Below are 57,083 nucleotides of genomic sequence, written 5' to 3'. Positions count from 1 at the left end.
GGGGGGTGCAACACCCGTATTAGTTCGAGGGCAATCCCACGGCCCGCAGCATGGCCCTGCTAATCGGCCCAATGTCGGATGTGGCTACCGGCCATAAGCGAAGCGGGGTGTCCAGCTTCGCTCCAATTCAGCATCCTCATCCTCCTCATCGAGAGGGGCTTCGGGCAGCCCCTCGCTGGTCAACACGGTCAAGGTGTAGCCGTATTTGCCAAGGCCGATGATCTCTTCATCAAGAGTGATCCGACCCGGGCCGTCGAACCATGTCGCCAAGTCGGTTTCACCAACGGCGCGTTCGGCGCGAAGGACATTCGCCGCATCCGCGTTGAACCTCTGCGTCGCTCCGTCGGGCAAAGGAGCGCCTTTTCGCAAGAACGCTAGCTTGCCGAGATTCTTGAAAGACTCCGAGGTAAACGCATATGCGATCTCGTTGCCCTTGCTGACGATGATCGCCATCGGATAGCTGCCGCACTCCGCGGCCCGAATCGCGGCAGCCGTGATCGAACAATGGGCCTTCTCAGCCAGCTTGAGAATGCCGTCGAGGCCGATCTGATAATTGGAGAGCAGGTTGCGTGTGAGATTGGACGGCAAGAGAAGGCCGCTGGCGAAGTGGTCAGCCTCCAGCTCGATCGACGTATTCTGTGTAAAATTGGCGCGGGACATGTGCGCGCCGCCGGCCTTGATAATCTCCTCGGGATGGCCCGGCAGGAACCAATGCCCCAGCTCATGGCCAATGGAGAAATTCTCGAAGCCTTCGTTGCCGTGCTCGGTGGAGTAGATGATGGTGGCCGAATCACCGGCGAAGATGATCGCGCCGGACACGCCCGTCACTTCGGCTGGTTTCGCCTGGATGACAATATCCCTGGCCTTGGCGATCTCTCGAGGTCTAACTGGAAACTGATTGAAGCCAAATTCCTCAGCGACCTTTTCGCCGTGCTGGGTTGCCATCTTCAACCGAAAGCCCGCCATGTTTCGCCCCCTATTTCTTGTCCTTAATCATTGTGTCGATGATGTTCTGAATAAAAAGTCGATCTTTTGCGCTCAGCTTGTCTTCGTCGCGAAAGGCGGTCGTCGCGGCTTGCGCCCCGAGTAGGTAGTCGGCCGAGACCTTCAGCGCCTTCGCGAGCGCTCGCACGTTGTCGAACGACGGCTTGCGGCGCCCAGCCTCAAAATGGGCGATGGCCGAAGGTTGCATGCCGGCTTCCCTGGCCAGTTCGGATTGGCTTAGCTCCCGCGTTTCGCGCGTTTTGCGCAGGCGAGAGGCGAAGTCTTTTGGTGCGCTTGACTCGGCCATGACAGATCGTATAGAGTTCCATGTCTAGATCGTCGACAGCCCCGCGGGGCTATTTCTTCGGCTCAGGCTATGACAGAGCGTATAGCTACTTATTACGATTTGCGAATCAGGTCAAGGAATCAGGAGTTGTGAGCATGGCAGGCAAGAATCAGCATGTCGTTCCGCACGGTGACGAATGGGCCGTGCGTGGCGAAAGGAATGAGAGGGCAACCTCGATCCATCCGACCCAGGGAGATGCCGAACGGGCTGCACGGGAGATCGCGATCAACCAGCAGAGCGAAGTCGTCATTCATCGGCCGGACGGTCGGATTCGCGACAAGAATTCCTACGGGCACGATCCCTATCCTCCGAAGGGCTAAGCGACATGACGCAGGTTGCAGTTCCTTCAGATAAACCGCCGATTCGTCGAATTCTCTCGATTGACGGCGGCGGCATCATGGGAACGCAGCCGGCGTCCTTTCTTACGTCTCTGGAAGAGGATCTCGACCGGCCCATCGGAGAGTATTTCGATCTGATCGCAGGAACGTCCACGGGCGGCATTCTGGCGATCGGATTGGCGATGGGTCTTCCCGCGCGTGATCTCCTTGACCTCTATGTCCGTCGCGGCCCACACATTTTTGGACAGTCGGGCGGCGCTCTGGCGAGCTTCGCCGGCGACGCGTGGCGTCGCCTCAAGCACATCGTCACCCCGAAGCATGACGCTGATCTGCTGCGGAGCGAACTCTCTACAGTTCTCGGCAGCAGGCGCATTGGGGATGCGAGAACGCGACTGGTGATTCCCGCATGGGATGCCGACCATCGCGGTGTCTATATTTTCAAGACAGCGCATCATCCCCGCCTCAAGACCGATTACAAGCGCCTCGCCGTCGATGCCGCGATGGCGACGGCCGCCGCGCCCACCTACTACAAGCGCCACCGGACCGCCGAGGATGTCGGTCTGCTCGACGGCGGCGTATGGGCCAACAACCCGATCGCGTTGGCGGTGGTCGAGGCCGTCACTTTGCTCGACTGGCCGGCCAGCAGTCTGCGAGTGCTGAGCCTGGGCTGCGTCAACGAGGTCTACATGATCGGCGAGGCGCCTGGTTGGGGCGGTCTCGCAAAGGATGTGACCCGCCTGTTCATGGACGGCCAGTCGCATGGCGCGCTTGGTATGGCGAAGTTGCTTACCGGCCATCAATACGAACGTGAGGCGATTTTCCGGTGCTGCCCGGATGTGCCGAAGGATTTCTTCAATCTCGATGACACGCGCAAGATCGCGCAACTCAAAGGCATGGGCGCCTCATCAGCTCGTAAGGAGCGTCCTCGCATTGAACCCGTTTTTCTGACGGAAACTGCCGAATCGTTCAAACCTATCTACACCGTGAAAGGAATTGAGCCATGAATCAGATGTTCACGGCGCCTCCCCAGACGCATCTGCTTTTGCGCAAAGCCGAGGTTTACTCGCTCCTCGATCAGATTTGCCAAGCGCTGGAGTTGACCGCTGCTCAGCTTGAGGCTGCGCGGACGAGCTACGAGGCTGTCGCGGAATGGCTCTCCGGGTCGGACAACCCTCTTCTGAAGTGGATCGATATTTATGCTCACGGCTCGACCGGCCTCGGCACGACGGTCAAACCGATCGGGCGCGAAGATTTCGACGTCGATCTCATCTGCAAGGTGCTGCGCTTTACCGCTGACCGGCCACCGGCAGAGTTGAAACGCATTGTCGGCGATCGCCTGAAGGAGAACGCGCGCTACGCTGCCATGCTCGAAGAGAAGAAGCGCTGCTGGCGCTTGAACTACGCACGCGAATATCATCTCGACATCTCGCCGACGATCAACAATGCCAAATGCGCCAACGGCGGCGAATTGGTTCCCGACAAGAAGCTGCGGGAATTCAAACCGACGAATCCGAAAGGCTACAAGGCGCTCTTTGAACGCAGGGCAGCCCTAATCCCCACCTTGCGGATGCAAAAGGCTCTCGCTGCCGAGGACCGTGCGGCCGTCGAGCCCTTCCCTGTGCATGGCACCGCCAAAGGCATCCTGCGGCGGACGGTGCAGATCCTCAAGCGGCATCGTGATGTGCATTTCCTGGAAGTCGTCGAGGAGATCGCACCGATCTCCATCATCATCACCACGCTCGCGGCACAGTCGTATGAGTATTGCGTCAAGAGCTTTGTTTTCGATTCCGAACTTGACGTTCTGATCGCGACCATTCGGTTGATGCCACACTTCATCGATAAGCCGGTCGTCAATGGTCGGCGGATCTATGTGGTGGCCAACGAAACCACGGTCGGCGAGAACTTCGCCGAGCGCTGGAATACTGAGCCGGCTCGCGCCGCCGCCTTCTACGAGTGGCATGCGAAGGCACTGGCGGACTTCGAGGCCCTTCCGGATTTGCAGGGCATCGACGTTATCGGCAAGAGCTTGGAAGGAAGCCTCGGGAGTTCGGTCGTTCGCAAAGTTATCGATGCTCGCACCGACAGCATTTCGCAGGCACGCACGGCCAAGAAGCTCTACGTCGCGCCGACGGTCGGGCTCACGCTGTCCAGCGCGGCCAATGCGACGCCGGTTCGCTCCAACACGTTCTTCGGTGACTAGGTGTTTTCGCGTGACCGCCCAGACCTGACGCCCGCGCAGCAGTTTATGTTTCTGCGCGCCAATCCCATCTGTACGGGGACAGGCCGGCTGCACGCGACTGGCTTTATTTGGGATTATCGTGACAGGCCGACGCCCCTTAGCCGTGAATACTCCATGCGCATTACATTTCAGCGGGGCGAAACACCAAGCGTCTTCGTCACGGACCCCGAGCTTTCGGCTTTGGCGGGTGAGCGGCCCCTGCCGCACGTCTATCATGATCCCCTGCGCCTGTGCCTCACGTTGCCAGGAACGCGCGAGTGGACCGGCACGATGCGGATCGATCAGACATTCGTACCCTGGGCCACAACGTGGCTTTACTATTTCGAGGACTGGCTGATCTCCGACGACTGGAAGGGCGGCGGCAAGCACCCCGATCCGACGGATAACGAGCGTTATGGTCGACGGGTGCGTCGCGCGACGCGGCAACCGAGGATCTGACGGCTATATTACAATACATGCGGCGTCCCCTTCTGCTTTGATGCTATCTACCTTAACTGACAACTTCCTCTCGCCTTCCGGCCCCTTATCCGCCGCCATGACGCACTTGAACATCGGCGGGACCAGCTTAGCCGGATCGGGAAGGCGCGGCTGCGAACGCGGTCCCGGCTAGAGCTTCGGAATAGGCAACGAAAACTGCGCATGGCGCGGGCCCAAACCGGCTTTACTATTCGGCCTATTGGAGAGCCGACAATGGGAACCCCGCTCTGACTCTTTCCTGAGGATGCTCTCCGAGGGCTACCCTTCGGCTCGCTTAGCGAAATGACGCACTCGGCGAGCCTTCAAAAAAGCTTCTGTCCGTCGCCATGAACCGCGCCAACATAGGCGCAATGAGTTTGGTCGAAGCCAAGCATATCGCTCGGTATCTCGGTTCTCATGATGAACACGTAATAGGAGCGCTATCTGGCGGCTCTATTGAGCAGTTTCTCTGGAATGATTCCGTCATGAAGCAAGGCACGCTTTAGCATCGAAATATCACGGCCGTTGTTCACCGCGATTGCGCCGGCAATTTTATCGTGACTATCGAGGAAGATTGCCGTCCAATTGTTCGTTTCAGGATCGTCCAGCACGACACTGCGGTCAGCATTTTGCAGCACTCCTAACGACTGAATGTTGTGTCCAAACTGGTCCGACCATAGCCACGGCGGCTCCGCATAATGCGAGTCAATCCCTGCCATGGATTTCGCCGCGACCAGCGATTGGCCCGAGGCCACCTTCCAGGACTCAAGTCGCTGACGAAACGCGCCGCCTAAGACGGGGTGTGACGTCACCTCTCCCGCAGCGAAGATCGCCGGATCAGATGTCTGGCAGCGATCATCCACGACAATACCATCATCGACGTCCAGCCCCGCGTCCGATGCAAGTTGGGTGTTGGGTTGAACCCCGATCCCGACAACGACTGCGTCGACATCTGCGAATGCATTCCAGCGCAATCGCAACGAACCATCATCCTGATGATGAATTGAATCGATCTTTGAGCCAAATTCGAACTGGACTCCGTTCAGGCGATGCAATTTCTCAGCCCAACGGCTCAGGATAGCAGGCATGCCGCGAGATAGTATCCGATCCGTCATCTCAAACAGAAAAACCTCGCAGGCCATCGCTCGAGCGGCGGCAGCAACCTCTAACCCAATGAACCCGCCGCCGATCACAGCAATTCGACGCGATTCCCGAAGCACGGATTTCAAGCGAACCGCGTCTTCAAGCGTTCGCAGATAGAGAATTTTCGAGCTTTGCCCGACGCTATCCGGCAATTTTCTCGCCCGCGATCCGGTCGCGAGGAGTAGCCGATCGTAAGCATAAGCATTTCCGCAAGCGGTTAGAATTTCGGAGCGGTTTCGATCGATCTGCGTCGCGGTTTGTCCGGGATGATACGAAATACCGTTCTCATGATAGGTCTCCGCGTTTGCCAGATAGCGCGGTGCGCCCTCGCCAAGGACTTCTTTGGACAGCGGCGGGCGATCATACGGCAGGCCGAGTTCGTCTCCGAGAATATCGATCTTGGCTTGTGGCGCCAACTCGCGAAGATGCACGGCGGCTGTGTGCCCCGCGAGGCCTGCTCCGACAATCACAAAACGCATTTTAGCGCTCCCTGTAGGGGAAGGGCACATTCGGCGCGCCCGTCCTCCTTATCCGCCGTTGACAGGCGCCGAGCACTCTCACATTCAATACCTTCAGCCGAAGGCTAGTTGGCAGATTCTGCTGATATTCATCTGCGACGCACTTGCTAGACGCTGTAGAAATCGAGCGCAGTGGCCATTTGATCGTTCGTAAGGGAAATCTTTTTGAATCCGATCAGCCAAGCCTCTCCAAGACGGCGCAGCCGAAATTCAAGGCGTCCGAAGTTGGTATGGCTTTTACAAGCGCGCGGATCGTACGTATGAACCGTGAAGCAGGCATTTCCCTCGATCGAATCCGTCGAGGCCGCATCGACCATGATGTTCGTATAGGAATGAACCGTGCGCGGAAGCGGCATCGCCGTGATGGACTTTCGCGACTGTATCCTGTCAATTCGGTCACTCAGCCCATATGAGTTCTCATGATATATCATTGAAAGCTCGCGGTTCGGATTGGACGTCGTCTCGTACTCGTCCTTCCAGGCCGGCACCCAGAAAATCGCATCGTCAGCGTAGAGCTTGACCCAATCGCGGAATTTCTTCTGATCCAGAAGTCTTGCCTCCGTGAAGAGAACGCGAGTAGCAATCTTCAGGTAATCATCCTCTGACATGTCGCTAACCTAGCCTTCCGAGGGATCACGAGTCATAAGGCGCAGCCATTCCCGGTAACCGGAATGAAAGCATGTCTCATCGCCGAACAGGGGCGCTCCATAGGTCCACCGATCAGGTGAAACCTGCAATTCGGAAGAGTAGTTGAGTGCCTCGCCGGACTTCGGCCTCAAGCCTCGCGCATACCCCTGCGTAGGACCAGCGAAACGAGCTCCGTAGCCGGTCTGGCAAAGCTCGTACATGACGTTGTCGTCGGACGTCGCAAGACCGCTCGGATTGAAGAAATCCTCATACAGACGGATGCGAACGCGGCGCGCCTCGTCACTTTCACCAACTGGGGCAAGACAGTGAGACGTAATCTCCGTCTTGTCCGGAGCCAATGGCCGCCACGTCCGCAACTGCAGCGTGCCGATATCAACGATCTGCAGGTTAGGATAAATCGTGAGATTGCGCTGACGAAACATCCACTTGAGCTTGTCTTCCCGAGTCTGCCCCTGAACCGTCGACAGAAGTTTGCCATCCTGATTGAGAGGGCGGAGCTTATAAACCCTTGACGCATGAATGGACCACATCATCGCGTGCCCCCTCGCCAGGCTGAAGCTTCCTTGCGCGTCGGGGTCGGTCTCTGTCGGATTCCACGGCTTTACTTCTAGCGGTCCTCTCCGCACTTCACGCTTCTTGAGAACGTCGATATACGAACTGTGCGTTGAAGCGAAGTGGTAATAATCAAGCCCGTTCTCGAACTGAAGCTTCCAATTGGCGTCGAACGTGTAGCTTACGTTTCCGTCAACGAACTCCAGCCCTTCGATGCCCTGATCGACAACGAGATCGATAAACGCGCGCGCGTCACCAAGATGCTCCTCTAGCGTCGGCACGTCGGGCGACACGCTTGCAAACAGAAGCCCTCGATAGCTTGCAATCTTGGGAACAGGCTTGAGGCCATGATCATCCGCAAGAAAGGACGGCGGATACTGGCCATCCTTCTCATCGGTCATCGAAACATTCTTGCCGGCACTATCGTACGACCACCCATGATAGCGACAAACATGGAATTTCTGATTGCCCTTCTTAAAGGGGCAAACGATCGCCCCGCGGTGGCGACAGGTGTTAAAGAAGCATCGAATTTCTCCAGTCCCGTCCTTTGTAATCAGGACGGGGTGGCGCCCGATGTACGTCGTCACGAAGTCATTCGGCTTGCGTAACTGACTTTCCAGCCCGACGAAAACCCAAGTCCCCTCGAAAACGTGAGTAAGTTCGCGCTCAAAAATATCCTGGTCGGTGAACACCGTCCGATCTACCCGAAATATTCCGTCATCGGGTCGATCGTCCAGCAGCTTCGAAACCATTTCGGGTGTGATTGGCCCACCTCTGACACCACCGTCGCTCGGCCTCACAGGGCTGGGTACTTCCGACCTGAAGCTGGTCAATTCGACCTCCTCTATTTTTCTTGTAGCAAAGCGGAGCGGCTATTTCGGACGAGATGGGGGCGTCACACAAAATGGCGACATCGTCGCCCCCCTTGCCGTTAAGTTAGGTTGACGCGTCGGGATTAGACGGTGCCGAGGTGACATCGATTTCCACAGCATCACCGGCGACACGAACAGGATAGGTTGCCAGGGCCGTTTCTGCTGGTGAGGTCAACGCCGCGCCCGTTCGAACATCGAAGCGGGCGCCATGAAGCGGGCACTCGATCTCGTAACCATCGAGCCAACCGTCGGACAGAAGTGCATAGGCATGAGTACAAACGTCAGACGTGGCAAAATACTCTTCGCCGCAGCGGTAGAGCGCAACTTTGCATCCGTTGATATTGAGCTGCTGAATGCTGTCATCCGACACATCTTTCGTAAGAGCGGCTTTTACCCAGTTAGTCATTCGAGTCGACGCTCGCTTTTGGATTGTTGCGAACTTCAGTTCTTTCCGAACATATTCTTCCAGGCCTCGGTGCCCGGCTTCGCTTCCCATTGTTTGCTGTCGGACAACGTATTTATGCCCGCCCTAACCCCCGGACGGTCTTTGATCGCCTGGTACCATCGATCAATGTTCGGGTACTCCGACAAGTCACGTCGATGCAGCTTTCGCGTGCGAACCCAAGGGAATGTGCTGATGTCAGCGATGGAATACTCGCCGGCGAGATATTCAAATTCGCCAAGGCGCTTCTCGAGAATGTTGTATATTCGACCAACTTCCCGATCATAACGTTCGATCGCGTAATCGATCTTCTCAGTCGCATACACCATGAAGTGGTGCGCTTGGCCCAGCATTGGACCCATCGTCGTATTCTGAAATACAAGCCACTTTAGCGTATCGTAGCGCTTTTCAGGATCCTGAGAGAGAAATCTACCGGACTTTTCCGCGAGATAGATAAGAACGACCGCGGATTCAAAAACTGCATATGGCTTGTTGTGCGGGCCATCGTGATCCACGATGGCCGGCACTTTGTTATTTGGATTGATCTTCAGAAATTCCGGATGAAACTGCTCACCTGCCGTTATATCAACCGGAACTACACGATACTCCAAGTCCAACTCTGCCAGCATTATGGCTGCTTTATACCCGTTCGGGGTTGGCCAGAAGTATAGATCAATCATCGCAGAGGACTCCTATCCGACGATCTTGAGCCCTGCTGGCTTGTCAACGATCAGCCCAGGGTTCAACATCCACTTCGGGTCCAGTTCGGTCTTGGCGGCTGCCAGCACACGGCGGAACAACGGATCGACTTCCTTGTCGTACCAAGGACGGAACGATTTTCCGACAGCATGGTGGTGCGTGATGGTTGCGCCGAGTTCGATTAGCGCGTCCGACGCAACGTCGTGGAGCATCTTATAGGCTTCAAGGCTGTTGGCGTGCGTCGAAGGAGCCATGATCGAATAGTAAGGAGCCGGGCCGTCCGGATACAGGAAGGAGAACCTGCGGCAGACGATGCCGCCGCCAAGATTTTCCTTCTGGGCCTTCCGGATGCGACGCATGATCTCGGTATCGACTTCTTCGAACCGATCCCAAGTGTAGGCAGTTTCGAACGTGAAGCTGACGATTCCCATCGCTGCGCGCGTATGCATCAACCGGGGCAGATATCTGAACTGGTGCCGCCAGTTACCCTGCGGCCCGCTACGGCTGGTCTCCAGCGCGTTGTCCGCAGTTCCCGCCTGTTGCTTCACGACGCCACCGAAGTCCTTGCAGATTTCGAGACTACGCTCCAGCCACGCGTCCACCGGATGGTCGGCGGATTCGAAGCCCAGCAACAGGACCGAATCGGTGCCGTCTCCAGCGCCGTAGAATTTGGCGTCCTGCTCGTCCAGATAGCGACAGTTCGCCGGGAACAGTCCTGCTTGGGTGATCTGACGGACGGCCTTGGCACCCTGATAGAACGTCTTGAAGGAGATCGACGCATTCGCACGGAATTTCACACGCCCCTGTAGACGCATCCATGCATCGGTGATGATGCCCAGCGAGCCCTCAGACCCGATGAACAGCCGATCCGGATTGGGTCCCGCACCCGAGCCTGGCAGGCGGCGGTTCTGGATCGTTCCCGCCGGGGTGACCACGCGCAGGCTTTCCACCATGTCGTCAATATGCGTGAGATGGGTCGCATAGTGACCGGACGAGCGGGTTGCGATCCAACCGCCCAGCGATGAGAATTCCCACGATTGCGGAATATGGCGCAAGGTGAGGCCATGCGGCTTCAGTTGTTCTTCCAGAGCCGGACCGAGAATGCCCGCCTGGATCCGCGCGCAGCGCGACACGGGGTCGACTTCGAGAATCTTGTTGAGGTTGCCCAAGTCGATTACGACGACCCCGGGAAAGGCGTCGCGCTCGGGACCCCAGAAGCCGCCGGTGACGCTCGATCCGCCGCCATACGGGATGCATGCATAACTATTTTCCCCGCACCAGTCGAAGATGGCAGCGATGTCTTCTTCGTCGCGCGGATAGGCCACGACGTCCGGAGCCTTCTTGAAATCGCGCCGGTAGATAAGGGTCATGTCCTTGAAACCCTTACCGTACGTATGAACAATTCTGTCCCATTTTTCCGAGGTACAGAAATCCTCCAGCGTTCGCGGGATCTTTATGCGCGACGCATAAAGTTCAATCTCGTCCAGAGTCGGGTCTGACAGAATTTCGATGTCTTTAATTCCAAGCCGCTGCTCCACGCGGTCTCGCATGGTTCGGATTTCGTCCTTGGAATTAGCTTCACCTTCATATCCCCACGACCAGAACTTCCTTCGCTGGCCGTAGTAGCCACTCTTTTCCTTCGCCACAGCGCTTCTCCTTCGAGATTTTCGACGTAAATCAACCATCCAGGTGCGCATGCGTTTTGGTAGACATCGCGATCTGGTTCGACCAAATTGGCATATCCAATTCGGTCGGTCAATGGTTCTCGGAGTAGATAAGCACCCCGGAGCTACGCCACCGCGACAACATTCGCCTTGACACCGCCGCCAAGAGCACGCTTGAATGGTATGACCAGATTGGATGTGCCAGATTGCAACTGATCTGCAAATAGAGAACTCACCTCATTTTTTGATGAGCGGGCGTTCAGCGGCCTTTTTCACATAGAGAGGGACAAGAGCGTGGTGCTGTCGGACCAAGCCAATCTGCATGGTGAGCGCGCCCTCCAATGGACCGCGTCATGCTGAGATATCTAATTCGTCGCCTTGTCGCCCTTGTGCCGACGTTCCTGTTAGCGAGCGTTATTGTGTTCTCGGCCATTCGCCTGATACCGGGAAACACGATCGACATGATGATGTCGCAGAACGACATCTCGGCCAGCGTCCAGACCCGCGAAGATCTTATCAAGGCACTCGGGCTCGATCAGCCGGTCCTTGTACAATATTGGCACTGGATCAGCTCGATTGTGTTCCACGGAGATTTCGGTCGCTCGCTTTGGACGGGAGATAGCGTCACCCGCCTCGTCGCCGAGCGCATGCCGATTACTCTGTATCTAGGCGTGCTGGCCATGATATTCGCGCTCTTGATCGCGCTGCCCGTCGGGATCATCTCGGCGATCCGGCAAAACAAGCCGGTCGATTATCTCGGCCGTGTCTTTGCCATCACGGCCCTGTCCGTCCCGCCTTTTTGGCTCGGGACATTAGTGGTGGTCGTGCCGGCGATGCTCTGGGGGATCGCTCCGACCGTGCAATATGTTCGGCTGACCGACGATCCCCTCCTTAGCCTCCGCCAGATGGTGCCGCCCGCCATCGTCCTCGGCATCGCCTTGTCGGGAGTGACGATGCGGATGACCCGCACCATGGTCCTCGAAGTCATGCGCCAGGATTATGTCCGTACAGCTTGGAGCAAGGGTCTCGACGAGCGGACGGTCGTCCTGCGCCATGTCCTCAAAAACGCGCTTCTGCCGGTCATAACCATCGTCGGGTTGCAGTTGCCCCTGCTGATCGGTGGCGCGGTCGTGATTGAGCAGATCTTCGTGATCTCCGGTATGGGCCAACTACTCCTGATGGCGGTGTCGCAGCGGGACTATCCGGTCATTACGGGCATCTTTCTTCTCGTGGGCGTCGGCGTAATGACGATCAACCTGCTCGTCGACATCAGCTACGCCCTCCTAGATCCCAAGATTCGTCAGGGCTGAACGCATGACTATCGAGTCACCTCTGAAGATCGAAACAGGTCCCGGGCGAGGCGCTTGGGCAGCACCCGTCAGGACTTTCTTCAGTCGCCTTTTTAAGCAGGATATCCTCGGAACGGTTTGCGCCGGCCTTCTCGCCGCGATCGTGGTCTGCGCACTCTTGGCACCTTGGATCGCACCGTACGACTTCGACGCGATCGACCTTACATCGCTGATGCAAGGGCCGTCCTGGTCGCACCACCTCGGCACAGACGAACTCGGACGCGACATCCTCAGCCGCATCATCTATGGAGCCCGTACTTCCGTTATCGTCTGTATCACCGCCGCGCTGCTATCGCTCGCCCTATCGGTCACGCTCGGGGTTCTGTCCGGGTATTTCGGCGGACGTCTCGATGCCCTGGTTCAGCGGTTCGTCGATACCTGGCAGAGCTTTCCCGACCTAATCGTGCTGATCGCGGGCGTCGCGGTTCTCGGCCCCGGGATCGTGCAGATCATCGCCCTCCTCGGCATCCTCTACGGCGTTGCCGGTTCGCGCATCGTACGCGGCGCGGTCCTGTCGGCGCGCGAGCAACTGTACGTGCAGGCGGGCCATTCCTTCGGCGCCGGTAACTGGCACATTATTCTCCGGCACATCCTGCCGACGATCGCCGCGCCCCTCATCGTGCTTTACACCACGCGCCTCGGCGGCGTGATCCTGGCCGAATCGAGTCTCAGCTTCCTTGGTCTTGGTGTGCCACCGCCCGCACCCGCGTGGGGCCGTATGCTGAGCGATGCCCGCCCTTACATGTTCGAGAACGTCTGGATGGTCGCGGCCCCTGGCCTCGCGATAACTCTGATCGTTTTTTGCGTGAACATCTTCGGAGACTCTCTCCGCGATCTTCTCGATCCACGCGGAATAGTGCGCAATTGAGCGAAAAACCATAACACTAAGGAGGAGCAAGGAATGGTAGGCCGACATCTCGGAACTATGGCGGTTATCGCGCTCGGGACTGTGATTGCGACCCAAGCCGTGAGCGCCCAGGAACCCAAATACGGTGGCACGCTGACCATCGTTCCTTACTCCCCGGGGATTGCGGCGTTGTCGTGGGATCCCGCCGACTGGAACTGGAAGGTCTCTATCGATGCTGGGCCCTACATGGAGCAGTTGATGGTGGGCGATCTAAGCAAAGGCGTACGTGGCGGCGGGAAGAACAACTTTTTCAGCGAGGCCTGGCTCAGCGACGACGTGCTGCGCGGCGAACTCGCAGAGAGCTGGGAGGTCGTCGACAAACCGCTCTCGATCGTTATCAACCTGCGCAAGAACGTGAAATGGCAGGCCTGCAAAGGCATCATGGAAGCGCGCGACTTTACCGCCAAAGACGTCGTGTTCGCGTATAACCGTCTCGTCGCTAGTCCGAAGGCGAACAAAGTCTATTTTTCCTTCATCGACAGGGCCGAGGAGACGGGACCGCACCAGGTGACCTTCTTCCTGAAGGAGTACAACTCGGAGTGGAAGTACCGCCTCGGCTACGGCTATTACGCCGGCATCTATCCCAAAGAGATCACGGAGGCCCCTAACGGCGGTGCTGGCAACTGGCAGAATGCCTGCGGCACGGGTCCCTTCCGGTTGACGCGGTATGAGGCCGGGGCCTTCGGGGATTATCAGGCTAACAAGGAGTACTGGGACCGCGAGACGATCGACGGCAAACCTTACAAGATCCCATTCGTCGATAACCTTGTGATGCGGACGATCGGGGATTCACAGACACGCCTAGCCGCCTTCCGCACCGGCAAGATCGATGTCATGGCGAATATCAACTGGGACGAACTCAAGTCACTGGCGCCGATCCAAGATAAAATCAAAGTCATCGAACACCCCGACTATGCGGGTGAGGCACTGGCAATGCGGGTCGATGCACCACCCTTCGACAACCCGAAGGTGCGTCTCGCCTTGAATCTCGCGGTCGACCGGGCCGCCATCTCGAAGCAGATCTATGGCGGCCACGCCGACTTTCCGCACCTGCCGATGGACGAAACTTGGGAAGGCTATTTCACGCCGCCCGAAAAGATGCCGAACGATGCCCGGGAGGTTCTCCAGTACGATCCGGCCAAGGCCAAGAAGCTCCTCGCCGAAGCGGGTCTTGCGAATGGTTTCGAGTTCAAGGCACAGGTTCCGAGCTTCCCTGAGCAGCTAAAGAAAGCGCAGATTGTAGCCGGATATCTGTCGGCAATCGGCGTAAAGATGACCATCGAGCCAAAGGAGTATGGAGCGTTTCTCAGTCTGATGACCACCGGCAAGCACGGCCCCGGCTATTGGCATTTCGCAGGCATGAGCAATCCGACGGCCTCAATCGAGAAACTGTACCGGTCCTCTTCCGTCTGGAATTCGGCCCGCGTCAACGACCCGAAGGTCGATGCGGCACTCGACACCATCCAGCAGGAGAGGGACCCGGACAAGGTCAAGAAGGGCGTCGCCGCGCTCACCAATGAGATGACCGCGCGAGCGCCATTCCTGTTTCTGCCCAGGCCGCGCTCGTTCACGGTATGGTGGCCGTGGGTCAAGAATTACTATGGTGAGATTTCGGTCTCCGCTCGGCGTGATGCGCCGGTCTGGGCGCGCGCTTGGATCGATCAGGATCTAAAGAAGTCGATGGGCTTCTGATCGATGCACGGAACTTTGGAAATGTCGGGGCCCCCGATACTGGATGTACGCGGGCTCTGCGTGGGCATCTGGTCGGGCAAGACGGAGCTGAGTGCTGTCGCAGACGTTTCGTTCCGGGCCTATTCAGGCCAGGTCGTGGCGCTCGTAGGCGAAAGCGGCGCGGGCAAGAGCATCACCGCGATGTCGCTCACCCATCTACTGCCAATGCCACCGATCAAGATCACGGCCGGCGAAATACGCCTCTCCGGCCGTGATATGCAGACGCAGTCACCAAAACAGATCAGGGACATCCGAGGCAACGAGGTCGGCATCGTTTTCCAGGAGCCGATGACAGCGCTGAACCCAAGCCTGCGCATCTGGCGCCAGATCGCCGAGCCGCTGGTGCGTCATCGCCGGATGTCCTGGAGCGCCGCCAAAGCGCAGGCGATCTACCTTCTCAAGAAGGTCCGCATCCCGGATGCAGAGACCAAAGCCGAGGCCTATCCTCACCAGCTCAGTGGGGGTATGCGCCAGCGTGTCATGGTTGCTATCGCGATCTCCTGCGAGCCAAGACTCATCATCGCGGACGAGCCGACGACAGCACTCGACGTCACCGTGCAGGCGCAGATTTTGACGCTTCTCACTGACCTTACCCGCGGATTGGGCGGGGCGCTGCTTCTCATCACGCACGATCTCGGCGTCGTGGCGCGCTACGCCGACTGGGTCAACGTGATGTATGCCGGCCGCATCGTCGAGACAGCGGCGGCCGACGACCTCTATCGCGATGGGCGCCATCCTTATACGCACGCCCTCCTCGCCTCCGTGCCCAAGATCGTCGGTCCGATCGCTCATCGGCTCGAGTCGATCGCTGGGCAGCCACCCGCCCCCTCCGACGGAACCGGGGGCTGCGCCTTCGCACCGCGCTGCCCACGTCGGACCGAACGGTGCGACGAACGCCCTCCGCTTAGCGGCGACGAACGCACACGGAACGGCCATCTGTTCGCGTGCTGGAATCCGCTATGAACGACGTAGCAACGAATATTCTCGAGGTCTCGGACCTGTGCGTCGACTATGCAAGCACAACCTCTTTCGGCGTAACGGGCGCCCCCTCCGTTCGAGCTGTCAAGGGCATATCCCTCACACTCCAGCGCGGCGAAACTCTCTCGCTCGTCGGCGAAAGCGGTTGCGGCAAATCCACCACGGCCATGGCCATACTACAACTGACGCCGCCGAGCGGCGGCCGGGTCGTGTTCGACGGACGCGATATCACGGGCTTCAGTCATCGCCAGATGCGACCGCTAAGGCGTGAGATGCAGATCATCTACCAGGATCCGTTCGGGTCGCTAAATCCCCGCATGACAATCGCCGACCTGATCGCCGAACCGATGGCGATTCAGGGCGTCGGCAGATCGGGCCACGAGCGCCGCGCGAAGGCTGCCGAACTCCTAGATACGGTCGGAATGGGTACTCGCTTCCTCGACCGCTATCCGCACCAACTCAGCGGCGGCCAGCGTCAGCGGGTCGCCATCGCGCGCGCCCTGTCACTGCGTCCGAAACTGCTCATCTGTGATGAGCCGGTCTCAGCTCTCGACGTCTCAGTGCAGGCCCAGGTTCTGAACTTGTTTTCCGACCTCAAGGAGCAGTTCGGCTTGTCCTATCTGTTCATCTCGCACGACCTCGGCGTCGTCCGACACATGAGCGATCGGGTCGCAGTGATGTATCTCGGACGCATCGTCGAGATCGCGACGCGCGACGACCTCTACGGCGAACCGCTCCATCCCTACACGCGCATTCTTCTCGATGCGGTAGCGGTGCCGGACCCGCAAATCGAGCGCGCCCGCGATCACGTGCTCCTTCAGGGCGAGGTGCCGAGCGTCGCCACCCCCCCGCCCGGCTGTCCATTTCACCCTCGCTGTCAGTCCGCCATGCCGGTCTGCAGCCGCGAAATTCCGCCGCTGCGGTTGCACGGCAATCGGCAGATCGCCTGCCATCTGTATGATGAGACAGCAGCCAATAAGGCAATCGAAGCCGCGATGGACGGAAATGGCAATCCAAACTAGGACGTCAGAGCGGTCGCTTGTCCGCACCTAGCCCAAGCACCCCTTTAGGACGTCAGGCAACGGGCCGCCCATCGCCCAATCGACCAACTCCACCGTGTGGACGACTGGAATGCGTGTTCCAGCACCAATCTGCGTTATGCAGCCGAGATTTCCACTCGCAATGATTTGCGGTTTGACCTTCTCAATGTTGGTGACCTTTCGTGCGCGCAGTCGATTGGCGATCTCAGGCTGCAGTACGTTGTATGTTCCGGCGGAGCCGCAACATATGTGGCCTTCCGGTACTTCTCTCACTACAAACCCCATTCGCCTCAAAAGTGACTTCGGCTGATCTCTAACCTGCTGTCCATGCTGCATCGAGCATGCCGAATGGTAAGCCACGACCTGGCCGGTAGTCCGAACACCGTCTTGAAGCGGTAATTCATGCAAGAATTCTGTGATGTCCCGCGCTAGAGCCGAGATCCGTACGGCTTTCTGAGCGTAGGCGTTATCGTTGCGAAGTAGGAAGCCATAATCTTTAATGACCGTTCCGCAACCGGACGTCGTAACCACGATGGCGTCGAGGCCGCCGTTCTCGATTTCGCGTGTCCATACATCCACGTTGTGTCGAGCCGCATCCAGCGCCCGACTTTCGTATCCCAAGTGCTGCACGAGAGCTCCGCAGCACCCTTCGTCGATCGGTTGAACTACTTCGATACCGTGACGCGTCAACAACCGGATTGCAGCCTCGTTGATGTTCTGGCCGAGGACCTGCTGGGCACATCCGCTCAGAAGCGCAACCCGACCGCGCGGCCTATCGACGGTCGCGCCCGGTAACCTTCGGGTCGGCCTTCTTCGCTTGAATGACGACGAAAGTTCAATCATCGCGGCGAGTTGCGCGCCGCCGGGAAGATTGGCGAGCCACTTTCTGATCGGCCTGCTCACGGTAGCCACGCGTAAAGCCAACCTAAGTCGGCCCGGAAACGGCAGCACCTTCGCCAACATGCCTCGAAGCAACCGATCAGGCAGAGGACGCGTATAGGTTCGGGCGATATGGGCTCGCGCGTGATCGACCAGGTGCATGTAGTGCACGCCGGACGGACAGGTCGTCATGCAGGAAAGACACGTCAGACATCGATCGATATGCTCGACGACCTGAGGGGTCGCCGGCTTTTCCTCCTCCAACATGTCCTTGATCAGATAGATGCGCCCGCGCGGACTGTCCGCTTCGTCACCAAGAAGCAGATATGTCGGGCATGTCGCAGTACAAAAGCCGCAATGCACACAGGCACGGAGGATTTTTTCTGACTCGCTTACATGTGCATCGGCCAAGGCCGTCAGCGAGAAGTTTGTTTGCATACCAGTCCGCCTCGCCTCAGATACCGGCGTACATCCTGCCGAAATTTAGAACGCGGTCAGGATCGAAAGATTTCTTGATTTCCTGCGTCAACTTGAGCACCGCAGGAGGAAGCGGCTCGAACACATCGATCCTGCGGCGAATCTCCGATGAAGCCCGTACGAGTGTGGCGTGCCCACCGGTATTGACCATAGCTTCCCGAACGACCGACGCTCCCGCATCGTCAGCGCCCACGACCGCGAGCCACACGAGACCACCGCCCCAGTCGTAGAAATACCGCACGCCGAGTTTTCGCCGGATGTCAGCAAGAGCACGCGGCGCTTTGGAGGGGGCCAAGGACAACCGCCAAATGGAACGATCCATTGGCTGAGCCAGCCAGTGCGCGTCGCGGATGCGCAACCAAAAGTTTGCGCTTTCATCCCCTTCGATCAGGTCGGGCAGCCCAAAGGAGCACCAGAGCCTGGCAAGTTCGCGGGATCCGTAGGCTACCGAGCCCTCGGACCCCTCTAGTCGAACGATCGTAGTCGAGTCCGACCCAATACTCGCCGGGATATGCGCCGCCGCCGAGACCGCGAAAGTCGACCCGAGCGCTGCGGTTAGCGCCGAAATCGCTGTCATGTCGTCCAAGCCGCGCAATCCCAGCGATAGGGAACGCGCCGGCTTCGGCAACACCTTGAAGATGGCTTCGCTCAAAACGCCGAGCGTGCCCCACGCACCGCAGGTCAGCTTGACCAAATCGAGCCCGGTGACATTCTTCATCACGCGCCCGCCGGATTTCACGATGTCTCCGCGGCCCGTGACCAAGCGAACGCCGATCAGGCTGTCGCGACAAGCTCCGACCGCGACACGACGCGGACCCGAAACATTCCCGGCGACAATACCTCCGATTGTCGGCTCTGCGCTCGTCCCGAACAACACACGATGATCCATCGGCTCGAACGGAAGCATCTGGTTGTGCTTGGCGAGCATCCGATCGATTTCGGAAACCGGCGTTCCAGGCAAAGCACCGATGACGAGCTCTGTCGGCTCATAAAGTGAAACTCCGCGCATGCGCTCGGTCGTTAGAGGCATAGCGTATCCACCCAGCGGTCGGCCCATCGCCGACTTGGAGCCGGCGCCGCGCACGACGAGAGGCATCTTTGCTGTAGCCGCATCCTTGATGGCAGACGACAGTCCGCACTCGTCGCGCGGCTTATAGCAATCGGTCATCACACTCCCGTCACCCTAACCTTGACATCGAAAATCGAGGGGAAACACCTTATCCGTATTGAGCAGCCATCGCGGATCGAACGCGGCGCGCACCCGAATCTGTTGAGCCAGATCGGCATCGTCAAACTGGCAGCGCATTAGATCACGCTTCTCGATACCGACACCGTGCTCGCCCGTCAGGCACCCACCAACTTCAACGCAGAGCCTGAGAATGTCATCTCCCGCTGCTTCCGCCTTCGACTGCTGCGACGGATCGTTCGCGTTGTAGAGGATGAGCGGATGCATGTTGCCGTCACCGGCATGGAAAACATTCGCGACACGCAATCCGTGTCGCTGTACGATCTTGGAGATCTCCGCCAAAACGTACGACAGCTTGCCGGTCGGCACCGTGCCGTCCATGCACAAATAGTCAGCGACTCGCCCGGTCGCACCGAAAGCCGACTTCCGCCCCTTCCAGATTGCCGCCGTCTCAATTGCCGACCTGCTCTCGCGCACTGTCGTCGCACCATTCGCACGAGCGATGGCGGTGATGTCCGCCAGCGTCGCGTCCATCTCGGCGTCGGACCCTTCGACCTCTACAATCAGAAGGGCCTCGACATCGAGCGGATAGCCGGCCTTGGCGAAGGCCTCGCAGATCTCGATGGCGGCCTTGTCCATGTATTCGATGGCTACGGGAATGATACCGGCGGCAATGACGTCCGCAACCGCCTTGCCCGCTCCCTCGCAAGACGGGAAACCGAACAGAACCGGGCGCGCTCCCTCGGCCGATTTCAGAATTCGGAGGGTCGCTTCGGTCACTATCCCGAGCTGCCCCTCGGAGCCGACGACCAGGCCCAGCAGATCGAGTCCAGCGCTATCGAGATAGTCACCGCCGAGATCGATGATCGATCCATCGATCAGTACCATCCTTACGCCGAGGAGGTTATTGGTCGTGACTCCATACTTCAGGCAATGCGCGCCTCCGGAGTTGTTGGCAATGTTGCCTCCGATCGTGCAGGCAAGTTGAGAGGAAGGGTCTGGCGCATAGAAGAAGCCGTTCTCCGCCACCACCGCCGTTACGCTCAAATTTGTGACTCCCGCTTCGACGCGGATGAAGCGGTCATCGTAGTTGACCGCGAGCACCCGATTCATCTTTGAAAGTCCGAGAACGACGGCGTCTTCACTCGGAATTGCCCCGCCGGCGAGAGACGTACCTGCGCCGCGCGGCACGACCTTGACGCCGGTGTCGTGACAGTATTTCAAAACGGCACTCACCTCTTCGGTCGTCTTCGGTAGGACGACGGCGAGCGGCATCTTGCGATAGGCCGTCAACGCATCTGTCTCATAAGCCCGACACTCGTCCGTCGACGTTATTAGCCCAGCGGGGTCAACAAGGCGGGTTAGATCGTTTATGATTGAATCTCGGCGCGCGAGGATTTCTCGATTTGGTTCGGTGAACCTAATTTTGCTCATCGTATCCTCGTCATCGGATATTTTTCCGATGGGTCAGTCGCGGCCTGATGCAATCGACATAAGCCCGACGCATCCACCATCGAGCTTCTATTGCACTAACGCCACGACCCTCTCAGGGTGGCCCGACCAGCGCCAACCAAGCGTCGGCCGCGATAGCCCTAGCATCATTCCGCCAAGGGCCGGAGGATGAAGCCAGAGTTGCTCCGGATCTCGACCGCTCCGCTTCTCCTCGCGCGGATCCAGCGTGTGTCCCACGTCGTCCGCCTTCGCCGATCTTTCGATGCGACCGATCTCTCGGCTTTCGGCATACGCCATATAGAAAGACGAGCCTTGGCGGGCGTGATACCTGCCGAGCGTCTTGGTGAAGTCCGTCGGCGTGATGACTTCAAATCGGTCGAGGCGATCAGGCGCGAAGAGAGTGAGGACGCCCGTATAGCCAAAGAGCTCCGAGGTAATCGTCACGAAATTCCGTGTATCAAGACGAAAGACTTCGGCGAAGCGCGTTACCGCGGCTGCCTGGTCGGCCGCGAGCAAAGTCACCTCATAAAGGAAATCAATCCCGCCGGTCGGCTCCACCGTACGCGGGGGAGAGATTACGAAATGGACCGGCTTCCCCTCGATTTCGAACCGGAGAAAATCCTGGCCATTTTCGTGCTGATGCTCAACTCCGACCGACGTGGCATGATGCACCAGTGCACGCGGGTCGAGTGAGGTCGCGCCGGCGCCGAATAGATGAGATCGCCCGCGTCTTGCCAGTTCGTCCGCGACAACGCCGTTGCCTTCCGGCTCCAACAACTCAATCTCGCCGGTCCCGGCACGCAATGTCACTCGTTTGGCGCCCAATCCCCGGACCCGATCCGCAGAGACTTGTTCCGCCCCCAATCGGCGACGCCACATCTCCGCGGCACTTTTGGCATCCGGCGTCGCGATCTGAACGCGGTCGATGGTCAACAACACTTCGCTAACTCGCTTTAGGCGTTGGATCTTTGGGCCCTAGAGTCTGGCGCGGCGAAGGACCGTCGCGAGGTTTGACCTGCGCGACGCATGCTCCGCGACGGCGTATCAGCATTGCCGATCGCGCATGCTAACCGTGCATCTGGGTCAGGAACTTAGTGTTGAGATACGCGTCCATCGCTTCTGTACCACCTTCCGAACCGTATCCGGAGTCCTTGATTCCTCCGAAGGGAGTCTCCGGTAAGGCAAGGCCTTGGTGGTTGATCGACACCATTCCACTCTCCACGATCGAGCCGAGCGCGCCGATCGTCGCCGCTGACTTCGTATACGCATATGCAGCAAGGCCATAAGGGAGCCGATTCGCTTCGACCATGGCATCCTCGAATGTCGAGAACGACGCGATTGGCACAACAGGGCCGAATGGCTCCTCGTTCATAATGCGCGAGTCCAGAGGCACGTCCGTCAGAACCGTCGGTTGAAAGAAGAAGCCATCGTTGCGCAGGCGCCTTCCACCTGTCCGGATGCGCGCGCCGCGCTGAACGGCGTCCGAGACCAGCGCGTCCATCGCCTCGACTCGACGGAGATTAGCTAGTGGTCCCATTTGGGTCGCTTCGTCGAGGCCGTCCCCGACGACGAGAGCTTTGGCAGCAGCGGTGAATTGTTCAACGAAGTCGTCGTAGACCCGTTCATGGACCATGAACCGGGTCGGAGAAACACAAACCTGGCCGGCATTCCTGAACTTTGCCGCGGACAGCAATTTTGCCGCTTGTTTGACATCTGCGTCCTCGAAGACTAGCGCAGGCGCATGTCCACCTAGCTCCATCGTAACGCGCTTCATGTGACTTCCAGCGAGAGCCGCAAGCCGCTTCCCGACTGGCGTCGAACCCGTGAACGAAATCTTGCGAATGACAGGGTGGGCAATCAAGTATTCCGATATGTCGGACGGCACACCGAAAACGAGATTGAGGACACCGGAGGGCAAGCCGGCATCGACATAAGCATTGACCAGAGCTGCACAACTTGCCGGCGTTTCTTCGGGTCCCTTCAGAATCACGGAGCACCCGGCCGCCATCGCAGCTGATATCTTTCTGACGGCTTGGTTGATCGGAAAATTCCACGGCGTGAAGGCGGCGACAGGCCCAACTGGCTCGCGGATCACGACCTGCTGTACGGCGCCGGAACGTGACGGAATGGTCCGACCGTAGGATCGACGCGCCTCCTCCGCGAACCAGTCGATGATGTCTGCGCCGAGCAACACCTCCATCTTCGCCTCGCCCAGCGGCTTGCCTTGCTCGAGCGTCATGATACGCGCGATTGAGGCGGCTCGCTCGCGGAGCTTTTCGGCAGCCCCACGCATCAATTTGTATCGCTCGAAGGAAGACGTCCTCCGCCACAATTCGAACCCGCGCACGGCCGATTCAAGTGCGTCGTCGAGATCGGGGATAGACGCGTGCGCAACTGTTCCGATCAATTTTCCCGTCGCCGGATTCAGGATGGGCTCGACCTTTCCGCTCGTTCCATCGCGCCAGGATCCATCGATGAACAACTTTGTATCGGGGTACATCTGCTCGCGACTTGTCACCATTTCCGTCCGTCCGGTCTATAATTCGTTAAACTGAGGTAGCCGCTGACAGCGACTCCTCGGCGCGCTTTTTCAAGTCGTGCTTTCTAATCTTCCCGTTCGGGGCTACCGGAAGTTGCGGCAAGACAATGATCTGCTGCGGCTTCTTGTATGGTGCGAGCTGCCGCTCCACGAGCGCGAGCAGTTCGGCCACTTCGATGGTGCTTCCAGGGGTCGGCTCAACGAAAGCGATGATTTCCTCGTTGCCCTCGATTGATCGCCCGACTACCGCGGAATTGAGAACCGCCGGATGAGAATTGAGGACAGCCTCGATTTCGGGCGGATAGACGTTGAAGCCGGACCTGATAATTAGCTCCTTCGACCGGCCTTGGACCACCAGTTCGCCGCCCGGCGACCGGCTGACGATATCTCCGGTTTTCAAATATCCTTCGCGATCGATCGCCTCCGCGGTCATGTCCGGCTGACCATAATACCCCAACATCACGTTGGGCCCGCGAACGAGCAGTTCGCCCGCTTCGCCATCGGGTACTTCCCGCCCATCAGGTCCGACGATCTTGGTTTCGATTCCCGGGATTGGCGGTCCGATGTTGATTTCGTTGCTTCCCATGGCATACAGCGTCCGACTGATGGTCGGAGACGTCTCGGTCAGCCCGTAACCATTATGAAGCACCACGCCGAACACTCGCTCGACGCTCTGTCGCAGAGACAGATCGAGCGGTGCCGTTCCGGTATAGACATAACGAAGGTTATTGGGCGTGAGCTTGATATTGTTCTGATCGACGTAAGCGATGATCCGCGACAACATCGCAGGGACGGCATTGAAGGCGGTCAACGAACCATTCACGACGGCGTCGATTGCTTGCGTGAGAGAGAACCTCGGCATGATCCGCAGGTGTGCGCCGACAAACAACATACCTTGCAGCAACGTCAACCCGTACGAATGAGAGATCGGCATAACGCAAAGCGTGACGTCCTCGGGAAAGAGCGTGTTGGTTCTTTTGCCCCGGCCCGCCACGTAAGCGAGGTTGCGATGACTGAGCATCACTCCCTTCGGGCGACCGGTAGTCCCCGTCGTGTAGATGAGAACTGCAACCTGACGGGCGGGATCCTCATAGACCTCCTCGGGAACGGCGCTCGCCTCCAACTTACCGACCTTGATCGCTCCAATCCCCGTGAACGCTTCGGCTTCCGCGCCGCGCCGGCACGCCGCAGCATCTGCTTCCGCCGATATTCCATGCGTATAGAATACGCGTCTGGGCTTGCAATCACCCTCAATGGCGTCCAGTTCGTGCGGGCCGAGCCGTGCGCTCGTCATCACTGCCCATGCATCAAGCCGGCTCGCCGCATACATCAGGACGATGGCGCCGATTGAGTTCTCGCCCACCACCATGACCCGATCACCGGGACGGATCCCTAGACGCGCCAAGTCACCTGCAACGGCCTCGATCGTATCGATCAGTCTCCGATAGGACCAAACGATGCCCCGCTCGTCAGTAAGAGCCGGCCGGGATGCTCCTGCTTTGGCCCCCTCATCCACAATGAGGTGGATGCGTCGCGGCAGGCTAGTCAAATAATCCACTTCCATGGTGGGCCCAATCTTCTTCGCCAGAACTTCCGCATCCAGCTCCTCGACTACAAGCGGCTGCGGATGGCGAGGTTAGTCTGTTGCTGGATTTTCACCGATACTGGTAGGACCAGTTTGGTATGATCACAATCGTATTGTCAAGTGCGTTTTGAGCGGCGCCGCATAACGCGCGCGCCAACGGCCTGAATTTGCACAATCGATCGAAATTGAGCTTTCTAAGCCGCCGCGTCGCGCACGTAACGTGCAGTGCGGGTACGCATAGTCACCAGTTCCTCGGCGGAGGTCGGGTGCAGCGCCATAGTGGCGTCGAAGTCCGCCTTGGTAGCCTTCATCTTTACGGCAATGGCGATGACCTGAACCAATTCGGCCGCGTCCGATCCAACGATATGGCAACCCACGACGCGGTCGCTCCCCGCGTCAACCACCAGTTTCATCAACACCCGCGACTCGCTGCCGGACAGCGTCGCCTTCAACGGGCGGAACGCCGCCTTGTAGACATCAACGATAGCGAACTGCGCCCGCGCCTGCGCCTCGGTGAGGCCCACGGTGCCGACCTGGGGCTGCGTGAACACGGCGGTCGGAATATCGATGTGATCGACCTTGACCGCCCGCTTGCCGAAAACCGTATCGGCGAAAGCGTGGCCCTCACGGATCGCTACCGGCGTCAGATTGAAGCGATGGGTGACGTCGCCGACCGCATAGATATGTGGCACCGAGCTCTGCGAGGCTTCGTTGACGACGATGCCTCCGTTATCCGGGTTGATGGCGACGCCGGCTTTCTCCAGCCCGAGATTTGCGACGGCGGGGTGACGGCCGATGGCGAACATCACCTTGTCGGACGCGATGCTGGAGCCATTCGACAGGTGCGACGTGTACCAATCGTCGTGCTTCTCAATCCCGTCGACCGTGCAACCGGTCAGGATGGTAATGCCGTTCTTCTCCATCTCATCGCGGACATGGGCGCGGACGTCGTCGTCGAAGCCACGCAGGATGTTGTCGCCGCGATAGACCACAGTCACGAGGGAACCCAGGCCCGAGAAGATGCACGCAAACTCCAGCGCGATATAGCCACCGCCCTGGATCAGGATACGCTTCGGCAATTCGGGTAGATGAAATGCTTCGTTCGATGAGATGACATGCTCGATGCCGGGAATGGCCTTGCCGTGGTTCGGTGCGCCGCCCGTGGCGATCAGGATATACTTCGAGCGCACCCTCCTGCCGCCGTCGAGCACCAGCGTATGCGGGTCCTCGAACACGGCGCGCGACTTGATCACCTGCACGCCAGATTTCTCCACGTTGGTGGTGTAGGCCGCTTCCAGCCGGGCGATCTCCTTGTCTTTGTTGGCGATCAGGGTGGCCCAGTCGAACGTCGCCGGCGGAACGGTCCAGCCGAAGCCCGCGGCATCCGCGATGTCGTGGCTGAAATGCGAGGCGTAGGCGAATAGCTTCTTCGGTACGCACCCGCGAATGACGCAAGTGCCGCCCATCCGATATTCCTCGGCGATCATGACGCGGGCGCCATGGCCAGCGGCGATCCGCGCGGCGCGCACGCCGCCCGAGCCGCCACCTATGACAAACAGATCCGTCTCAAAGCTATCCATGCTGGGAAATCAATTCTTTAGGTGGATTTGGCGCGTTTCAGATGCTTCAATTTCCTCAACCTGATATCTACTGAAGCAGGGCGGATTCGACCGAGATCCTCAAGGTTCCTCCAAAGTACTGGTCGACCAATTTGGTCGGCCATGATTAGCTACCGAGGAAATCGAAATCAAGTGGTCGGCAGGACCAGGCAGGATATTTTAGATGACTGAGCGAAATCGAACCGACAAGCTTGAGGCTCCTTCGAACGCCATCGGAAAGATCCTTTCCTTCATCCGTGAGCGCCGCTATCAGCCCTCCGAACGGTTGCCATCAGAACGCGACTTTGCGGAAAAGTTCGACACCAGTCGCGGCGCGGTTCGAGAGGCTCTGGCCGCACTTGAAACCATGCGAGTGATAGAACGGCGCCCAAATTCTGGAATCTATCTGCGAAAGATCGAAGAGAGCAGCATCGATGCTCTAGTGCTTTATGCTGAATCCGGAGTTCCATTCGAGGCCAAGGAAATCGCCGACGTCATGGAGGTCCGGCGCATGCTCGAAGGGCAGGCGGTCAGGTTGGCCTGCACACGCAGGACCGCGGACAACATTCGCGAGATCACCGCCATACTTGAAGAGACCAACAAGCGCCTATCCAAAAAGCAAAGCATAGAGCGCGAGGACGAGGCGTTCCATCTTGCGATTTTTGCTGCAACCAAGAACGACATTTTGCTGCGCGTGGCGAGATCGTTCTACGAACTGTCCAGGCATCGACGGAAGGTCTACTTTGCCGACCAAAATCGAGGTCGACAATCTTATGAGGACCATTGCACCATCTTGGAAGCGATCGAAGAGCGGCGGGTAGGCCTAGCCGAACAACAGATGAACGCTCACCTCTCGCGAACAGTGGAGGCATGGCAATCGCTTCTAGGGGAAACCAAAGTCACAAAACGTTAGTCTTGCCGGGCACCCCGTCCGCCATCTCTACGCGAAATACCCACGGTCTAGCGCGAAGCACGAGGACGTGCTTCGCTCGAACAGTGCCTAACCTTTGAGCGCACCCGCCGTCAGCCCTGCGACGAAATATCGATAGCAGAACATAAAGATAACGAACAACGGCAGAGCAATAAGGGTTGCGCCGGCGAGTATCTCACCCCAACGCAGATCTTGCGCGCCAAGCATTGATGCCAAGCCCACGGGCAATGTCTTGCGATCATCACTCATGATGAGGATGAGCGCGAATACGTAGTCCGCCCAGGACAGCAAAAACGAGAAGATGCCGACCGTAATCAAGCCGGGGGCCGAAAGCGGAAGGACCACCTTGATGAAGGCGCCGAATTGGGAACAGCCGTCCACCATTGCCGCTTCCTCCAGATCGAACGGCATCGATTTGAAAAAGCCCCATAGCAGCCACACCGCCAGCGGCAGCGAAATCGCCAGGTGAGCGATTAGCAGGCCCCACAAGCTATCGGCTAAGCCAGCTATTCGGAACAAGGCGGACATCGGAATAACCAACATCAATGGCGGAAACATGTAGGCGAACAGCATGGACGCGACCAACGTCGTTTTGCCCCGAAACCGTAAACGCGTCGCTCCATAAGCAATGAATGATGACAGCGTCGTCGCCACGGCAATCGTAGCCATAGCCATCATGACGCTATTAACGAAATTCGCCGGATAGTTCGTAAGCTGCAAGAGTGACTTGTAAGAGCTTAGATCGGGTGGCCAGAAAACCAAGGATGAATCCAGAAATAGCTTTTCGGGCGACCTCAGACTGGAGAGGATCATCCAGTAGATCGGGAAGAAGGAATAGATGCAGATTAGCGCAACCGCGGCATACAAACCGACGCGGCCGGCAATCTGCTTCAGCGACTTGCCGTAATACCGCGTCGTTTTCCCGTGCGAGACTGAAGGTGTGGAGTCTGAGATTTCTCTTCCTGAGCCGCTAGAGCTATGCAACATCCGCACCGCTCGTGAACCAACGACGACAGCGGCAGCAGAGCGGGCTTGATTTTGAGTCGACATCGTCATCGTCCCTGCTTGGCCTCGTCGATCGGAAAAACCCTGAGGTAAATCAAGATAATGCTCGCCAACATCAAGAACGAGATGGTGGCGACAGCGGCCCCCCCTCCCAAGTCGAACTCGAGAAACGCTTTTCGGTAGGCCAACGTGGGAAGCGTCTCGGTTTCGTTGAGCGGTCCGCCCTTCGTTAGAAGCCAGATCACGTCGAACTTGTTGAACATCCAGATCCCTCTCAGGAGGATGACCACGATCAACACTGACCTCAATCCTGGCAGCGTGACATGCCAGAATTGCTTCATAACCCCTGCTCCATCGACCCGGGCCGCTTCATACAGTTGAGCCGGAATGGATTGAAGGCCGGCAAGAACACAGGTCACGACAAACGGCGTCCAGATCCAAACGCTAACAAGGACAATAGTCGCCTTCGCGCTCGTTGAATTACCTCCCCAATCGAACATCCCATATCCGAATGACGCGAAGACACTCTTGAGAAGGCCGTAGTTGGGATCAAGAATCCACTGCGTGATGAGGCAGGCGACGACCGTCGGAAGAAAATACGGCACGATTGACAGCGCCCGCACGACAGTCTGCCCCACAAACTGCCTATTGAGGACGAGCGCAATGGTGACGCCGAGAACGACTTGCAGCACGATCGCCGAGATGGCGATCGTGACACCGTTTAACAGCGAGCCCCAGAACAGCGGCTCACTAAGAACCTTCACGTAATTGCCAAGTCCCACCCACTGCGGCGGGTCGATGAACGACGCCGCTGTGTAGAAGGAGAGCTTTATCGAATAGAGGAGAGGTCCGCCAACAATTGTACCGAGTACCAGTACACCCCCGATGAACAAACCGATGATTCGCCAGTCCTGTCGCATAGCCTCGGGCCTCTATTCACCAGTTCCGATGCTCAGCCAATTTTTCGGATTCGATCGGCGGCGGCTTTCACGCAGTCGCTTGACGACATGTTCTTAAGAACCCGATTTTGCAGCATCTCCGGCATAATGTTCGCATCAAAGACCTTGCACGGTCGCAGATCAAACGACGGACCCGTCATATCTATTGAGTTAAGAACCGTCTTGCTGTCTTCATCAATGAACGACTTCATCTGCTCCATCGTCGCCCAATGCTTCTGAATCATCGGATGATTTTTCCACCGTGGATCTTCGTAAATGTCCAATCGCGCCGGTTGGAAATTCATCCAGGCGGAGTGCAGCCAGCGAATATAGTGCGCGTCAATAAACCATTGTAGAAACTTAAAGGCCGCCTCAGTCTGCTTAGTCTTGTAAAGAATAAAGCCATCGAAGGCGAAGGACAGTGCGTTCTGCTTACCAGCACTGTCTGGAGAAGCGAAAATACCATACTTGTTTGCGAGGTCCGGATTGCGAGCTTCCAGCGCCTCGACTACGCGGCCCGAATAGACGGTATGCGCAACCTTTCCCGTCGCGAAAAGACTCATCAGCTCAGCATAGCTGACCGTGTTCATGCCAGCCGGCATCGTTTTATAAAGATCGGCATATAGATCGAGAAAACGGCCGGTCGGTCCGGCATTCCCCGGCGCATCGAGAACGACGTTCCACTTGTCGTCATAAAACTTCGGCGCGTCTGCAAACAAGTTGCCGAAGCTCGCCCAGTTGGTGGCACTGTCACTCGCGAGCGGTATGACGCACCCCCCTCGCTCTATGTTGCCATCCTTCGCGACAGTCAGCGCCCGGCAATTCTCAAGGAACTCGGCCCATGTGTTGGGAACCTTCAGGCCCTTCTCCTGATACAGATCTTTTCTGTAGAAAACCGTCACCAAATTGTAGTCATAGGGATAGAACCAATTTTCTCCCTTATATGACCAGGTTCCCTGCTTCCCCCACGAATATTTTTTGACAAGATCCGTCAACGGCACGATGTGACCCGCCATCGCGTATTGCAAGATGTGCGCAATGTATCCCGCCGTGGCGATATCGTAAGGAGCGCCAGCATTGATGGCCGCCATCGACTTCGCATAACCACCACTAATCGGCGTCGAGTCGACGACGATTTTTACGCCGAACTTGCTCTCGTATTCATTGCACGCATCGCGCAAGGCCGATTGGCTCGCAGCAGTCGTTTCAGCGTTCAAAATGCGAAGCGTTACCCCGGACTGTGCGTTGACATAGGGCGCGGAAAGTGAGCCCGCGATGCCAGCCGCTGCACCAGCCGTCGTTTTGAGAAAACGCCGCCGATCGATGTCGCTCACGTTAGCCTTGGAACTCGGCGCGCCTAAGCTGAGCTTGTCCATGAAGTTCTCTCCCGTTGCCATTTTCGCCTTTCGTCGAGGTCCGCCTCAGTGTCTTGCCGCTCTCGCGCGAGAACAGGTGCAACTTCTCTTGAGACAAATTCACAAAAATTCGGTCGCCCGCCCTCAGCGCATCGTCCCGAGCAAATACCGCGCGGATTTTGTTGCCATCGATCTTACCCAGCACATAGGTTTGCGCGCCGATTTGCTCGACCAAGCCGACTACCAGCTCAAAAGCCGTGGAGGTTTCCGCGCGCTCGATGTGCTCGGGCCTAATGCCAAGCGTGACATCCCTTTCCGCTTCGGAGAATGACTGGGCAGGCAAGTTGACGCTCAAACCGCCGGAGCGCATTACGAGCGCGCCCCCGTCGCGCATCAACCCGCCATCAATCAGGTTCATCTCTGGAGACCCGATGAAAGTCGCCACGAAGGCGTTCGCGGGCCGATCATAAAGGTCAAGCGGACTGCCCGCCTGTTGGATGAATCCGTCACGCATGATCACGATACGATCGCCGAGCGTCATGGCCTCGACCTGATCGTGGGTAACAAATATCATCGTCGCGCCCAATCGGGCGTGTAGCGTCGCAATCTCTTCTCGCGTCCGGACCCGCAGCTTCGCATCAAGGTTCGAGAGGGGTTCGTCGAGGAGGAATACGTCGGGATCTCTGACTAACGCGCGACCAAGCGCTACGCGCTGCATCTGACCACCCGACAATTGGCGTGGCTTGCGCTCCAGCAGGGCCTCCAATCCGAGACTTGATGCCGCGCTGCGCACCCGACGATCGATCTCCTGCTGTGGCGTCCTACGGACCCGAAGGCCGAAGGCCATGTTTTCGAAGACCGTCTTCTGTGGATAGAGAGCGTAGTTCTGAAAAACCATCGCAATGTTGCGATCTTTCGGCGGAAGCGCGGTGACGTCCCTTCCGTCGATCAGAATCTTGCCGAATGTGACGTCATCTAGACCGGCGAGCATTCGCAACGTCGTGGACTTGCCGCAGCCGGACGGGCCGACGAACACGACCAGTTCGCCATCGGCAATATCCAACGAAAAGTCCTGAACGGCCCATGGCCCTCGATCTCCTCCAAAGGATTTCGCGACATTCTGGAGAGTTACTCGCGCCATACAGCCAGACCTTCACGTTCTTCCCGGTATTTTCATTAATTGGTTAAACCAATTTGGCAGGACCGTATGTCGCGTGATGCGCGGTGTCAAGCAGCATTTGGTTTGACCAATCTGGTCGCTCCACATATAGTTAGTGCGGCCTCGCACGGCGCGCGGCTATTTGACCCGCAGACTTCAAGGAAGCGTGATGGCTGGACCGTTGGCAGGTTATCGAGTGCTGGATCTTTCGAGAATCCTCGCGGGGCCTTGGTTAGCGCAGTTGCTGTCTGATCTAGGAGCCGAGGTTTGGAAGATCGAACGCCCTGGCACCGGCGACGATACGCGGCAGTGGGGCCCGCCCTTTCTGCGGAAAGACGGTGGAATTGATACGACCGAAAGCGCGTATTTCCTGAGCGCCAATCGCGGCAAGCATTCGATATGCGTCGATATATCGACTGACGAGGGTAGCGCCATTGTGCGCGCACTTGCCCAGCAAGCCGATCTCGTGATCGAGAACTACAAGGTCGGCGACATGGCGCGTTACGGCCTCGACTACGAGGCGCTTAAAAGGGTCAAGCCTGACATCATTTACTGTTCCATCACCGGCTATGGCCAGACCGGCCCGATGAAGGACGTCGCAGGATACGATATGGCCATTCAGGCCATCGGCGGCCTGATGAGCATTACCGGAGAGAGTGATGACAAGCCAGGCGGGGGTCCGCAGAAGGTCGGGGTTCCGATCGTCGATATTCTCACTGGCATGTATAGCGCCGCCGGCGTCATCTCCGCATTACTGCATCGCGAACGCACCGGAGAAGGACAGCATATCGACATGGCACTGCTGGACGTCCAGGTCGCGGTTCTCGCCAACCAAAATTTGAATTTCCTCACGACCGGCACGCCGCCGAAACGGTTCGGCAACGCGCATCCAAACATCGTTCCATATCAGGTCTTCAGAACCAGCGACGGTTCCTTCGTGCTCGCCGTTGGTAATGATCAGCAATTCCGGAAGTTCTGTGCAGCTACTGGTTTAAGCGGCCTGGCAACCGATAGCCGTTTCGTCACTAACACCGACCGGCTTAAGAATCGTGATCAACTCATCCCCCTACTCGATGCGCATCTGATACAGCAGACGACCCAGCATTGGATTTCCATTCTGGAGCCCGTGGGCGTGCCTTGCGCACCGATCAACCGGCTGGATCAGGTGTTCGCTCACCCTCAGGTTATCCATCGGGAGATGCAGGTCAATCTTCCTCATTCTTCCGGAACAACAGCCCCTCTCGTCGCCAATCCGATAAAGTTTTCCGGAACGAAGATCGAATATGCCAAAGGACCGCCGCGGCGAGGCGAGGATACTGCAAACATCCTCAAGTCGATACTGAAGTACGACTCGGCGGCCATCCAAGATCTAAGTGAGCGACGGATCATCGATATCGGACGTCCCGAAGTCGGCTAGGGGCCAAGAGCCCATATCACTCGTCGAATCGTCTCTTGGTCCGGCTGGATGGCAGGTTTGGCAGGAGCGAGCAGCAAAACGGCGAGCCCTGCGCCGAGGAGCAGGAACGCGGCCACGATCCTCCGGTATTGAAACATGAGACGAGCTCTCCGTTGACTACCAGGCCTTCGTCGCTATAATTGGATCGACCTGATTGGTAGGACCAATTATAGTTTGGCGATGGCTTTTGCAAGTCGGGAAGGCCTGACCTTGGCGAAACTGGTCGCAAAAACGAACCGATCGTCGGCTTTTGAAATAGGGGACGGAGGATGAAGCTCTCGAAATACGATTATATCGTTGTCGGCGCAGGATCGGCAGGATGCGTGCTCGCCGCTCGATTGAGCGAAGATCCCAACGTCAAGGTGTTGCTGCTCGAGGCCGGACGTCCCTCTTCTTCAATCTTCGTTCACATGCCGGCGGGCATTCGCGTGCTCTACACGAGTCCGAAGCATAACTGGCAATTTTGGACCGAACCGCAGACCGAACTCAACAATCGCAAGATCTATATTCCCCGTGGCAAGGTGGTGGGAGGGTCGTCCGCCATCAACTCCATGATTGCGATCCGGGGAAATCCTCAGGATTACGACTCATGGGAAGCGCAAGGCTGTCGTGGGTGGGGGTACGAAAACCTCCGCCCCTACCTTAGAAAAATCGAGGACGCCGCCCAGGTAACGTCCCAGCCCGATCAGGACCGAGGTTATTCGGGTCCGATCCGACTTTCTTATGGCGTGTTGCAGCATCCAATCTCGAAGGCATTTATTGAGAGCGCCAAGTCGGCAGGCCTCCCCGAGAACAACGGCTTCAATGGTCCGTCTCAGATGGGCGCAGGCTTCTACGAACTTACGATTTCAGACGGCAAGCGTTCAGGTGCTTTCAAGTTTCTCGACCAGGGGAAAGGACGAAGCAATCTGACCATCATGGCCAACACTCAGGTTCGGCGCCTCGCGGTCGAAGGCACGCGCGTTCGGGGTGTTGTCATTGACCACAACGGGCGTGAGGTCACCGTTTCGGCCGAACGAGAAGTCTTGCTGACTTCCGGGGCCATTGGTTCGCCGCAATTACTGATGCTGTCAGGAATTGGACCGGCCGATCACCTCCGTTCACTCGGCATCAAGCCGGTGCTCGATTCCGCCGGCGTTGGAAGCAATCTGCAAGATCATTTGGATTGCGCAATTCGATTGGAGGCGTCGCAGCCGATCACACTGACGCCGTACATCGGATTGTTCAGAGGTGCCTTGGCCGGCGCACAATATATGCTCCGAGGCACGGGGCCCGGCACCTCACAGGGGGTCGAAGCCGGAGCCTTCTGGGGGCCCGATAAAACCTCATCGTGGCCTGAGTGGCAGGCTCATCTCATCGTCGCGCTGCGAAACCCGCCGCAGGGCGAGCGCGTCCCGCACGGCTTTGCCATTCGCGTATGCCAGCTTCGTCCGAAGAGTCGTGGAACGCTGCGCCTGCGGTCGGCCGATCCCTTCGTCGCGCCGGCGATCGACCCCCGCTTTCTATCCGATGAAAGTGATTTCGTCAGCATGCAAGAAGGCGTTCGGCAGATGTGCGAGATCATCGATCAGCCGGCGCTCCGAAAACACATTAAGCGCAAACTCGATATCGATCCGTTTACCAGCACGGAATCCCGCAAAAAGTGGATACGAGCCCGCGCAGAAACGATCTACCACCCGGTCGGAACATGTCGCATGGGTGAGGATCGCGACGCCGTGGTCGATAGCAAGCTTCGGGTTCGGGGCATCGACAATCTACGCGTTATCGACGGTTCACTTATGCCGACCGTGATCAGCGGAAACACCAATCTGCCGATCATGGCTATGGCGGAGAAAGCTGCAGAGTTGATTGCCGGGAAGTGACCCAATGTTCTCTCCCTCAATGGCAGGAACAATCTGAAACCCTGCCTTTCATCGCACAGGCCATCGCTTGATTTCCCGTGGTCCCGCTCGTTGTCGGCGGTCTGACGCGAAGGTGTCAGTAAATGGCAGCAAGCGCCTGAGGGCGTCCTCCCTAGACTGCCCGGGGTCCGATGACGGGTCCCGGGCTTCTTTTATGGATTTGAGTACCCTTTTGGACATCACCCGCAATCGTCAACGATGTCCGTGCTGCTCTGACCGTTCGATAAGGAAGGTTTAACCGGGACAGCCGTGCCGGAGATCAAGTACCGACGCCACCTAACCTAGCTCGACATGCATCGCATATTTCAAGACTTCATTGATCATCTTTCGAGCGCTGAAGATCAAGCAGAGCTTTCGGGAGCCATGGCCGTCACAGCCGCGGCTCTCGACCTGTCTTGCTTTGCGTACCTCGCGCTACCGCAAAAGCTCGATGGGACACCCCGTCTTATGTCGACATACCCAAAGGAGTGGACTTCACACTACCTAAGGAGCCACTACGAACGGATCGATCCGGTTATCATGCAGGCGCTACGGGACACCGAGCCGTTTCGCTGGGGAATCGGATCGACCGAACGATATCTTTCGCCGGCACAGAAGCGGTTGCTGGACGAAGCCTCCCAATATGGCATTCGGCTAGGATTCACCGTTCCTATCCATGACGGACACGGCCCCGTTGCCGCCGTCACCTTTGCCGGCAACCAACGGGAAGCTCAATTCGAACGCTTCGTCACGTCGAACCCTCGAATGCTTCAGTTGATGGCGATGTTCTTCCACTCACACGTTCGCCGCAAACTCGCGAGCGATCTTCGTGTTGATGGAGCAGCTTTGTCCGCCCGCGAGTTCGAATGTCTGGAGTGGGCCGCCCGCGGCAAGAGCGCTTGGGACATCGGACGCATTCTGGGAATATCGCATCACACTGCTATCTCTTACCTGAACAACGCGAAAGCAAAATTGGGAGTGCGAACCGTTGTTCAAGCGGCACTACGCGTGGCCGCTGCCAAACGAGAACAGCAAAACTAAGGCGAACTCCTCCCACAACTAGGGGTGATGCTTCTTAGCGTAACTTCGCCTCAAAGAATCATGGCAACCTTGGAGGATGTCATGATTCAGCTCATCACGGAGCCTTGGTACGGCGAATTCTCCCATACGCTCTTTGCAATACACCAACTACGACATCGCGTCTTCAAGGTCCGGATGGACTGGGACGTTCAAATTAGCGGCGACATGGAAGTTGACAAGTTCGACTCGTTGCATCCGGCATACCTCGCCCAACTCTCGGACGACGGCCGGGTACAAGGCTGCGTCCGCCTGCTTCCAACCAAGGGACCGACGATGCTCCGCGACACATTTCCCGCGCTTCTGAATGGTCAGCCGATGCCCATGAGTCCGCAGATATGGGAAAGCAGCCGCTTTGCGATCGACGCTAGACTCGACACACCAAAAGGAGAACACGGAATAGCTTGTGCCACCTACGAGTTGTTTGCTGGCATGGTGGAATTTGGGCTTTCGCGGCATCTGAGCGATATTGTTACCGTTACCGACGCCCGAATGGAAAGGATCCTGCGGCGCGCTGGGTGGCCGCTACGTCGAATCGGCGCTCCCTCTAAGATTGGGAACACTCTCGCCGTCGCTGGATATCTGGATATCTCCAGTGCGGCGCTCGCGAAACTCCGTGGGGCAGGCGGACTTTCCGGGCCAGTGCTCTGGGCGCCTGTATTGCGCGTCGCCTAGAACGGTCGCACAGCGGACCCCTGGGACGCAGTTTCGCCTACTGACGGGCTACAGGCATGATGGAAATCAACAACATTGACAACCAGCAGCGCACGACCGGAATGCCCGTCATCGGCCTGCGCCTGCTTCGGTTTGCAGTCGTTGCCAACGACTGTGGAAGTCTTCGGCAAGCCGCTGAATTACTTTCCATTCCACATTCTGTCGTGAGCCGCTCCATTGGCCAACTCGAGCGCCTAGTCGGGACCAGCTTGTTTGAGCGGTCGACCGCGGGAGTCCAGCCAACACTTGCTGGTAAAGTAGTCGTGCGGATCGCAAGAATGGTGCTGGAGCAGGTTGATACACTCGTTGCAACCGGCAGATCAATTGGTCGTGGCGAAACTGGCCACCTTTCGGTCGGCTTCTGCACGTCGATTTCAGCAGGCAATCTGCGGACTACCCTCCTCGACTTTAGAACGAGATTTCCTCGGATCGAACTCGCTATAGCCGAACGGCCGCGCACTTTGCTTATGAACGCGCTCCGGAGCGGAACACTCGACGTTCTCATCGTTACGAGCGACACGCCATCATCGGACAACAAGACGCTCAGGGTCTGGAGCGAACGCGTCCTCGTTGCATTGCCTGAGGATCACCCTTTGGCGGCGCGCGACGCGGTTTATTGGACCGATCTTCGCGACGAAACCGTACTACTAAGCCATCACGATTCCAGCCGCGAGTTTGAAGATCTCATCATATCGAAATTTGTATCTACGGACGATCGGCCCAAGATCGACCGACACGACGTCAGCCGAAGCATGATCAAGGGTCTCGTCAGTATGAAACTAGGCATTAGCCTCGTCATGGAGTCCGATATGGGCGCGAGTTTCGCCGGACTGAAATATCGCGAACTACGGGACGGGACAGGATCAAGCCATATCGGCTTTTCTGCACACTGGTGCGCTGACAACGAGAATCCAGCCCTCAACCGCTTTCTCGAAATGCTGGCGGAGCGCTATTCCTCCCCATCTCTCGGCGATTGACACGCGCGTCGTAGACGGGCGAATCCTCGGTCAGCCGCCATGAACCGCGCCAGCATCGGCGCGATCAATTTTGTTGGATCGGCGCGCTGACCCGTTTCACGCGCGATTGCCTCCGCGTACGCAGCAAGGTCCCGGTGGACGGATGCAGGCAACTCCGCGGTCACCTTCACCGGCTTGTCGTCTGGGACGGCGGCGATCTTCAGCTTCGTCATTGAGGTTGTCATCCTGTGTAAGGCTCGAGGCGGAGATCCCGGTTGACGATGACACGAACCGGAAAACCCGGGCGGATCGTCAGGGTCGGCTGGATGTTGAGACTGCGCCGAACCACCTGTTGTCCGGTTTGATTCAGTGAGTCCGAGGCGCCGTGTCGCAAGGCCTGGATAATTGCGCTGTCGTTGCTGTTGGTGTCCGAGCCGGCACCCAGTTCGGTCCCGACCGCCAGAAACGTCGATAGGGCCGCAGCCTTGAACAGCTCACCCCAGTGATTGTCGACCTGGTCTTCGAGGCCTGCATACCCGGCAGCGTCAACGCCAGGCTGCCGCTCGAGAACGATAGAACGTCCGTTCGGCATGATCAGCCGGGTCCAGACGAGCAGGACGCGGGACTGGCCGAAAGTGACCTGGCTATCGTAGATGCCGATCAGACGCGCTCCCTGAGGCACAAGCAGAAAGCGGCCGGTCGGGGTATCAAAAACATTTTCGGTTACCTGCGCTGTAACCTGGCCCGGAAGGTCTGATCGGATCCCGGTGATCAGGGCACCCGGAATGACCGTCCCAGCCTGCACGACATACGGTGAGGCCGGCCTGGTGATGCGGTCAGGGCTTACCGTGCGACGGTCCACAGAGGCGTTGACGAAGGCAAGCTTCCGGTCCTGACCGTTTTGCACAGATCCATCGTCGCCGGTGCTCGTTGCGTTCGGTGGCACGACCCGCTCGCTTCCAACAGCCGCAGTCGCGGACGGACGCACTTCTCGTCCATTGGTCGAAGCGAACAGATGACTGATGCGGGCTGCTTCGGTCTCCTGATCCCGGCGCTGCTGGTCCGGATCAGCGCCGCTCGTCGGCGACTGGCCTTGAGCGGCAAGGATCGGTCGACCGAGGTCACCGGGGAGCGGCGGACCAAGCTGCGGGATTGGCTGGCGCGGAACGCCAGCATAGTCCTTCGGCAGGGTCGTAATGCCGTCGGCAACATTGTGATGGTCGGTGCTGTAAAGCTCATCGGCCGCCTGATTTCGAGCACGATTGCTCTGAAGTGACCACAACACTGCTCCGCCGATAACAAGCAGGGCAACCGCGCTCCCGCCAGCCAAGACCTTCCGCGACAACCGCGTCACGCGCGGATGCTCCGCTCTCAAGCGGAAACTTTCGGACTGCTCCGCTTGTGTCTCCGGCGGAACTGCTTGCTCGTGATCGTTTTCATTCCGGGTGTTCATGACGACGGTCTCCCGTCGGTCCTGACAATCCTGACCTTCTGCTGGTGCTCACCGCCGAGCCGGAGTTCGGCGGCCGCAAACAGCCGATCGACGATCAACACATTGCCGTAGGCGCGATAGTTGACGAGTTCTGTCTTGCCGTCTGGGCCGATGACAAAGAGCGGAGGCATTTCGCCCTGCACGATGCCGAGCGGGAATTCGACGTAGACCTTGCGGCCATCGTCATATGCGGCTAGCGGCCGCCAGGGAGGACTGTCGCCTTCGATGGAATAGCGGGAGATACGCTGCGCTGGGTCCGGAAGAACGGGCTTCAGAGCAGCTGAACGCGACCGTTCGCGTACCGTCTCAGGATAGTACCAAGCAACGGATGGCATGTACGGCCGCTCGCGAGAGCGGAGCTCAATCAGGTAGGTGCGCCGGTCAGTATTGACCACCAGGTTGGTCTCGATCGAGGCTCGGGTCGGCTTGACCAGGATATGGACGCGCCGTGTGTCGCCGCTCCCGCTCTCGGTATCGCCCACGACCCAGCGTACGGTATCTCCGGCCGCGATCGGCCCTGATCCCGTCAAAAGTTCTCCTTCCTCGAGCGCGATATCCGTGATCTGCCCCGGCGCGGCGTAAATCTGATAGAGCGCCCCAGGACTGTAGGCGTAGATTTGCGCTGCGTTGAAATACCCTCGCTTGCGCGGTTCGACCCGGGCCGCGCTATTTGCTGTCTCAACCCGGCTCACAGGTTCAGCGTCTTCCTTCCCTCCCGACTTGCCGCCGAGAGCCGGCTTCCAGAGGGGTGGAATGTGAAGCGGTCGCGATCTGTCGTCGAGAGCCACCGGCGTAGCCGGTAACGGAGGCACTTCGGCGTCATAGCTGATCTCCGGAGGAATGTAGGTCGCGCACCCACCGAGCGCCGAGGAACCAAGCAGGAGAGCAAACAAAACTGCTCGCTTCGCGGTCAAGAACGCGGGCCAAGTGGGACCGATCCCGCAGTCCGGGGCGGGGCGCTTCGAATAAACGTCAAACGGCGTCTTGGTCACTGACTCAACTCCTTTGACCAGTTGATGGCGCGGACGTAAACGCCAAGGGGATTCTTGCGCAGGCGTTCGGCATCGCGGGGCATCTCGATCACGATGGTGAGAATTGCGGTCCAGCGTTCGGTCGAGCTCAGCGAACCGTTGTCATAGGTGCGCTGGGTCCATGCGACCCGAAAGCTTTCCGACGACGCGCGAATGACGCTCGAGACGTCGACGGAGATTTGCGCCTTACCGAGCTTGGCAAAGGGGTCATTGTTCCGCGCGTAGTCGTTGAGCGCAGCGGCGCCGCGATCGGTCGTAAAATCATAGGCCCGGAGCCAGTTTTGGCGTAGAACGATGCCGTCGGCCGGCAGACCTCTGACATCCTCGATAAAGCGCGCCAGATGGTAGGCGATCTGCGCATCAGTCGGTTGATAGTCGAAGTTGGCCGGCGCAACCCTCTGGGCTTGGCCAAGATGGTCGACTTCGACCACCCAGGGCGTGATCGACCCATGGCTTGATTGCCAGACCAACCCACCAGCGAGACCGGCTGACAGTATGAGACAACCGAACGCCATCAGCCGCCAGTTTTTGGCTTGCACGCGGGCGGATCCAATGCGTTCGTCCCAAACTTGGGCTGCTTTTTGATAAGGCGTGATCGGTTCGGGCATGCGCCCGTAGTGAACTAATGGTCGTTTGATCATTGATGATTGCCCCTGAGATCAAGTGATCGGCTTTGAGCCGTGTAGTGTCTGGGTTTGAGGCGCTGCCGCGTGGCGGGTGGCGAAAGTGCGGTGATGCGTCTCAGCGCTCTCCTTCGGACAAATCGACGGAGGAGCCGCTGCCACCATGATCGCCCGAGCGGACGTGACCAGCAGCCGAGGCACCATGCCGAATAGTCTCGGCGCGCTTCATGCGGCGCGCCCAATCGGGCAGCCCTTCGGCCGAAGCGCTTGCGGCCTGCTCGCCAGCTTGCTCGCCCCCGAAGGCAGCCGCTGCACGACGCAATGGACTCATGGCAGCCGAGCTGCCCGCCTCAGCGACGCCAGCAAGGCCGCCGCTTCGATAGGCGGCTGACGCTCCCCTTATGACAGCGCCACCACCGCGCGCGGCGCCCGCAATCGCGCCGCCAGCGAGACCAACACCGCCGGCGGCAAGACCCGCGCCCGCCGCAACAATGCCACCGGCAGCAAGGCCTGTTCCAACCGCGGCACCGGCACCGAGCTGAGGCCCACCCGACACCAGGCCGTTGGCGATTCCAGGACCGAAGATGCCCAGGCCAAGCAAGGAGAGCGCCGCAAGGACCAGGGTCATCGCGTCTTCTATGGTCGGCTGATTGCCACCAAAGCCAGCGGTGAACTGCGAGAACAAAGTCGAGCCGATGCCGACGATGGCGGCCAGGACCAAGACCTTGATCCCTGAAGAGATGACGTTGCCCAAGACCCGCTCTGCCGCGAAGGCTGTCTTGCCAAACAACCCAAAGGGAATGAGCACGAAGCCGGCCAGCGTCGTGAGTTTGAACTCGATCAGGGTGACGAAGAGTTGGATCGCCAGAATGAAGAAGGCGAGCAGCACCACGATCCAGGCAAACAGGAGAACGACGATCTGGACGAAATTCTCGAAGAAACTGATGTAGCCCATCAGATTGGAGATCGAATCGAGCAGCGGTCGGCCAGCGTCAAGTCCGACTTGAGCGATCTTTCCCGGCCGAAGGAAGTCCGACGCGGAGAGACTTGCGCCTGATGCTTTTAGCCCAAGGCCGGCAAAGCTCTCGAAAACGATGCGTGCCAGACTGTTCCAATTACCGATTAGATAGGCAAAGACGCCTACAAAGAGCGTCTTCTTGACGAGGCGCGCGACGATGTCTTCGTCCGGCCCCCAACTCCAGAACAACGCAGCAAGCGTGATGTCGATCGCGGCAAGGGTCGTTGCGAGATAGCCGACGTCGCTACCGAGCAGGCCGAAGCCGTTGTCGATATATCGCGTGAACGTTTCCAGGAATTGGTCGATAATCCCCGTACCCGTCATGGCTTGCTCGCCTCAGGTGTCGCCGGTAGCAGATATCCCTGCGGGATCCGGCTCTGATCCTTTGGGGCCGGCGCCAACGCAGCGGCGGGTTCTTCTTGGCCACGAACCGCGGCACCAGATTTCTTGGCCAAGAAGCGTCGCCGGTTTTCGGCCCAGACCTGCCTGCAATGCTGATAACCTGCCGTTTCCTCCGCAGTGACGCTGCGGCAGCGTGCGAGGTCAGAGCTGGTTGCATCTGTCGTCTGCGCGGCCTTCGGCAGCGCGGGCTGCTCGTCACCACCGCGAAGCTGAATCGTGCAGGCAGTGACGACCAACACGCCGATTGTCGTAAGCAGCGACAACGCCTTGAATGCCCTTATGTCCGTCATCAGTGGAACATCTGTACGTTGGATGACTGATAGCCCTGTCCCGGAGTCAGGAACCGACGAAGCTGTTCTCGTCCCTGATCCTGGGCCGAGGCGCGCTGAGCCGCTTCAAGGCTCTGCGCCCGACCTTGCGCCGTCACGACGGCGGTGAGGTCGGCGAGCTGCTGCGCGTTCAGCGCGAGAATCTGATTGCCAGCCTGCGTTGCCTGCAGCGCGCCGCTGGCACCCTGGCTTGACGTTACGAGCGCGGATGTCTGGATGCGATTGGTGTCGAGGTTGCCAACAATGCCCGCCTGGACGCGAAGCGCGTCTTGCGTTGCGGCATAGGAATTCTGCCAACGTGACTGAGCGTTGGAGATCAGCAACTGGTTCGATTGGCTGCTGGTCGCTGGCGCGTAACTTGTCGAGAAGGCATGATCAATCTGCTGAACGTCGTAGGCGATCCGCTGGGCCTGGGCCAGCAATTGCTGGGTCCGCTGGATCGATGATTGCAGTTGCTGCAGCGATGAATACGGCAGGCTTGCCAAATTCCTTGCCTGATTGATCAGCATCTGTGCCTCGTTCTGCAACGAGGTGATCTGATTATTAACCTGCTGGAGCTCCCGCGCGGCCGTCAGGACATTCTGGACGTAGTTGGTGGGGTCAAAGACGATCAGCGCCCGTGCAGGCACCGTGACGCCAAGCAGCAGCGCGAAGGCGGCCGTGGTCGCCAATAGGCCAAGAGGTCTCATTGCGATTTCTCCAGATTGACGAGGTTGGGGATCAGGTCGAGGGCCCAGGCGACGCCGCGGTGCTGGAGCCAGGCGGGCACGAAGCCGTCAGGTCCATGTTCGGCAAGGAGCTGCGCGATGGCTGCCTGGTCTGTCTTGGAAGAGGCTGCGGTGAAGGCGAGCGCAACCTCACCAAGGCCAAGTTCGAACATCCGGTTGCCGCGACGAGACTGGCAATAGTAGTCGCGCTTTGGCGTTGCCCGGCTCAGAAGTTCGATCTGGCGATCGTTGAGTCCGAAGCGGCGGTAGATGGCGGTGATCTGCGGTTCGATCGCCCGTTCGTTCGGCAGCAACAGGCGCGTCGGGCAGCTTTCGATGATCGCCGGTGCTATCGCGGAGCCATCAATGTCAGAAAGCGACTGTGTGGCGAAGATGACGGACGCGTTCTTCTTCCGAAGCGTCTTCAGCCATTCCCGGAGTTGCCCCGCAAAATCCTCGTCATCGAGGGCAAGCCAACCTTCATCGACAATAAGGAGTGTAGGCCGGCCGTCGAGACGGCCCCCGATGCGATGGAAGAGGTACGACAGCACGGCCGGCGCAGCACCCGTTCCAATCAAACCTTCGGTCTCAAACGCCTGGACCGAGGCTTCGCCAAGGCGCTCGAATTCGGCGTCGAGCAAGCGCCCGGAAGGTCCGCCGAGGCAATAAGGTTGCAAGGCGCGTTTCAGAGAGTTCGATTGGAGCAGGACTGACAAGCCCGTCAGGGTCCGCTCCTCCCTCGGCGCCGAAGCGAGAGATGTCAGTGCCGACCACAGATGATCCTTGACCTCCGGGGTGATCTCGACCTTTTCCCGTGCCAGGATCGCGCCGATCCATTCCGTCGCCCATCCGCGCTCGGAAGGATCCTCAATCCAGGCCAGCGGCTGCAGGGCGACGGGGTTTTCGTCCCCGTCTGACAATGCACCGCCGAGATCATGCCAGTCGCCACCCATGGCGAGCGCAGCCGCCCGAATTGAACCGCCGAAGTCGAACGCAAAGACCTGAGAGTTCGGATAACGGCGGAATTGCAACGCCATCAGAGCCAGCAAAACGGATTTTCCGGCGCCGGTCGGGCCCACCACGAGGGTGTGGCCGACGTCGCCGACGTGGAGAGAGAATCGGAAGGGCGTCGATCCCTCAGTCTTGCCAAACAGGAGTGCCGGCGCCTTGAAGTGCAGATCCCTCGCCTCACCGGCCCACACGGCTGACATCGGAATCATATGGGCGAGGTTGAGCGTCGAGACCGGTGGCTGCCGCACATTCGCATAGACATGTCCCGGCAGGCTACCGAGCCAGGCTTCGACAGCGTTCACCGTCTCGATCATGCAGGTGAAATCGCGGCCCTGAATGACCTTCTCGACCAGCCTCAGCTTTTCATCGGCAGCGTTGGGATCTCGGTCCCACACAGTGAGGGTGGCCGTAACAAAGGCTTGTCCGATCTGATCCGACCCCAGTTCCTGCAACGCCGCGTCGGCGTCGATCGCCTTGTTGTGGGCGTCGGTATCGAGCAGCGTCGACGCCTCGTTGGTCATGACCTCCTTGAGAATGGCGCCAATGGATTTTCGCTTGGCGAACCACTGCCGCCGAATCTTGGTCAGCAGCTTGGTGGCATCGGTCTTGTCGAGCATGATTGCGCGCGTCGACCAACGATACGAGAATGCCAGGCGATTCAGGTCGTCCAGGACCCCCGGGGTCGTCGCGCCCGGAAAGCCGACAATCGTCAAGACCCGCACGTTCGCTGAACCCAGCATCGGCTCAAGCCCGCCGGTCAGTGGCTGGTCGGCCAAAAGCGCATCGATGTACATGGGAATTTCGGGCACGCGAACGCGGTGACGCTTAGTCGAGATCGTCGAGTGCAGATAGGTCAGCGTGGCCTGATCATCGAGCCAGGCGCAATCCGGCATGAACCCTTCGACGAGTTGCAGCACGCGGTTGGTTTGATCGATAAAGCCGCGCAACACCTCCCGGGCATCTGCTCCAACGGTGCGGTCGCGACCTTCATAGAGCAATCGCTCCGCCTTAGCCGCTCCCTCCTCCGGCGGCAGATAGAGGAAGGTCAGGAAATAACTGGACTCGTAGTGGGCACCTGCCTCCTCGAATTGCGCTCTGCGTTCGGCATCGACCAGCGCAGACGCGACATCCGGAAAGGTGTTTGGAGGATAAGCGCCCGCAGAATGACGCTGCGCCTCAACGAACACGGCCCAGCCGGATCCGAGGCGGCGCAAGGCGTTGTTCAGACGACCGGCGACGGCAACGAGTTCGGCCGGCACCGCGCTGTCGAGGTCAGGTCCCCGGAACTTTGCTGTCCGTTGGAAAGAACCATCCTTGTTCAGGATGATTCCCTCGTCGACGAGAGCTGCCCAGGGCAGGAAGTCGGCGAGACGCGCGTTGGAATGACGATATTCGGCAAGGTTCATCATGGCGGAGCGCTCAGGTGTTGAGGTGGCTGGGAATGCGCAGATGTCGGCGCACGACATCGACAAATGCGGGATCGCGCTTGGCGGCCCAGACGGCGGCCATGTGGCCGATGAACCAGAGGATGAGACCCGCGATCCAGAGCCGCAATCCAAGTCCAAGGGCCGCAGCAAGCGTGCCGTTCACGATCGCGACGGACCGCGGCGCGCCGCCCATCAGAATCGGCTCAGTGAGTGCGCGGTGAACGGGCACGACAAAACCTGTGACCGGTTCATCCATCAAACCACCACGCCGCCGCCGAAGGAGAAGAACGATAGGAAGAAGCTCGAGGCGGCAAATGCGATCGACAGGCCGAACACGATCTGGATCAGCCGGCGGAAACCACCCGACGAATCCCCGAACGCGAGCGTGAGCCCGGTCACGACGATGATGATGACCGCGATGATCTTGGCAACCGGACCTTCAACCGATTGCAGGATCTGATTGAGCGGCTGCTCCCATGGCATATTCGAACCAGCGGCCCATGCCGGCGCCGCCGCCAAAAGCACCGTGCCGAAGGCGGCCACCGATGCACCTCGAAGAAAACGAATTTGCTGACGCATGTCAGTCTCCTGCTGTTGAAAGGCTGTAGTCGCCGGCAGCTCCAAGCCCCCGGACGAGCGCGAGCTCAACGAGGCGACGATCAGCGCCACGCCCCGCCAGCACGGCGATAACGTTGATGGTCTCGGCGATCAGGGCACGCGGAACCGTGATGACGGCTTCCTGAATGAGTTGCTCAAGCCGCCGCAGGGCACCGAGCGCGGTACCAGCATGAATGGTCCCGATGCCACCGGGATGCCCGGTACCCCAGGCCTTGAGCAGATCGAGGGCTTCGGCACCGCGGACCTCGCCGACCGGAATACGGTCAGGACGCAGTCGCAGCGAGGAGCGAACGAGGTCCGATAGCGTCGCCACGCCATCGTTGGTACGCAAAGCGACAAGGTTGGGCGCTGTGCACTGCAGTTCGCGCGTATCTTCGATCAGCACGACCCGATCGGCAGTCTTTGCCACTTCGGCCAGGAGCGCATTTGTCAGAGTCGTCTTGCCGGTCGACGTTCCCCCGGCGACGAGGATGTTCTTCCGTGCGGCGACCGCGCTCTTCAGGATCTCGGCCTGCTCCGAGGTCATGATTTCCTTGGCGACGTAATCGTCGAGGGTAAACACCGCGACCGCTGGCTTGCGGATAGCAAAGGCCGGGGCGGCAACGACCGGAGGCAAAAGGCCTTCGAAGCGCTCACCAGTTCCAGGCAGTTCTGCCGAAACCCGTGGCGCCCCGGCATGCACCTCCGCACCTACGTGGTGCGCTACCAGGCGAACAATGCGCTCGCCATCCGCTGCGGAGAGAGTTTTGCCTGTGTCGATCAAGCCACTCGACAGCCTGTCGATCCACAACCGCCCATCCGGATTGAGCATCACCTCGATGATCGCTTCATCTTCGAGGTAGCCGGCAATCGCTGTGCCAAGCGCACTACGAAGCATGCGCGCGCCGCGCGAATTCGCTTCCGATTGAATGGAATGGCTTGGCACCGTCGTCCCCACCCAGTGAGAGCGTCCGCAAAGGGCCCTCAGATGGGATGATTAGAAAAAGCACCTATGGAGTTGGCGCAACAAGCGCTTTCGGTGATCGTAGACTGGCGTAGAAAAAGGAAGACTGAGAACTGATATTGGACTCCTGCTCAATCGTACCAGTCCGCTAAGAGCTATCGCTCACCACTCCGCGCCGTCGTCCGCGGGTATCAGGATGGGCGAATTCTCGTACAAGCCGACCGACTTGACACCATTGGAAACAGAGGCTGGCGTGGAGCGGGAAGTTAAACTCATCCATGAAGCGCAGACTCTACGCCAAGGCAGCGCGAACCAGACCAAGGCTGCGATCTGCAGCGCTACGTTGAGGCCGAACGCGACCTGATAGGCCTGGACGGACCTATGGCCATCGATCGTGTGCCATTGCTCCAGGATCAGGCCTGTCGCGTATTGTGCCAGAAATGCCCAACCAAAGTGCAGGACGTTCAAGACGCCGTTGGCACGACCAGCAAGCTCCGGCGGAAAGTAATCCGCTATTACCGCGAAGCTGACCACGGTTGCCGTTCCGGCAATTGCGACAACCGACCAGGGCAGGATGGACGGCAGGGGCGCTCGCAAGATCAAGGCTGAATCGGCTGCGATGAACAGCACTGCAACCACCACTAATATAGCCTCCGCTCCGATTCCTTTGCGTTTGATGTAATGGACGGCCATACCGAACAACCAGGCACCGCCGCTTAGTACGACGGACATTGTAAACAGCTGTCTGACGAGACTTGTGCGATCAAGCCTCTCCACGTCGATCAGCCACGGTGATGCCCACAGCCCCTGCAGAGACCAGGCTGATCCGACGCAAGTCGCCGACAACGGGGCCATTCGCCAGAAGCGCCGATCGCTGAAAACGGAGCTAAGAGTGGCGCAGGCTGCTGATGGGACAATGCCCCGCTCGGGAACCACGACATAGATGAAAATGGCCGTCGCGCCGGTCGCCGCCGCTAGGATCTCAAAGAGCTGCCGCCAGCTCATCCAAGCGAGTAGGTATTCTACGGGAACCGTAGCGGTCACCGCTCCTAGCGATCCCAGCATGATCATGTAGCCGTTAAGCAAGGCAACTCGTTCTCTGGGGAACCAAAGGACGATCGACTTCAGTCCTGCGGTCAACGCCGCCGCCACGCCAAGCCCGATCATTGCACGCGCGATCAAAAGCGACAGGAAACCGGTCGATATCGCGAAGAGTCCGGCGCCCGCTGCGGCTAGCAAGAGCAGAACACTCTGGACGCGACGCGGACCAAAGCGATCCAACAATATACCGACAGGGATCTGAGCCGCCGCGAATATCAGGAAATAGACTGACGTAAGCAACCCGAGGTCGGCAGTCCCGAGCGCGGTATCCGAGCTGAGATGACTGGCGATCAAAGCGTTGATCGTTCGATACAGATACGAAAGATAGTATCCAGCAGCAAACGGGAGAAAAACGCGCGAGATGAGACGCCATGTCCCGGAAATTTGCATGCTGGCCCTCTTGCTGTCAGCTCGTGCGAGCCGATAGCGCGACCAGCTTTTCGTCAGTTCGGGTAAATCCCTGCGGTCGTAGGGTGGCGTAGAATAAGAAGGATCCGCGAAATGGTCTGTCTACGTGGCTCTCTCAAGTTTCTTCGGCCGGTTCCTGACGACCGATGTCTTCTGGAATCTCCCGGAGAAAGCTTTGCCCCTTTTGCAAACGGCGCCCGAGTGCTTCGACAAATCCTTCAAAACGATCCCTGCCCTTTGCCTGCGCGGCAGCCTGTGCGTCGTTGGGTAGCGGCGGCGTGATCGTCAGCCAAAAGCGGATGAAGAGCGCCAAGCTTTCGGCCGTCAAGCCCACGTCGCGTTCCAGCCGCTGCATCTGGCGCGACAGCCGATCGAGGCGCCGGGTAAACGCCGCTTCTCGCCTGTCCGCTCCATCCGGGGACAGAAACGAAACAACTGCCGCTTCCACGATCGCCGACCGAGAAAGTCTTTTGCGATCGGCGAGCTCTGAGATCTGTTTCAGCAGTTCTGGCGGGAAGTAGACGTTCATCCGGTCGCGCATAATGCCTCAGAGCTCCATACCGTCATTCGGGTCCATGGCGACCTGACGCGCAACGCCGCGCATCTGCTGGCGTATGAGCCGGGACTGGCGGACCCCATCCTCGTCATCGTCAAGAACGGCGGCAAATTCTTCTGCCGGCGTCGGTTCGGTCGTCTCCTTGGCGATCGCGACGTGATCGGGGAGTTCGGGCTCGCGACGGAGTCCGCTGTTCGCCGTGTCTTCCTCGACCTCCGCGGCTTTGTCAGTTGGACCCGCCGTCGGCTTCAATGGTCCTAGCGCTGACCAACCGTCCGTTCTCGATGATCGGCCGGCGCTCGCCGGATTTGGCGGCGGCAGAACCCGCTCGGTGAACCGCCTATCCTCGTAGTAGCGAACTTTCTTCGCCCGGATCGGCGGCGTACCCGCCACCATGACGATCTCGTCCATCGGTGGAAGCTGCATGACCTCGCCCGGGGTCAAGAGAGGTCTGGCCGTCTCCTGCCGCGAGACCATCAAGTGCCCCAACCACGGGTTCAATCTATGGCCGGCATAGTTTTTCATGGCCCGCATCTCGGTCGCGGTCCCGAGCGCGTCCGATACCCGCTTGGCGGTCCGCTCGTCGTTGGTCGCGAAGCTGACGCGGACGTGACAGTTGTCGAGGATGGCGTTGTTAGGCCCGTAGGCCTTCTCGATCTGGTTGAGCGACTGCGCGATCAAGAAGCTCTTGATGCCGTACCCCGCCATGAAGGCGAGCGCAGACTCGAAGAAATCCAGCCGCCCCAGCGCCGGGAACTCGTCGAGCATCATTAGCACTCGATGCCGACGGTCGCGGGCGTGTAGATCCTCGGTCAGGCGCCGGCCGATCTGGTTCAGCACCAGACGGATCAGCGGCTTGGTCCGAGAAATATCCGACGGCGGCACCACGAGGTAAAGCGTCGTCGGGCGACCATCTGCGATCAGATCGGCAATCCGCCAGTCGCAGCGACAGGTCACCTGGGCCACGACGGGATCGCGGTAGAGCCCGAGGAACGACATCGCGGTGGATAGGACGCCGGAGCGTTCGTTTTCGGATTTGTTGAGGAGTTCGCGCGCGGTCGAGGCGACGACGGGATGGGCGCCCTGCTCGCCAAGGTGCGGTGTAGTCATCATCGCCCTCAGCGTGGTCTCGATCGGCTGCTTCGGATCGGACAGGAAGGCGGCGACGCCGGCCAAGGTCTTGTCCGCCTCGGCATAGAGAACGTGGAGTATGGCGCCGACCAGGAGCGAATGACTGGTCTTCTCCCAGTGGTTCCGCTTGTCGAGGGAGCCTTCGGGGTCGACCAGGACGTCGGCCACGTTCTGGACGTCGCGAACCTCCCATTCCCCGCGCCGGACCTCGAGCAGCGGATTGTAGGCTGAGGACTTTGGGTTGGTGGGATCGAACAACAGGACGCGGCCGTGTCGCGAGCGGAAGCCCGCGGTCAGTTGCCAATTCTCGCCCTTGATGTCGTGAACGATGGCCGAGCCGGGCCAAGCCAGGAGCGAGGGGACGACAAGACCGACACCCTTGCCGGATCGGGTGGGTGCAAAACACAACACGTGCTCCGGCCCGTCGTGGCGAAGGTAGTCGCGGTCGAGCTTGCCGAGCACCACACCATCCGGACCGAGAAGTCCCGCCGCTCGAACCTCGTCCGCACCAGCCCAGCGCGCCGACCCATAGGTCGCGACATTCTTGGCTTCGCGCGCCCGCCAAACCGACATGCCGATCGCCACCGCGATCGAAACGAAGGTCCCCGACGCCGCAATGAAGGCTCCTTCGACAAAGACCCGTGGCGCATAGGCGTCGTAGACGAACCACCACCAGAAGAAGACGGGCGGGTAATAGACCTTGAAGCCCAACAGTTCGAACCAGGGCCGCCCAAGCTCCGGTTGCCAGGCGAGCCGCCAGGCCGTCCACTCGGTTGCTCCCCAGATGGCCAGCAAAACGATCAGGCCGACCACGATCACCTGCCCCCAAAGGATTTTGGTTCCGGACATCCCGAACGCCCTTCCGCAGCTGGATTGGTGCGATTGTTAGAGACCGAGGTCGCGCTTGCGACCAAAGCCCCATTCGATTCCACCGCCGTCCTTCACGACGCCGGTGACGTGTTGGCCGAGCCTCCTTTCGAGTTCGCGCGACCAGGGCACGAGTTGGAAGCCGAGCCCATTGTCGATCATGGCGAAGCGTCCCGAGGCGAGCGTCAGACGCTGGCGATATGTCCCCGCCACATGCTCCCCGGATTCGGACTTCACGTAAGGGAGGCTGGTGTCGGCCGAGACTTTTGCGGCCACCTGGTCCAGTTCAAGCTGGCGCAACGTGTTCAGGAGGTTGCGCTGCAAGATGATGCGTTGGCCCTGCCGCCGCGCTAGGCCCTCCCGGATCAGATGCTCGGTACGGGCTTCCATGGCTTGGCGCGTCTCTCGGCCGAATCCGCCCATGGCAAGCGGCATGGAGTCGCGTTCGACCAGCCTGTGGTCAAGCCAGGTCGCGCCTTTTGCGGTGACCTGCTCGGCAAGATCGAGATCGGAGCGGATGGCGAGCACCACGGTCGGCCGTGGATCGCCGGCTTGACCGAAGCGTCGGACTTCGACGATTCCCCCAACGGGCGGAGCATGTTCGAAGGCCTCGATACCTCGAAAGCGCACGTGGTGCGCGCGTCCGTCGGTCCCGTCGATCAGGGCGTAGGCCTCGCCAGTCAGTTCGTCATGCAATCCACGCTCGACCAGTCGTCCCATAAGCTGAGACGTCGGCTGTCCACCCTCGATGACGAAGTCGGCGACGCCGCGCGCTTCCCCGCGCTCGGTAAAGGCGCGGTGCATGGTCTTGATGATGTCGCCGCGCATGCCGAGGTCGCGCAAGCTGCGCTCGGCCTCGAGTCCGACCATCCACTCCCCTGGTGCGGCGGATGCGGCAAGGCCCATCTTCTCGAGGTGCTGAAGACGGCCAACCATCAGGCGGCGGATCTCAGGATCCGCGCTGCCGGGATTCTTGGGTCGAAGATCGATATACCCGGTCTCTTCCGCCGCCAGTCGGACCTCCCGGTCGAGCCGCGTCCATCGTTCCGCCGAGACTTCCCTCTCCAGCGAATTGCGGATCTCGTGCTCCGGTTTTGGACCCAGTTCGATCGCGACCAATTCCTCGGCGCGTGAACGCAGGCCCCGGCTGATGTAGTCGCGGGAGATCACGAGATCAGCGCCCTCTTCGTCGACCCCCCGAACGAGAAGATGGACGTGAGGATTGTCGGTATTCCAATGATCGACAGCCACCCAATCCAGTCGCGTGCCAAAGTCGGCTTCCATCTGCTTGGCGAGGTCGCGGGTGAAGGCCTTCAGGTCGGTCATATCGCCGGCGTCCTCCGGCGAGACAATGAACCTGAAATGGTGACGGTCGTCCTTGCAGCGTTCGGCAAACGCCGCGCTATCGGCGCCGTCGCCGCGGGCATCAAACATCTCGGCCCGCTCACCACTCCGGGTCACGCCATCGCGCTTCAGATACGAGAGATGGGCCGTCAGCGGCGCTGAGCGGAAGGCTCGTCCTTTGTGGCGAACCACGCGCGCCTTCACCACAACGCGCCGCGTCGGGCTGAACAATCTCGCCCGGCTAAAGGCGAGGCGCCCGCGGCCAAACGTCGAACGCCCATGGGCCGCGGAACGCCTGCCGGCCGGGGTCTGACCCGAGGTGTGTCCGGTTTTCTTCGCCGCGCGTAGCACCTGATTGATGAAGCTTTTCGGCTTCGGCGCGCGGGTACTGCGGATGCGCCCGGGCCGGATACGCAGATCGCTGTCGCCCGTGGTCATGACTGCGCCTCGAAGGACGCCAAAACGCGTAGAGTGCCGAAAATGTAGTTGATCTCATTCTTAAAAATCCAAGGCGCGGCACGCGCCCCGACCGACCGGCACGCCGGAACCCAAGCCATGTCAATGGCTTGCGGTTCGAGCGGCGAGCCCCTTTTATCTCGCCGTCCTGCCGTCGTGGTCTCCGGGTCGCCGGTTCCCGAAAGAGCCACCGCGACCTGGCCGCCAACTCGCGAAGCCCCCACTGCTTCCGAGCGCTTGCGATAGCGATCGTTACCCGAAGGGCCGAGACACCCGAAGGGTGGCTCGGTGAGGAGCGAAGCGACGAGTAGAGCGCGGGCCGAAGGCATCGCCCATACACCATCAGCTTGCGAACCCGCACACCTGGTCATCGCGATACTCCCGAATCCGATCGAGGGACGAACATGCCAATTGGCCGGGGGACCATGGGCGAAACATCGGGCGCCGAGAACGCGGTCGTGACACCGCTAGACGGCATGAGCGCCAACAACCGATCACGCGTCTTCATGAGATCGGATCGCGTGACGAATAGCGTCGCAGCTGCTGATGACTGTCCGCCGGACGTCCACCTCGGCGGCAGTTCGACGGCAAGCAGATTTGCAAGCTTTGCGACGTATGCTCGCGTCTCGTCTGGCAGAGAGCCGCCCGCAAGATGCTCTTCATAGCGAGATGGTCCCGCATTGTACGCCGCAAACACGCCAGGCGAGCCATACCGATCGAGCAGTTCGCGCAAGTACGCCGTACCGGCCAGAATGTTGTCGTGCGGGTCGTAGGGGTCGTTCCCGAGATTGTAGCGCACACGAAGTTCCGCCCAAGTCGCTGGCATGATTTGCATCAGGCCCATTGCGCCTTTTGGCGATCTGGCGTGCACGTCACCAGCACTCTCGATGCGTTGGACTGATCGGATCCAGTTCGGCGCAATCGCAAAGCGTTGTGCGGCTTCATTGATGAAGCCGGCAAATGAGTGAGCGGTCTGACTGATCGCCGGCTGGGCGGTTGATCCGCTCTGGGCCAAAGCAGCACCGTCGAACGCGGTCAGAAGAAGCATCACGGGCACGACTGCACAAACGCGCGTGCCCAACCGACCCAAGCACGCGGTCGGGCTCGCGCCAGCCTTGCAGACATCGATCGAGACGGAGGAATGATCCCGCAATCGATCGAACAAGGGCATGGCGAGGAGAACACGTCGAATACGCACGATCACCCCTCCCACGTCCACACCGGCATCGCACGGCCGATCACGCTGGATGCCGGAAGAAATCCAAAATACCGGCCATCAAGAGAGTCGTCCGACTGCCAGTTCATCAGAAACAGATCGCCGTCGCCGACGACGCGGCAGCCCTGCCATTTCGGCAGCGGCCGGCCGCGTCCGTCGCGGTCCTTCGCCTCGCCCACCGCGACCTCGTCGACCGAAATCGTGAGGCCGGTTCTGCAAACACTCTGCCCCGGAAGGGCGAGCACGCGCTTCAGCATGGGCACGCCAATGGGCAAATAGCCGTTCAAATCGAGGAAGGTCGCGAGCGGCTCCGGCGGCTGCACGGCGACCAATTCAGTAACTTGGAATTGGTCCGCCGGTCGGAGGCGGTAGAGACCGATCGGCACGCTCGCGGATGCGTTCCAGATGTATAGCGGAATCGGCTCCAGGACGATCGTCGCGATGAGCGCAGCAGCGACCCCAATCGTCACGGCCAGCATCGGTAGGCGGCCCGTCATCGCATCACCCTTTGGCGATGGAGCCAGGCCTGATGGCGCGCTTTCGTATACGGGCGCGGGTTTTCATTAACGGACAGACGGTTGTGAACGTGATGCCAATGGTCGGGAGCGACATCAGCCGGATCGACGCCGAGCGCCTCAACGGCATCGATCATCTGCAGCACGCGCTCGACCTTCGGCCAGCCGGACAGGCGCAGCAGAATCTCACCGCCGGGCGTCACATAAGGAACGGTCGAGCAGCGCTGTCCCAGTGCGACCGCGCGCAAGATGTCGATGCGCGAAATGATCGTGCCAAAGTCGTTGGAGGTCCACCGGACGAAGGCAAAGATGCTGCCTGGCGCGAATGACAGGACACGCCGATGGCGATCAAGCTTCCGTTCCCCGACAATGCGACCGAACCGAATGCGGTTTTCGATGCGCTTCTCGAGCCACAACACTTCCACTTCCGTGAGATCGCTCATGCGGCGGCTCCCGGACGCTGGGGCTGGCAGCCGTGAGCTTGGGGCTCGGTCGAGAGTGTGTATCGCCTGCAAAGGCAGGCTGGCCTGTCGGACTGCCGTTGCCGAGCGCCATCGACGCCGCTTTCGGCCTGCTCCGTTAGAAGAAATCCGAAGGATTTCCGGTTAGTAAAGTTAGAGCGGCTGGAAAGCGCGGAGAAACAAGCTCTTAAGCTCGATTCCGGTCCCCGATAGCACGAGGATCGGGTCCCCGATAGCACGAGGGTTGCGGTCCCCGATAGCACGAGCTGATTCACAGGTTGTCCTCCGAATTTGGAATGAGACCGCGCCGGCGCAAGCGGGCCGTTAAGGGATCAACAGGCGTGGGTGCAAAGTTCAGTCGCTCGGTGCCATCAGGGTCGCGCGTGAGCACGAGCTGATAACCGGGCAATGTCTGGCGCTGGACGATCTGGCGCACGTCGTAAGCAAAGTGCTTGAGGGGCGAGAGGATGCCGGACTTGGCATGGAGGTGCACCAGATCAAAACTCCAGCCGCCGTCCTGGCGTCCGCCGTGCTTGCGCACAAGACGATAAAGCCACCTCTCAAGTCCGCCCGTCAGCTCGAAATAGGCGCGATCAATCGTCAGCACGAGCGCGTCATCGATGACGCCAGCGTAGAACCAATCCGGCAGGATCAGCTCGATCCCAAATGGGCGGCCATTTGCATCGGCCGTCTCTTTCCACTCGTTGATCCAGGAGAAGCGATGCCGTCGCCGCTCTGCCGGCTGACGGATCGACGTCAGCACGGTCGTTGACTGAAGTCTGTCGAGACCCGCCTTCAGCCGATCATAGTCGCGTGCGCCGGTGCCGCGGCCGACGAACGTCAGAATTTCATACGGCGTTGCAGCCATCAGGCGCGACGTCTTCAGGCCGGCATCACGGGCTTCGACAATCTGGGACGCGGCCCAGATCAGAACGTCTGCATCCCAGATCGTCGCCATGCCGTGTTCCGGCACGGCTTCGACACGAATTGCGATCGCACCGGCACGGAAGTCGATCGGCACGATCCGCTTAGTCTTTGCGAGGGAGAAGAACGGATACGCCATCAGATCCTGCGCGTCGCGCGGCGCAAGATCGCCGGGCAACGCCCGAAAGAGCTCAAGCTGGTCGCGCTCCGAATGGTGTTTGCGCCGCATGGTCACTACTCTCACGCGGCAATCAGCGACGTTCCTGGCCCGCATACGGGCGCAGCGCGGGCTGCTTCTTGGCCGGCAGTACCGTCCCCTTCCCGGGATCGGACGTCGACGTCTTGGCGCCGCGGTCAGCCCACGCTTTCAGGTCATCGACGGCGTAGACAACACGTCCGCCGATCTTCCG

55 protein-coding genes (1 of these 55 only partly in view) are annotated in these 57,083 nt (G+C 59.3%); 15 read left to right on the top strand and 40 right to left on the bottom strand.

The window, feature by feature from the left end; translation table 11 throughout:
• Positions 1–84: 84 nt before the first annotated feature.
• Complete coding sequence (locus DCM79_RS08980; protein ID WP_006018773.1) at positions 85–966, bottom strand: ImmA/IrrE family metallo-endopeptidase; 882 nt, start codon at positions 964–966, stop codon at positions 85–87.
• 10 nt (positions 967–976) lie between these two features.
• Entirely contained in the window at positions 977–1,291 is a 315-nt protein-coding gene (locus tag DCM79_RS08975; protein ID WP_013500416.1) for a helix-turn-helix domain-containing protein, read from the bottom strand.
• 134 nt (positions 1,292–1,425) lie between these two features.
• On the opposite strand from DCM79_RS08975, the gene DCM79_RS08970 reads away from it, so the two are divergent.
• The 4 genes from DCM79_RS08970 to DCM79_RS08955 all read left to right on the top strand — a co-directional run bounded on the left by DCM79_RS08970 (position 1,426) and on the right by DCM79_RS08955 (position 4,345).
• Positions 1,426–1,650 (top strand): DUF2188 domain-containing protein, encoded by a 225-nt coding sequence (locus DCM79_RS08970; RefSeq protein ID WP_006018771.1) that lies wholly within the window; start codon positions 1,426–1,428, stop codon positions 1,648–1,650.
• Positions 1,651–1,655: 5 nt separating this feature from the next.
• Positions 1,656–2,672: a CBASS cGAMP-activated phospholipase gene (locus DCM79_RS08965; protein WP_006018770.1), complete on the top strand. Its 1,017-nt coding sequence runs from the start codon at positions 1,656–1,658 to the stop codon at positions 2,670–2,672.
• Positions 2,669–3,868 carry a nucleotidyltransferase gene (locus DCM79_RS08960; protein WP_006018769.1) on the top strand — a complete coding sequence of 400 codons (1,200 nt, stop codon included), beginning with the start codon at positions 2,669–2,671 and terminating at the stop codon, positions 3,866–3,868. The genes DCM79_RS08965 and DCM79_RS08960 overlap by 4 nt, the downstream gene beginning before the upstream one ends.
• A 153-nt stretch (positions 3,869–4,021) precedes the next feature.
• The gene (locus DCM79_RS08955) at positions 4,022–4,345 is read left to right on the top strand and encodes a hypothetical protein (RefSeq protein WP_192817750.1); all 324 of its coding nucleotides are present in this window, start codon (positions 4,022–4,024) and stop codon (positions 4,343–4,345) included.
• A gap of 313 nt (positions 4,346–4,658) precedes the next feature.
• Here DCM79_RS08955 and DCM79_RS08950 read toward each other — a convergent pair whose 3' ends face one another.
• From DCM79_RS08950 to DCM79_RS08920, 7 genes are all read right to left on the bottom strand, one after another.
• Positions 4,659–4,727: a DUF2274 domain-containing protein gene (locus DCM79_RS08950; RefSeq protein ID WP_244438006.1), complete on the bottom strand. Its 69-nt coding sequence runs from the start codon at positions 4,725–4,727 to the stop codon at positions 4,659–4,661.
• A gap of 76 nt (positions 4,728–4,803) precedes the next feature.
• Positions 4,804–5,985, bottom strand: coding sequence for an NAD(P)/FAD-dependent oxidoreductase (locus tag DCM79_RS08945; protein ID WP_006018767.1), 1,182 nt, complete (start codon positions 5,983–5,985; stop codon positions 4,804–4,806).
• Between the two features lie 146 nt (positions 5,986–6,131).
• The gene (locus DCM79_RS08940) at positions 6,132–6,632 is read right to left on the bottom strand and encodes an aromatic-ring-hydroxylating dioxygenase subunit beta (RefSeq protein ID WP_006018766.1); all 501 of its coding nucleotides are present in this window, start codon (positions 6,630–6,632) and stop codon (positions 6,132–6,134) included.
• A gap of 9 nt (positions 6,633–6,641) precedes the next feature.
• On the bottom strand, positions 6,642–7,976 hold the full coding sequence (locus tag DCM79_RS08935) for an SRPBCC family protein (RefSeq protein WP_237863165.1): 1,335 nt from the start codon (positions 7,974–7,976) through the stop codon (positions 6,642–6,644).
• A gap of 184 nt (positions 7,977–8,160) precedes the next feature.
• A complete protein-coding gene (locus tag DCM79_RS08930) occupies positions 8,161–8,502 on the bottom strand; it encodes a non-heme iron oxygenase ferredoxin subunit (protein ID WP_006018764.1) in 342 nt (113 codons plus the stop codon).
• A 35-nt stretch (positions 8,503–8,537) separates the two neighbouring features.
• Positions 8,538–9,218 (bottom strand): glutathione S-transferase N-terminal domain-containing protein, encoded by a 681-nt coding sequence (locus DCM79_RS08925; protein ID WP_006018763.1) that lies wholly within the window; start codon positions 9,216–9,218, stop codon positions 8,538–8,540.
• A 12-nt stretch (positions 9,219–9,230) separates the two neighbouring features.
• Positions 9,231–10,883, bottom strand: coding sequence for an FAD-binding oxidoreductase (locus DCM79_RS08920; RefSeq protein WP_006018762.1), 1,653 nt, complete (start codon positions 10,881–10,883; stop codon positions 9,231–9,233).
• Between the two features lie 371 nt (positions 10,884–11,254).
• Between DCM79_RS08920 and DCM79_RS08915 the strand changes: the two genes are divergently transcribed.
• The 5 genes from DCM79_RS08915 to DCM79_RS08895 are packed head-to-tail and all read left to right on the top strand — an operon-like array spanning position 11,255 to position 16,888.
• Positions 11,255–12,211, top strand: a complete 957-nt coding sequence (locus DCM79_RS08915) for an ABC transporter permease (RefSeq protein ID WP_006018761.1) — start codon at positions 11,255–11,257, stop codon at positions 12,209–12,211.
• Between the two features lie 4 nt (positions 12,212–12,215).
• Positions 12,216–13,118, top strand: coding sequence for an ABC transporter permease (locus DCM79_RS08910; RefSeq protein ID WP_006018760.1), 903 nt, complete (start codon positions 12,216–12,218; stop codon positions 13,116–13,118).
• 33 nt (positions 13,119–13,151) lie between these two features.
• Positions 13,152–14,849, top strand: a complete 1,698-nt coding sequence (locus tag DCM79_RS08905) for an ABC transporter substrate-binding protein (RefSeq protein ID WP_006018759.1) — start codon at positions 13,152–13,154, stop codon at positions 14,847–14,849.
• A gap of 60 nt (positions 14,850–14,909) precedes the next feature.
• A complete protein-coding gene (locus DCM79_RS08900) occupies positions 14,910–15,851 on the top strand; it encodes an ABC transporter ATP-binding protein (RefSeq protein WP_237863167.1) in 942 nt (313 codons plus the stop codon).
• Positions 15,848–16,888 (top strand): ABC transporter ATP-binding protein, encoded by a 1,041-nt coding sequence (locus DCM79_RS08895; protein WP_006018757.1) that lies wholly within the window; start codon positions 15,848–15,850, stop codon positions 16,886–16,888. The genes DCM79_RS08900 and DCM79_RS08895 overlap by 4 nt, the downstream gene beginning before the upstream one ends.
• Positions 16,889–16,915: 27 nt before the next feature.
• Here DCM79_RS08895 and glcF read toward each other — a convergent pair whose 3' ends face one another.
• The 7 genes from glcF to gor all read right to left on the bottom strand — a co-directional run bounded on the left by glcF (position 16,916) and on the right by gor (position 26,604).
• Positions 16,916–18,223 (bottom strand): glycolate oxidase subunit GlcF, encoded by a 1,308-nt coding sequence (gene glcF / locus DCM79_RS08890; protein WP_006018756.1) that lies wholly within the window; start codon positions 18,221–18,223, stop codon positions 16,916–16,918.
• 16 nt (positions 18,224–18,239) lie between these two features.
• Positions 18,240–19,430 (bottom strand): glycolate oxidase subunit GlcE, encoded by a 1,191-nt coding sequence (gene glcE / locus DCM79_RS08885; RefSeq protein WP_006018755.1) that lies wholly within the window; start codon positions 19,428–19,430, stop codon positions 18,240–18,242.
• A gap of 15 nt (positions 19,431–19,445) precedes the next feature.
• A complete protein-coding gene (locus DCM79_RS08880; protein WP_006018754.1) occupies positions 19,446–20,882 on the bottom strand; it encodes an FAD-linked oxidase C-terminal domain-containing protein in 1,437 nt (478 codons plus the stop codon).
• An 87-nt stretch (positions 20,883–20,969) separates the two neighbouring features.
• On the bottom strand, positions 20,970–21,839 hold the full coding sequence (locus DCM79_RS08875) for a hypothetical protein (protein ID WP_006018753.1): 870 nt from the start codon (positions 21,837–21,839) through the stop codon (positions 20,970–20,972).
• A 127-nt stretch (positions 21,840–21,966) separates the two neighbouring features.
• The gene (locus DCM79_RS08870; protein WP_006018752.1) at positions 21,967–23,421 is read right to left on the bottom strand and encodes an NAD-dependent succinate-semialdehyde dehydrogenase; all 1,455 of its coding nucleotides are present in this window, start codon (positions 23,419–23,421) and stop codon (positions 21,967–21,969) included.
• 25 nt (positions 23,422–23,446) lie between these two features.
• Complete coding sequence (locus DCM79_RS08865; protein WP_006018751.1) at positions 23,447–25,003, bottom strand: class I adenylate-forming enzyme family protein; 1,557 nt, start codon at positions 25,001–25,003, stop codon at positions 23,447–23,449.
• A gap of 215 nt (positions 25,004–25,218) precedes the next feature.
• Positions 25,219–26,604 carry a glutathione-disulfide reductase gene (gene gor, locus DCM79_RS08860; protein ID WP_006018750.1) on the bottom strand — a complete coding sequence of 462 codons (1,386 nt, stop codon included), beginning with the start codon at positions 26,602–26,604 and terminating at the stop codon, positions 25,219–25,221.
• Positions 26,605–26,806: 202 nt separating this feature from the next.
• Here gor and DCM79_RS08855 point away from each other — a divergent pair, with 202 nt between their 5' ends.
• A complete protein-coding gene (locus DCM79_RS08855) occupies positions 26,807–27,535 on the top strand; it encodes a FadR/GntR family transcriptional regulator (protein WP_006018749.1) in 729 nt (242 codons plus the stop codon).
• 87 nt (positions 27,536–27,622) lie between these two features.
• Here the strand turns inward: DCM79_RS08855 and DCM79_RS08850 are convergent, their stop codons facing one another.
• From DCM79_RS08850 to DCM79_RS08835, 4 genes are read right to left on the bottom strand one after another with little or no spacing between them, the layout of a single operon-like run.
• Positions 27,623–28,609 carry a carbohydrate ABC transporter permease gene (locus DCM79_RS08850; RefSeq protein WP_013500408.1) on the bottom strand — a complete coding sequence of 329 codons (987 nt, stop codon included), beginning with the start codon at positions 28,607–28,609 and terminating at the stop codon, positions 27,623–27,625.
• Positions 28,606–29,478, bottom strand: coding sequence for a carbohydrate ABC transporter permease (locus tag DCM79_RS08845; protein ID WP_006018747.1), 873 nt, complete (start codon positions 29,476–29,478; stop codon positions 28,606–28,608). The genes DCM79_RS08850 and DCM79_RS08845 overlap by 4 nt, the downstream gene beginning before the upstream one ends.
• A gap of 32 nt (positions 29,479–29,510) precedes the next feature.
• Complete coding sequence (locus DCM79_RS08840) at positions 29,511–30,872, bottom strand: ABC transporter substrate-binding protein (protein ID WP_006018746.1); 1,362 nt, start codon at positions 30,870–30,872, stop codon at positions 29,511–29,513.
• Positions 30,832–31,992 (bottom strand): ABC transporter ATP-binding protein, encoded by a 1,161-nt coding sequence (locus DCM79_RS08835; RefSeq protein WP_006018745.1) that lies wholly within the window; start codon positions 31,990–31,992, stop codon positions 30,832–30,834. Before DCM79_RS08835 ends, DCM79_RS08840 begins: the two co-directional genes overlap by 41 nt.
• 187 nt (positions 31,993–32,179) lie before the next feature.
• Between DCM79_RS08835 and DCM79_RS08830 the strand changes: the two genes are divergently transcribed.
• The 5 genes from DCM79_RS08830 (at position 32,180) to DCM79_RS08810 (ending at position 38,114) form a co-directional block, all read left to right on the top strand.
• Positions 32,180–33,427: a CaiB/BaiF CoA-transferase family protein gene (locus DCM79_RS08830; protein ID WP_006018744.1), complete on the top strand. Its 1,248-nt coding sequence runs from the start codon at positions 32,180–32,182 to the stop codon at positions 33,425–33,427.
• A 308-nt stretch (positions 33,428–33,735) separates the two neighbouring features.
• On the top strand, positions 33,736–35,328 hold the full coding sequence (locus DCM79_RS08825) for a GMC family oxidoreductase (protein ID WP_006018742.1): 1,593 nt from the start codon (positions 33,736–33,738) through the stop codon (positions 35,326–35,328).
• A gap of 330 nt (positions 35,329–35,658) precedes the next feature.
• Positions 35,659–36,387 (top strand): LuxR family transcriptional regulator, encoded by a 729-nt coding sequence (locus DCM79_RS08820; RefSeq protein ID WP_013500406.1) that lies wholly within the window; start codon positions 35,659–35,661, stop codon positions 36,385–36,387.
• A gap of 81 nt (positions 36,388–36,468) precedes the next feature.
• Positions 36,469–37,098, top strand: a complete 630-nt coding sequence (locus tag DCM79_RS08815) for an acyl-homoserine-lactone synthase (RefSeq protein ID WP_006018740.1) — start codon at positions 36,469–36,471, stop codon at positions 37,096–37,098.
• Positions 37,099–37,157: 59 nt separating this feature from the next.
• Complete coding sequence (locus DCM79_RS08810; RefSeq protein WP_013500405.1) at positions 37,158–38,114, top strand: LysR family transcriptional regulator; 957 nt, start codon at positions 37,158–37,160, stop codon at positions 38,112–38,114.
• Here DCM79_RS08810 and DCM79_RS08805 read toward each other — a convergent pair.
• The 20 genes from DCM79_RS08805 to DCM79_RS08710 all read right to left on the bottom strand — a co-directional run.
• A complete protein-coding gene (locus tag DCM79_RS08805; RefSeq protein WP_006018738.1) occupies positions 38,087–38,326 on the bottom strand; it encodes a DUF2274 domain-containing protein in 240 nt (79 codons plus the stop codon). The two genes, DCM79_RS08810 and DCM79_RS08805, sit on opposite strands and share 28 nt — an antisense overlap.
• Positions 38,327–38,334: 8 nt before the next feature.
• Positions 38,335–39,546 carry a TrbI/VirB10 family protein gene (locus tag DCM79_RS08800; protein WP_006018737.1) on the bottom strand — a complete coding sequence of 404 codons (1,212 nt, stop codon included), beginning with the start codon at positions 39,544–39,546 and terminating at the stop codon, positions 38,335–38,337.
• A complete protein-coding gene (trbG, locus tag DCM79_RS08795; RefSeq protein WP_006018736.1) occupies positions 39,543–40,577 on the bottom strand; it encodes a P-type conjugative transfer protein TrbG in 1,035 nt (344 codons plus the stop codon). The genes DCM79_RS08800 and trbG overlap by 4 nt, the downstream gene beginning before the upstream one ends.
• A complete protein-coding gene (trbF, locus tag DCM79_RS08790; protein ID WP_006018735.1) occupies positions 40,574–41,257 on the bottom strand; it encodes a conjugal transfer protein TrbF in 684 nt (227 codons plus the stop codon). The genes trbG and trbF overlap by 4 nt, the downstream gene beginning before the upstream one ends.
• A gap of 100 nt (positions 41,258–41,357) precedes the next feature.
• Positions 41,358–42,581, bottom strand: coding sequence for a P-type conjugative transfer protein TrbL (gene trbL / locus DCM79_RS08785; protein ID WP_006018734.1), 1,224 nt, complete (start codon positions 42,579–42,581; stop codon positions 41,358–41,360).
• Positions 42,578–42,949, bottom strand: a complete 372-nt coding sequence (gene trbK-alt / locus DCM79_RS08780; RefSeq protein ID WP_006018733.1) for a putative entry exclusion protein TrbK-alt — start codon at positions 42,947–42,949, stop codon at positions 42,578–42,580. The genes trbL and trbK-alt overlap by 4 nt, the downstream gene beginning before the upstream one ends.
• Complete coding sequence (gene trbJ, locus DCM79_RS08775) at positions 42,949–43,677, bottom strand: P-type conjugative transfer protein TrbJ (protein ID WP_006018732.1); 729 nt, start codon at positions 43,675–43,677, stop codon at positions 42,949–42,951. Before trbJ ends, trbK-alt begins: the two co-directional genes overlap by 1 nt.
• Positions 43,674–46,115, bottom strand: a complete 2,442-nt coding sequence (gene trbE, locus DCM79_RS08770; protein ID WP_006018731.1) for a conjugal transfer protein TrbE — start codon at positions 46,113–46,115, stop codon at positions 43,674–43,676. Before trbE ends, trbJ begins: the two co-directional genes overlap by 4 nt.
• Before the next feature lie 10 nt (positions 46,116–46,125).
• Complete coding sequence (locus DCM79_RS08765; protein ID WP_006018730.1) at positions 46,126–46,389, bottom strand: VirB3 family type IV secretion system protein; 264 nt, start codon at positions 46,387–46,389, stop codon at positions 46,126–46,128.
• Positions 46,389–46,712 (bottom strand): TrbC/VirB2 family protein, encoded by a 324-nt coding sequence (locus DCM79_RS08760; RefSeq protein WP_006018729.1) that lies wholly within the window; start codon positions 46,710–46,712, stop codon positions 46,389–46,391. The genes DCM79_RS08765 and DCM79_RS08760 overlap by 1 nt, the downstream gene beginning before the upstream one ends.
• A 1-nt stretch (position 46,713) precedes the next feature.
• Positions 46,714–47,628 carry a P-type conjugative transfer ATPase TrbB gene (trbB, locus tag DCM79_RS08755; RefSeq protein ID WP_006018728.1) on the bottom strand — a complete coding sequence of 305 codons (915 nt, stop codon included), beginning with the start codon at positions 47,626–47,628 and terminating at the stop codon, positions 46,714–46,716.
• Positions 47,629–47,856: 228 nt separating this feature from the next.
• Entirely contained in the window at positions 47,857–49,185 is a 1,329-nt protein-coding gene (locus DCM79_RS08750; RefSeq protein ID WP_006018727.1) for an MFS transporter, read from the bottom strand.
• A 133-nt stretch (positions 49,186–49,318) separates the two neighbouring features.
• Positions 49,319–49,744, bottom strand: a complete 426-nt coding sequence (locus DCM79_RS08745; RefSeq protein ID WP_006018726.1) for a CopG family transcriptional regulator — start codon at positions 49,742–49,744, stop codon at positions 49,319–49,321.
• Positions 49,745–49,750: 6 nt separating this feature from the next.
• Entirely contained in the window at positions 49,751–51,739 is a 1,989-nt protein-coding gene (locus tag DCM79_RS08740; RefSeq protein WP_006018725.1) for a conjugal transfer protein TraG, read from the bottom strand.
• A gap of 36 nt (positions 51,740–51,775) precedes the next feature.
• Positions 51,776–53,539 carry a DUF3363 domain-containing protein gene (locus DCM79_RS08735; protein WP_006018724.1) on the bottom strand — a complete coding sequence of 588 codons (1,764 nt, stop codon included), beginning with the start codon at positions 53,537–53,539 and terminating at the stop codon, positions 51,776–51,778.
• 385 nt (positions 53,540–53,924) lie between these two features.
• Entirely contained in the window at positions 53,925–54,755 is an 831-nt protein-coding gene (locus DCM79_RS08730) for a lytic transglycosylase domain-containing protein (RefSeq protein ID WP_006018722.1), read from the bottom strand.
• 2 nt (positions 54,756–54,757) lie between these two features.
• On the bottom strand, positions 54,758–55,270 hold the full coding sequence (locus DCM79_RS08725; protein ID WP_006018721.1) for a S26 family signal peptidase: 513 nt from the start codon (positions 55,268–55,270) through the stop codon (positions 54,758–54,760).
• Positions 55,267–55,731 (bottom strand): DUF2840 domain-containing protein, encoded by a 465-nt coding sequence (locus DCM79_RS08720; RefSeq protein WP_006018720.1) that lies wholly within the window; start codon positions 55,729–55,731, stop codon positions 55,267–55,269. The genes DCM79_RS08725 and DCM79_RS08720 overlap by 4 nt, the downstream gene beginning before the upstream one ends.
• Before the next feature lie 289 nt (positions 55,732–56,020).
• Positions 56,021–56,902, bottom strand: a complete 882-nt coding sequence (locus DCM79_RS08715) for a replication initiator protein A (protein WP_006018719.1) — start codon at positions 56,900–56,902, stop codon at positions 56,021–56,023.
• Between the two features lie 22 nt (positions 56,903–56,924).
• Positions 56,925–57,083, bottom strand: partial view of an AlpA family transcriptional regulator gene (locus DCM79_RS08710; protein ID WP_006018718.1) — the 3' portion only. It continues 123 nt past the right edge of the window; only the last 159 of its 282 coding nucleotides appear in the window; its start codon lies beyond the right edge, outside the window; its stop codon occupies positions 56,925–56,927.

The organism is Bradyrhizobium sp. WBOS07, assembly GCF_024585165.1.
Classification (GTDB): Bacteria; Pseudomonadota; Alphaproteobacteria; order Rhizobiales; family Xanthobacteraceae; genus Bradyrhizobium; species Bradyrhizobium japonicum_B.
The sequence above is the reverse complement of the archived record's forward strand: the minus strand, read 5'-3'. Positions and strand labels throughout refer to the sequence as shown.

Excerpts from the sequence above, each read along its gene's own strand:
- DCM79_RS08980 (WP_006018773.1), bottom strand. The coding sequence starts at position 966 with ATGGCGGGCTTTCGGTTGAAGATGGCAACCCAGCACGGCGAAAAGGTC.
- DCM79_RS08975 (WP_013500416.1), bottom strand. The coding sequence starts at position 1,291 with ATGGCCGAGTCAAGCGCACCAAAAGACTTCGCCTCTCGCCTGCGCAAA.
- DCM79_RS08970 (WP_006018771.1), top strand. The coding sequence starts at position 1,426 with ATGGCAGGCAAGAATCAGCATGTCGTTCCGCACGGTGACGAATGGGCC.
- DCM79_RS08965 (WP_006018770.1), top strand. The coding sequence starts at position 1,656 with ATGACGCAGGTTGCAGTTCCTTCAGATAAACCGCCGATTCGTCGAATT.
- DCM79_RS08960 (WP_006018769.1), top strand. The coding sequence starts at position 2,669 with ATGAATCAGATGTTCACGGCGCCTCCCCAGACGCATCTGCTTTTGCGC.
- DCM79_RS08955 (WP_192817750.1), top strand. The coding sequence starts at position 4,022 with ATGCGCATTACATTTCAGCGGGGCGAAACACCAAGCGTCTTCGTCACG.
- DCM79_RS08945 (WP_006018767.1), bottom strand. The coding sequence starts at position 5,985 with ATGCGTTTTGTGATTGTCGGAGCAGGCCTCGCGGGGCACACAGCCGCC.
- DCM79_RS08940 (WP_006018766.1), bottom strand. The coding sequence starts at position 6,632 with ATGTCAGAGGATGATTACCTGAAGATTGCTACTCGCGTTCTCTTCACG.
- DCM79_RS08935 (WP_237863165.1), bottom strand. The coding sequence starts at position 7,976 with ATGGTTTCGAAGCTGCTGGACGATCGACCCGATGACGGAATATTTCGG.
- DCM79_RS08930 (WP_006018764.1), bottom strand. The coding sequence starts at position 8,502 with ATGACTAACTGGGTAAAAGCCGCTCTTACGAAAGATGTGTCGGATGAC.
- DCM79_RS08925 (WP_006018763.1), bottom strand. The coding sequence starts at position 9,218 with ATGATTGATCTATACTTCTGGCCAACCCCGAACGGGTATAAAGCAGCC.
- DCM79_RS08915 (WP_006018761.1), top strand. The coding sequence starts at position 11,255 with ATGCTGAGATATCTAATTCGTCGCCTTGTCGCCCTTGTGCCGACGTTC.
- DCM79_RS08910 (WP_006018760.1), top strand. The coding sequence starts at position 12,216 with ATGACTATCGAGTCACCTCTGAAGATCGAAACAGGTCCCGGGCGAGGC.
- DCM79_RS08905 (WP_006018759.1), top strand. The coding sequence starts at position 13,152 with ATGGTAGGCCGACATCTCGGAACTATGGCGGTTATCGCGCTCGGGACT.
- DCM79_RS08895 (WP_006018757.1), top strand. The coding sequence starts at position 15,848 with ATGAACGACGTAGCAACGAATATTCTCGAGGTCTCGGACCTGTGCGTC.
- glcF (WP_006018756.1), bottom strand. The coding sequence starts at position 18,223 with ATGCAAACAAACTTCTCGCTGACGGCCTTGGCCGATGCACATGTAAGC.
- glcE (WP_006018755.1), bottom strand. The coding sequence starts at position 19,430 with ATGACCGATTGCTATAAGCCGCGCGACGAGTGCGGACTGTCGTCTGCC.
- DCM79_RS08880 (WP_006018754.1), bottom strand. The coding sequence starts at position 20,882 with ATGAGCAAAATTAGGTTCACCGAACCAAATCGAGAAATCCTCGCGCGC.
- DCM79_RS08870 (WP_006018752.1), bottom strand. The coding sequence starts at position 23,421 with ATGGTGACAAGTCGCGAGCAGATGTACCCCGATACAAAGTTGTTCATC.
- DCM79_RS08865 (WP_006018751.1), bottom strand. The coding sequence starts at position 25,003 with ATGGAAGTGGATTATTTGACTAGCCTGCCGCGACGCATCCACCTCATT.
- gor (WP_006018750.1), bottom strand. The coding sequence starts at position 26,604 with ATGGATAGCTTTGAGACGGATCTGTTTGTCATAGGTGGCGGCTCGGGC.
- DCM79_RS08855 (WP_006018749.1), top strand. The coding sequence starts at position 26,807 with ATGACTGAGCGAAATCGAACCGACAAGCTTGAGGCTCCTTCGAACGCC.
- DCM79_RS08850 (WP_013500408.1), bottom strand. The coding sequence starts at position 28,609 with ATGACGATGTCGACTCAAAATCAAGCCCGCTCTGCTGCCGCTGTCGTC.
- DCM79_RS08845 (WP_006018747.1), bottom strand. The coding sequence starts at position 29,478 with ATGCGACAGGACTGGCGAATCATCGGTTTGTTCATCGGGGGTGTACTG.
- DCM79_RS08840 (WP_006018746.1), bottom strand. The coding sequence starts at position 30,872 with ATGGACAAGCTCAGCTTAGGCGCGCCGAGTTCCAAGGCTAACGTGAGC.
- DCM79_RS08835 (WP_006018745.1), bottom strand. The coding sequence starts at position 31,992 with ATGGCGCGAGTAACTCTCCAGAATGTCGCGAAATCCTTTGGAGGAGAT.
- DCM79_RS08830 (WP_006018744.1), top strand. The coding sequence starts at position 32,180 with ATGGCTGGACCGTTGGCAGGTTATCGAGTGCTGGATCTTTCGAGAATC.
- DCM79_RS08825 (WP_006018742.1), top strand. The coding sequence starts at position 33,736 with ATGAAGCTCTCGAAATACGATTATATCGTTGTCGGCGCAGGATCGGCA.
- DCM79_RS08820 (WP_013500406.1), top strand. The coding sequence starts at position 35,659 with ATGCATCGCATATTTCAAGACTTCATTGATCATCTTTCGAGCGCTGAA.
- DCM79_RS08815 (WP_006018740.1), top strand. The coding sequence starts at position 36,469 with ATGATTCAGCTCATCACGGAGCCTTGGTACGGCGAATTCTCCCATACG.
- DCM79_RS08810 (WP_013500405.1), top strand. The coding sequence starts at position 37,158 with ATGGAAATCAACAACATTGACAACCAGCAGCGCACGACCGGAATGCCC.
- DCM79_RS08805 (WP_006018738.1), bottom strand. The coding sequence starts at position 38,326 with ATGACGAAGCTGAAGATCGCCGCCGTCCCAGACGACAAGCCGGTGAAG.
- DCM79_RS08800 (WP_006018737.1), bottom strand. The coding sequence starts at position 39,546 with ATGAACACCCGGAATGAAAACGATCACGAGCAAGCAGTTCCGCCGGAG.
- trbF (WP_006018735.1), bottom strand. The coding sequence starts at position 41,257 with ATGATCAAACGACCATTAGTTCACTACGGGCGCATGCCCGAACCGATC.
- trbL (WP_006018734.1), bottom strand. The coding sequence starts at position 42,581 with ATGACGGGTACGGGGATTATCGACCAATTCCTGGAAACGTTCACGCGA.
- trbK-alt (WP_006018733.1), bottom strand. The coding sequence starts at position 42,949 with ATGACGGACATAAGGGCATTCAAGGCGTTGTCGCTGCTTACGACAATC.
- trbJ (WP_006018732.1), bottom strand. The coding sequence starts at position 43,677 with ATGAGACCTCTTGGCCTATTGGCGACCACGGCCGCCTTCGCGCTGCTG.
- trbE (WP_006018731.1), bottom strand. The coding sequence starts at position 46,115 with ATGATGAACCTTGCCGAATATCGTCATTCCAACGCGCGTCTCGCCGAC.
- DCM79_RS08765 (WP_006018730.1), bottom strand. The coding sequence starts at position 46,389 with ATGGATGAACCGGTCACAGGTTTTGTCGTGCCCGTTCACCGCGCACTC.
- DCM79_RS08760 (WP_006018729.1), bottom strand. The coding sequence starts at position 46,712 with ATGCGTCAGCAAATTCGTTTTCTTCGAGGTGCATCGGTGGCCGCCTTC.
- trbB (WP_006018728.1), bottom strand. The coding sequence starts at position 47,628 with ATGCTTCGTAGTGCGCTTGGCACAGCGATTGCCGGCTACCTCGAAGAT.
- DCM79_RS08750 (WP_006018727.1), bottom strand. The coding sequence starts at position 49,185 with ATGCAAATTTCCGGGACATGGCGTCTCATCTCGCGCGTTTTTCTCCCG.
- DCM79_RS08745 (WP_006018726.1), bottom strand. The coding sequence starts at position 49,744 with ATGCGCGACCGGATGAACGTCTACTTCCCGCCAGAACTGCTGAAACAG.
- DCM79_RS08740 (WP_006018725.1), bottom strand. The coding sequence starts at position 51,739 with ATGTCCGGAACCAAAATCCTTTGGGGGCAGGTGATCGTGGTCGGCCTG.
- DCM79_RS08735 (WP_006018724.1), bottom strand. The coding sequence starts at position 53,539 with ATGACCACGGGCGACAGCGATCTGCGTATCCGGCCCGGGCGCATCCGC.
- DCM79_RS08725 (WP_006018721.1), bottom strand. The coding sequence starts at position 55,270 with ATGACGGGCCGCCTACCGATGCTGGCCGTGACGATTGGGGTCGCTGCT.
- DCM79_RS08720 (WP_006018720.1), bottom strand. The coding sequence starts at position 55,731 with ATGAGCGATCTCACGGAAGTGGAAGTGTTGTGGCTCGAGAAGCGCATC.
- DCM79_RS08715 (WP_006018719.1), bottom strand. The coding sequence starts at position 56,902 with ATGCGGCGCAAACACCATTCGGAGCGCGACCAGCTTGAGCTCTTTCGG.